The organism is Mycobacterium sp. pW045, from assembly GCF_041287085.1.
Taxonomy (GTDB): Bacteria; Actinomycetota; Actinomycetes; order Mycobacteriales; family Mycobacteriaceae; genus Mycobacterium; species Mycobacterium algericum_A.
In genome coordinates, this window is sequence record NZ_JBGGKU010000006.1 from 57,672 (window position 1) to 114,489 (window position 56,818).

The window sequence follows — 56,818 nt, forward strand, 5'->3', positions numbered from 1 at the left end:
CGGGCCGCCGCACCGGCACTGGTGCGCCAGGCGACCGCCGTGACCGACGCGGACCGGCGCTGCGGGATGAGCACGCCGTGACCGCCGAATGCGGCCACCGACCGCACGATGGCGCCGAGGTTGCGCGGGTCGGAGATATTGTCCAACGCAACCAGCAGCGCGGGCGCGACATCCTGCCGTGCCGCGGCCAGCAGGTCGTCAGGGTGCGCGTAGTTGTACGGCGGCACCTGCAGCGCGATGCCCTGGTGCAGGCCGTTGGTGGTCATCTTGTCCAGGTCCGACCGGGGGACCTCCAGGATCGGCAGCCCGGAATCGGCTGCCCTCGTTACTGATTCGGTCAAACGCTCGTCCGCCTCGGCGCCGAGTGCGACATACAGCGCGGTGGCCGGGATCCCGGCCCGTAGACATTCCAGCACCGGGTTGCGGCCCAGTACGGTTTCGCTCTCGTCGGTGCGCTTGGCGGTCCGATAGGCGCGCTGCTTGGCGGCGCGCTTGGCGGCTTTCGCGGCCGGGTGATACTCGCGCAGGTGCGCCGGCGGTGTGGCGCCGCGTCCTTCGAGCCCGCGACGCCGCTGCCCGCCGGAACCGACGGTCGGGCCCTTCTTGGTCCCGGGCTTGCGCACCGCACCCTTGCGTCTGGAGTTGCCGGCCATCTAGCCCGCCCCATCGAGCAGCAGCGACCACTGCGGGCCGTCCCCGGTGTCGGTGACGTCAATGCCGGCGTCTTTGAGCCTGCCGCGGATCTCGTCGGCCAACTGCCAATCCCGTTCGCTGCGAGCAGTTTCCCGGCGTTGCAGTTCGGCACGCACCAGCACGTCGACCGCCGCCAGTGCCGCCGAGGTCTCGTCGCGCGATTCCCACCGCTCGTCGAGCGGGTCGCAGCCCAGCACGTTCATCATCGCGCGGATGGCACCGGCGGATGCCAGCGCGCCGTCGTGATCACCCGCGTCGAGGGCCCGATTGCCCTCCGCGCGGGCCCGATGTACCTCGGCCAGCGCAATCGGCACCGAGAGGTCGTCGTCGAGGGCGGCGGCGAACCGGGGCGTCCAGGTGCCGACGGCCACCGCACCGGCCCGGCTGCGCACCCGGTGCAGGAAGTCCTCGATGCCGACGTAGGCGTTGACGGCGTCCTGCAGGGCGGTCTCGGAGAACTCCAGCATCGAGCGGTAGTGCGCACTGCCCAGGTAGTAGCGCAGTTCGGCGGGCCGAACCCGTTGCAGCACAGCCGACATCGACAACACGTTGCCCAGCGACTTGCTCATTTTCTCGCCGCCCAGGGTGACCCAGCCGTTGTGCAGCCAGTAGTTGGCGAACCCGTCACCGGCGGCACGACTCTGAGCGATCTCGTTCTCGTGGTGCGGGAAGACGAGATCCATTCCGCCGCAGTGAATGTCGAACTCAGCACCGAGGTAGGTCCGAGCCATCGCCGAGCACTCCAGGTGCCAGCCGGGGCGGCCCCGGCCCCAGGGCGTCGGCCAGCTGGGTTCGCCGGGCTTGGCGCCTTTCCACAGCGTGAAGTCACGCGGGTCGCGTTTACCGGTGGCCGCACCCTCGCCCTGGTGCACGTCGTCGATCTTGTGACCGGACAGCTGACCGTATTCGGGATAGCTGAGTACGTCGAAATACACGTCGCCGCCGCCGGTATAGGCGTGCCCCGACTCGATCAGCCGCTCGATCAACTCGACCATCTGGGTGATGTGGCCGGTGGCACGCGGTTCGACCGACGGCGGCAGCACGCCCAGCGCGTCGTAGGCGGCGGTGAACTCCCGCTCGTGGGTGGCGGCCCACTCCCACCAGGGCCGGCCGGCCGCGGCGGCCTTGGTGAGGATCTTGTCGTCGATGTCGGTCACGTTGCGAACGAAGGCGACGTCGTAGCCCCGGGCGGTCAGCCACCGGCGCAGCACATCGAACGCCACCCCGCTGCGGACGTGGCCGATGTGTGGCGGCGCCTGAACGGTCGCGCCGCACAGGTAGATCGACACCTGACCGGGCCGCAGCGGGACAAAGTCACGCACGGCGCCGGTTGCCGTGTCGTGTAGTCGCAGGCTGGGGCGATCGGTCACGACGGGCCAGCTTACCGGGCCGGTGGTGGGCGACCGGCGCGACCGCCTCTACCAGGTATTTCCCAGGAATCGATACTCATGACCGCATCGGTGGACAGGTGGTGACGGGTGGCATATATTGCGGCAGTGAGTAAACGTCTGGTGGCAGTCTCCGGTGCGCTCCTGGCTGCGGCCACAATCGCGGGTACAGGGTTGGCTTACGCCGATGAGCCGACCCCGCAGCCCGACCCCGCCCAGCTAGCCGCGGAAGCCCAGCAGGCGCAGCACGAGCAACTGCAGCAGCAGCAGGCCGATCAGGTCGAGCAGGCCGGTCAGACCGCCACCACCGCCGGCGCCACCACGACCAGCTCAATGGCCACCTCCATCGGCAGCTCGATGGCGATGATGGGCCCGATGATGGCGATGTACGCCCCCATGATGCTCGCGCCGATGCTGATGTCGGGTGTGACCGCTCTCGCCGGCGGAGCCCCGTCCACCGGTGCGGAGGCCGCTGCGGCCGCGGCTACCGATTTCGCCGGTTCGGCGGCGGCCACCGACGCCTGGGGCCTGGCGGCTCCGATCGCCAGTGACCTGGCCAATCTCGACCTGACCCTCGACCCTGACGTGCTGACGGGTGCTCTCACCGACGCCGGCAGCATGCTGACGGCCGACATCGCCGACACCACGGCCGACGCCGCTGGCCAGGCGGTCGCGGATCTGGCCGGCCAGGCCGCGGCCGACACCGCGGGCGACCTTGCCGCCAGCCTGGGCGGCGAGCTGCCGGGAATCGCCGCCGAAACCGGCGTGAACGTCGGTGGCGAGATCGCCTGCGGCATCATCGGCGGCATCTTCGGCGTCTGCTAGACCCCGCCGAGCCGAACTAGCCCGGCACCACCAGCGCGGTAGCGACCGCCGCCAAACCCTCACCGCGGCCGGTCAGCCCGAGCCCGTCGGTGGTGGTCGCCGACACCGATACCGGTGCCCCCAGCAGTTCCGACAGCAGTTGTTGCGCCTCGGCGCGGCGCGGCCCCACCTTCGGCCGGTTCCCGATGACCTGCACCGCGGCATTGCCGACCGTGAATCCGCTGTCGATCAGCAACCCGCGCACATGGTCGAGCATCACAGCCCCCGTTACCGCGGCCCAGCGTGGCTCGTCGACGCCGAACACCGTGCCCAGGTCCCCCAACCCTGCCGCTGACAGCAGCGCGTCACACAGCGCATGTACGGCCACATCGCCGTCGGAGTGCCCGGCGCAGCCGTCGGCGTCGGGAAAGAGCAAACCCAGCAGCCAGCAGGGCCGCCCCGGGTCGATGGGATGCACATCGGTGGCCACCCCGACCCGCGGCAGCCCGCTCACCGGTTCAGCACCGCCTCGGCGAGCACCGCGTCCAACGCGGTGGTGATCTTGAAGGCCAGTGGGTCGCCGTCGACGGTCTGGACCTGGCCGCCGATGTGCTCGACCATCGACGCGTCGTCGGTGAACTGGGTGCCCGCGCCGGCCTGCTGATAGGCGCGCAACAGCAGGTCCGCGGCGAAGCCCTGCGGTGTCTGCACCGCTCGCAGCCCCGCTCGCTCCGGGGTTCCCAGCACCACCCCGTTGGCGTCGACCGCCTTGATGGTGTCGGGCACCGGCAGCGCGGGAACCACCGCCCGGTGCCCGCCGTGCAGCGCCTCGACCACCCGGACCACCAGTGCCACCGGAGTCAACGGTCGTGCGGCATCGTGGACCAATACGAAGTCGGGTTCGCCGGCGCTGGCCAGCGCCAGGCGAACCGAATCGACGCGGTTCTCGCCGCCGGCCACGACCATGGCTTTACTGCCCAGGATCAGTTTGGCCTCGTCGGTGCGGTCCGGCGGTACCGCGACCACCACTTGATCGACGACGCCGGATTCCCGCAAGACCGCCACGGTGCGCTCGACCAGAGTCTGCCCGCCGAGCAGAAAGAACGCCTTGGGAATCCCGGCGCCGAGTCGAACCCCCGAGCCCGCGGCCGGAACCACGGCAACTGTGCTTGCCACCGATACTCCGGTGGTCAGGAGGCCGCGGCCAGCACCTCGTCGAGGATGGTCTCCGCCTTGGCATCGTCGGTGTTCTCGGCCAGGGCCAGTTCACCGACCAGGATCTGGCGCGCCTTGGCCAGCATCCGCTTCTCACCGGCGGACAGGCCGCGCTCCTGGTCGCGACGCCACAGGTCGCGAACCACTTCGGCCACCTTGTGCACGTCGCCGGAGGCGAGTTTTTCCAGGTTGGCCTTGTAACGACGCGACCAGTTGGTCGGCTCCTCGGTGTGCGGGGCGCGCAGGACCTGGAAGACCTTGTCGAGGCCCTCCTGCCCGACCACGTCGCGCACGCCGACATATTCTGCATTTTCAGCGGGAACTCGAACGGTGAGGTCGCCCTGCGCCACCTTCAGGACCAGATAGTCCTTCTGCTCGCCTTTGATGGTCCGGGTTTCAATCGCCTCGATTAACGCTGCACCGTGGTGTGGATATACGACGGTGTCTCCGACCTTAAAGATCATCTGATTTGAGCCCCTTTCGCTACCCCATCCTAACACGTCGCTCAGACACCGGACGAACAACGGTGCAGGTCAGGGGCATCGCAGCCCCGGGCGGGGGCTTGACAGCACGGTCAAACCATGCATGACGTGGACCACGATGGGCCGGTTCGGGGCGCTCGATCACGCCGCTGGGCACCCGCTCGCGCGAGCCCCAACCCTGAACTACCGCCGCTGTAAGCGTGCTACTACAGTGCATAGTCACAAACCGCCGCGCCGAGCAGGAGGCCTCAAGTGAACCGGTTCAACAGGGTCGTCACCGCGTTGGCCGTCGCCGCGGCACTCGCCGGTTGCGGTACCGGCCAGATCTCCCAGTCCGCCGACCAGGCGCCCGCGGTCAACGGCACTTCGGCGACCGTCGGGGATCTGGCACTGCGTGACGTGCGCATCCTGGCGGAGCAGGACGGTGACGCGCTGGAGGCCGGCCAGACGGTCGACCTGGTGTTCGTCGCCACCAACCAGTCGACGGACACCGGCGAGGAACTCACCGGGATCAGCAGCTCGGTCGGGAAGGTGTCGGTGGTCGGCGGCAGGTCGGTGCCCGCCGGCGGCGTCCTGGTGGTCAGCGCCCCGGCCGGCCCGGACCTGCCCACGGCGCCCGCCTCCAAGGCGCTGTCCGAGGTCAGCAACGCCAGCACCGCAGCGGCCACGGTAACGCTGGACAAGCCGATCTCCAACGGGCTGACCTACGACTTCACGTTCGACTTCAAAAACGCGGGCCCCGTCCGCATGGCCGTGCCGATCTCGGCCGGCGTACTTTCGCACCACTGACCGACCGCGTCGCCGGCGCTCGCTGTCGGACCCAGCGGATACCGTCAGCGGGTGGCCAGAACCTCCAAGGCGCGTTCGCTGTATCGCTGTTCAGAGTGCGGGAACACCTGCGCGAAATGGCTGGGCCGCTGCCCCGAGTGCGGTAGTTGGGGCGGCATCGACCCAGTGGCGGAGTCGACGGCACCGCCGAACGGTCTTCGGCCGGCCGCACCGGCCCGGCCCGCGGTCCCGATCAGCTCCATCGCGCCCGGTAGCGCGCGCCACCAGCAGACCGGTGTGGCCGAACTCGACCGGGTGCTCGGCGGCGGGGTGGTCTCCGGCTCGGTCACCTTGCTCGCCGGCGACCCAGGCGTGGGAAAGTCCACGCTGCTGCTCGAGGTCGCCCACCGTTGGGCGCTCGCGGGGCGGCGGGCACTGTACGTCTCCGGAGAAGAGTCCGGCGGGCAGATCCGGTTGCGTGCCGAACGCACCGGTTGCAGCCACGACGAGATCTACCTGGCCGCCGAGTCAGACCTGCAAACCGTGTTGGGCCACATCGAGGCGGTCCGGCCGACGCTGGTGGTGGTCGACTCGGTGCAGACCATCGCCGCCGCCGACACCGACGGGGTGGCCGGCGGGGTCACCCAGGTGCGTGCTGTCACGGCCGCGCTGACCGCGGCCGCCAAGGCCGGCGACGTGGCGCTGATCCTGGTCGGTCACGTCACCAAGGACGGTGCCATCGCCGGCCCGCGTTCGCTGGAACACCTCGTCGATGTGGTGCTGCATTTCGACGGCGACCGAAATTCGGTGCTGCGGATGGTGCGGGCCGTGAAGAACCGCTTCGGGGCCACCGACGAGGTGGGCTGTTTTCTGCTGCGCGACAGCGGCATCGAAGGGGTCGCCGACCCGTCCGGGCTGTTCCTGGAGCAGCGCAGCAAACCGGTGCCCGGCACCGCGATCACCGTCGCGCTGGACGGCAAACGGCCGTTGATCGGCGAGGTGCAGGCACTGCTGGCGAACCCGGCCGGCGGGTCGCCGCGCCGGGCGGTCAGCGGCATCGACCACGCGCGCGCCGCCATGATCACCGCGGTGCTCGACAAGCACGCCAAGCTGCCGGTCGGGGCCGCCGACATCTACCTGTCCACGGTGGGCGGTATGCGATTGACCGATCCGTCCACGGATCTGGCCGTCGCCATCGCGCTGGCATCGGCCTACGCGGGGCTGCCGCTGCCGGCGACCACGGTGGTGGTCGGTGAGGTGGGCTTGGCCGGCGACCTGCGCCCGATCAGCGGGATGGACCGCCGGCTGGCCGAGGCTGCCCGGCTGGGGTTCACCACCGCGCTGACGCCTCCCGGCGCCCCGGCCAGCGTGGGCGGGCTGCGCACGGTTGCGGCCGCCAATATCGTTGCGGCGCTTCACCACCTGGTCGACATCGCCGACCATGGCGCGGGGCGGCCCGCGCCGCCGCGGTTGCTTCGATCCTGACGCCCGACCGGGCGATCTAGTTGCCCGGCGGCGCTTCCGGCATCGGAAGGTGGTCGATCGGCGGCGGCGGGCCGTCCGGCGCGGGCTCGGTCAGCATGAACGGCACCGTCGCGGACCGCAGATTGCCCAGTTGAACCACCAGGTTGTAGGTGCCCGGACCGATCGGCTGTCGCGGCAGCGGACATTGCGGCGCTGAACCCATTCCGGTCCAGGTCACCGTGGTCGTCACCTGCTCGCCGGGATCGAAGGTCTTCACCAGGGTCTCGTTCGACGGCGCGCAGTCCAGGTTCGACCACAGCCGCTGGTTGTCCAGCGAGTAGACGTAGGCGGCCAACACCGCTGCCCCCACGTCCCGCTTGCAGGCGACCAGGCCGATGTTGGTGACCACCATGGTGAACTGCGGCTGCTCACCCACCGTGTACTGCGGCCCGGTGATGCCCTTGACCGCCAGTGTCGAGTCGGGGCAGTCGTCGCCCTCCTTGAGCACCGGCGGCGGGATCACCGCCGCGGTCGGCGTCGGGACCGGCGGAGGAGCCTCCTCGGCGGGCGGCACGACGGGCGTCTTGGCCTCTTCGGCCGGCGCGCCCGGCGGCTTGGCTTGCTGGGTGGCGGTCGTCTTCTTCCCGTCGGCGTTCTCAGCGCCCGCGCTGCTGTCCACGACAGCGAAGATGATGGCCGCCACCACCGCGATCACCGCGACCGCGATGCCCAGCGCCAGTCCCCGGCGTCGCCAGTAGATCTGCGAAGGCAGCGGACCCTGCGGTTCTAAATCGATCACGTTCTCACGGTAGGACGAGCTCACTGCGAGTTGTCCGACCCTTCACGGCGTGTCGTTGCCGCATTGTGACCTCGCCCGAGTATTCGGGCCCCGCCGGTTGCCCGGCCGACCAAGATGCCCCCGGGAGAGCTACGACTCTTCGCCGATGTCGCCGAGGTGATTGCGGGTCTGCACCCGGCCGTCCGCCAGGTGATAGGTGGCGCCGACGATCGCCAGCCGCCCCGTCTCGATCTGGTCGGCGATGATCCTGGAACGCCCGGCCAACTGCGTCACCGTCTCGTTGACGTGGCGGGCTTCGAATTCGTCGACGCAGCTGAGGCCTTCCCGCCGGCCCACCAGGATCGACGGTGTCACCCGCTCGACGATGTCACGCAGGTAGCCGCCCGGCACGACACCGTCGTCGAGGGCCGTCAAGGTGGCCTTGACCGCCCCGCAGCTGTCGTGCCCCAGCACCACGATCAGCGGCACGTCGAGCACCTCTACCCCGAACTCGATCGAGCCCAGAACCGCGGAGTCGATGACGTGACCGGCGGTGCGGACCACGAACATGTCGCCGAGGCCCTGGTCGAAGATGATCTCGGCAGCCACCCGGCTGTCGCCGCAGCCGAACACCACCGCGGTCGGCGTCTGGCCGCCGGCCAGCGCCGAGCGCCGCGCGACGTCCTGGCTGGGATGGAGGGGTTCGCCGGCGACGAAGCGCTCGTTACCCTCCTTGAGTGCCTTCCATGCGGATATCGGGTTGGAGTGGGGCATTCCGACATTGTGCACGGCGGACCGATGACCGTCGACGCCGGTGACCTACTGAGCTGGTTTGATTCCGCCGAACGGGATCTGCCGTGGCGGGCGGCCGGGGTGTCGCCGTGGCAGATCCTGGTCAGCGAGTTCATGCTGCAGCAGACCCCGGTCGCGCGGGTGCTGCCGGTCTGGACGGACTGGGTGGCGCGTTGGCCCACACCGTCGGCGACAGCCGCCGCCACCCCCGCGGACGTGTTGCGGGCGTGGGGAAAGCTGGGCTATCCGCGCCGCGCCAAGCGGCTGCACGAATGCGCGGTCACGATCGCCCGGGATTTTGCCGACGTGGTCCCCGACGACGTCGAGACCCTGGAGCAACTGCCCGGGATCGGCAGTTACACCGCGCGGGCGGTGGCCTGTTTCGCCTATCGCAAACCGGTCCCGGTGGTGGACACCAACGTACGCCGGGTGGTGGCCCGGGCCGTGCACGGACGTGCCGATGCGGCGGGCCCGTCGGCGAAGCGCGACCACGCCGATGTCGCCGCGCTGCTGCCCGATTCCGCTCGGGCAGCCCGGTTCTCGGCGGCCCTGATGGAACTCGGGGCGCTGGTGTGCACGGCCCGCAACCCGCGCTGCGACAGCTGTCCGCTACGCGAGCACTGCCGCTGGCGGCTGGCCGGCTCACCGTCAGCCGACGGCCCCAGGCGACCCGCCCAACGCTATGCCGGCACCGATCGGCAGGTGCGTGGGCGCTTGCTGGATGTGTTGAGGGACAACGAATTCTCGGTCACGCGCGCCGACCTCGACGTAGCGTGGCCGGCGGATGCGGTGCAGCGCGAGCGCGCACTGGCCTCACTGCTGGACGACGGCCTGGTGGAACAGCTTGCCGACGGCCGCTTTGCGCTGCCCGGTCACGACAGAAACGACTCGACGGCCTCGCGGTAGGCCTGCGGCGCCTCGTCGTGCACCAGGTGGCCGGCGTCCGGGACGTGCAGGTAGCTGCTCTGGCCGGCGAGGCGGTGCATTTCGCGCATCTGGCCGGCGGGTGTCACCGAGTTGCCGGCCTCGATCAACAATGTCGCGCAGCGCACCTGCTGCCACTGGTCCCAGTAGTCGCGGGTGCCCCACTCGGCGGCGATCTGCACCCACCGCTCGGGCCGGCCGTGCAGCCGCCAGCCGGTCGCGGTGCGGTCGAAGGCCTCCAGGAAGTACCGCCCGGCGATGTCGCCGAACTCCTCGATCACCTGCTCGGCACGGGTGTATTCGACCGGCAGGGCATGAACCCAGGGCTCCCACGGGCCGGTGGTACGGCCCCGGAAGTCCGGCGCCATGTCCTCCACCACCAGCGCGGAGATCAGCTCGGGCCGACTGGCCGCCAGGCACCAGGCGTGCAACGCGCCCATCGAGTGGCCGACCAGGCGGACCGGACACGGCAGCTGCTCGACGGCGGCGGCCAGGTCGGCAACGAACCGTTCGGTGGCGATCGGGTACGGGTCGGCGACGTCGCGACCACGATGCCACGGCGCGTCGTAGGTGTAGACCGCCCCCAGCCGGCTGAGCCAGGGCAGTTGCCGCGGCCAGGTGCTGCCGCGGCCCATCAGGCCGTGCACCAACACCAGCGGTGCGCCGTGTCCGCCGCGATAGGTCAGCAGCTCGCTCGAGGCGGTGTCCACCCGGGGCACGGTAACCTAGGCCCCATGTCCGTGGTCAAGATCAACGCAATCGAGGTGCCCGCCGACGCCGGCCCGGAGCTGGAGAACCGGTTCGCCCACCGTGCGCATGCGGTGGAGAACCAGCCCGGTTTTCTCGGCTTCCAGCTGCTGCGCCCGGTCAAGGGGGAAGACCGCTACTTCGTGGTGACGCACTGGGAGTCCGACGAGGCCTTCCAGGCGTGGGCTCAGGGCCCCGCCGTCGAAGCACACGCCGGGCAGCGGGCCAAGCCGGTGGCGACCGGTGCGTCGTTGCTGGAGTTCGAGGTCGTGCTGGACGTGGCCGGAACCGCCTCCCAGGCCTAGCTCGGTGCGGCGCCGACTGGCGGCATGCACGACCGCCGTGGCCCTGGCGAGCCTGCTCGCCGCGTCGGCCTCCGGCTGTGCCCCCTCGCCTGCCTCACCGGCCGACACCGGCGGGGCGGCGATCTCCACCAAGACCCCGCCGGGTCTGCGCGCCAAGCAGACCATGGACATGCTCAACTCCGACTGGCCGATCGGCCCGGTCGGGGTGGCCACCCTGGCCGCACCGGACAAGGTCGATCAGGTGGTCGCCACCATGGAGTCGCTGTGGTGGGACCGACCGTTTCAGCTAGACAGCGTCGACATCAGCGCCGGCGCGGCCACCTTGCACCTGACCACCTCCTACGGTGCCCACCAGGACATCAGGATCCGCACCGACGACAACGGGATGGTGGACCTGTTCAAACCGACCACCGAGGCACCGACGATCCGCTCCTGGCGTGACCTCGACGCGGTGTTGAGCCGGACCGGCGCGCGCTACTCCTATCAGGCGTCGCGCATCGAGGACGACACGTGCCGGCCGGTGGCCGGCACCAATGCCCGGCAGTCGCTGCCACTGGCGTCGATCTTCAAGCTGTATGTGCTGTTGGCGGTGGCCAACGAGGTAAGGGCCGGCCGGGTGTCCTGGGACGACCCGCTGACCATCACCGGTCGGGCCAAGGTGGTCGGCTCGTCGGGACTGGAGGAACTGCCCGAGGGCGCCCACGTGTCGGTGCGCAAGGCCGCCGAGAAGATGATCGCCACCAGCGACAACATGGCGACCGACCTGCTGATCGACCATGTGGGAACCCATGCCGTCGAGCAGGCACTGGTCACCGCCGGCCACCACGACCCGGCCAGCATGACACCGTTTCCCACCATGTACGAGTTGTTCTCGGTGGGCTGGGGAAAACCCGACCTGCGCGAGCAGTGGCAGCACGGCTCCCCCCAAGAGCGGGCAAAGCTACTGCAGCAGGCCAGCTCCCGCCCGTACGAGCCGGATCCGATCCGCGCACACGTTCCGGCGTCGGCCTACGGCGCGGAGTGGTACGGCAGCGCAGAGGACATCTGCCGGGTGCACGTAGCGCTGCAGGCCGGTGCGGTGGGCAAGGCCGCTCCGGTCCGCGAGATCCTGTCCGCGGTCCGCGGCATCGACCTGCCCCGCGCCGACTGGCCTTACATCGGCGCGAAAGCCGGCGGCCTGCCCGGCGACCTGACCTTCAGCTGGTACGCCGTCGACCGCGGCGGCCAACCCTGGGTTGTCAGCTTCCAGCTCAACTGGCCGCGCGATCACGGCAAGAGCGTCGGCAGCTGGATGCTGCAGGTGGCCAAGCAGGCGTTCGGACTGCTGCCGGTGTAGGCCAACGCTTCGAGCCTGTAGTTAGCGCGCTGCCTTCTCGGGCTTTCCCGCGCCAACTACAGGCTCGATGACCCGGCTATCAGTCGCCGGCCGGCGCACCTGCCTGAGCGAGGTCCGCCTCGGCCGGCTTCTGGCTGCCGACGAAGGTGAACACCGCGTCCTCCTGCGGGCCCTCGCCATCCCAGTTGTCGACGTCGACGGTCACCAGCTGGCCGGGGCCGAGCTCCTCGAACAGGATCTTCTCCGACAGCTGGTCCTCGATCTCGCGCTGGATGGTGCGCCGCAGCGGACGCGCCCCCAGCACCGGGTCGAAGCCACGCTTGGCCAGCAGCGACTTGGCCTTGTCGGACAGCGCGATGTCCATGTCCTTGGCCTTGAGCTGCTTGGCCACCCGGCCGATCATCAGATCCACCATCTGGATGATCTCTTCCTTGCTGAGCTGGTGGAAGACGATGATGTCGTCGATGCGGTTGAGGAACTCCGGGCGGAAGTGCTTCTTGAGCTCGTCGTTGACCTTGAGCTTCATCCGCTCGTAGTTGTTCTCCCCGCCGCCCTGGGTGAAGCCCAGTCCGACCGCCTTGGAGATGTCGGAGGTGCCCAGGTTGGAGGTGAAGATCAGCACGCAGTTCTTGAAGTCCACCGTGCGACCCTGCCCGTCGGTGAGCCGACCGTCCTCGAGGACCTGCAACAGCGAGTTGTAGATCTCCTGGTGTGCCTTCTCGATCTCGTCGAACAGCACCACCGAGAACGGCTTGCGCCGCACCTTCTCGGTCAGCTGGCCGCCCTCTTCGTAGCCGACGTAGCCCGGAGGGGCACCGAAGAGCCGCGACGCGGTGAAACGGTCGTGGAACTCGCCCATGTCGATCTGGATGAGCGCGTCGTCGTCGCCGAACAGGAACTCCGCCAGCGCCTTGGACAGCTCGGTTTTACCGACACCGGAGGGACCGGCGAAGATGAACGAGCCGGACGGCCGCTTGGGGTCTTTCAACCCGGCACGGGTACGACGGATCGCCTTCGAGACCGCGTTGACGGCATCCTTCTGCCCGATGATCCGCTTGTGCAGCTCGTCTTCCATCCGCAGCAAGCGGGTGGTCTCGGCCTCGGTCAGCTTGAACACCGGGATGCCGGTCCAGTTGCCCAGCACCTCGGCGATCTGCTCGTCATCGACCTCGGCCACGACGTCGAGATCACCGGCGCGCCACTGCTTCTCACGCTCTGCACGCTGGGCGACCAGTTGCTTTTCGCGGTCGCGGAGGCTGGCGGCCTTCTCGAAGTCCTGCGCGTCGATCGCGGACTCCTTCTCCCGGCGCGCGTCGGCGATCTTCTCGTCGAACTCGCGCAGGTCCGGCGGCGCGGTCATCCGGCGGATCCGCATCCGCGCACCGGCCTCGTCGATCAGGTCGATCGCCTTGTCCGGCAGGAACCGGTCGTTGATGTAGCGGTCGGCCAGGGTGGCCGCGGCCACGATCGCCGAGTCGCTGATCGAGACCCGGTGGTGGGCCTCGTAGCGATCCCGCAGGCCCTTGAGGATCTCGATGGTGTGCTCCACGGTGGGCTCACCGACCTGCACCGGCTGGAACCGGCGCTCCAGCGCGGCGTCCTTCTCGATGTACTTGCGGTACTCGTCGAGGGTGGTGGCGCCGATCGTCTGCAGCTCGCCGCGAGCCAGCTTGGGCTTGAGGATGGAGGCCGCGTCGATCGCGCCCTCGGCCGCGCCGGCGCCCACCAGGGTGTGCAGCTCGTCGATGAACAAGATGATGTCGCCGCGGGTGTTGATCTCCTTGAGGACCTTCTTCAGCCGTTCCTCGAAGTCACCGCGGTAGCGGCTGCCGGCCACCAGCGAACCCAGGTCCAGGGTGTAGAGCTGCTTGTCCTTCAGCGTCTCGGGAACCTCGCCGGCCACGATGGCCTGCGCCAGGCCCTCCACCACGGCCGTCTTGCCGACGCCGGGCTCACCGATGAGCACCGGGTTGTTCTTGGTGCGCCGGCTCAGCACCTGCATGACCCGCTCGATTTCCTTCTCCCGGCCGATCACCGGGTCGAGCTTGCCCTCCATGGCCGCGGCGGTCAGGTTGCGGCCGAACTGATCGAGCACCAGCGAGGTGGACGGCGAGCCGGACTCCCCGCCCCGGCCGCCGGTGCCGGCTTCGGCGGTCTCTTTGCCCTGGTAGCCACTCAGCAGCTGGATAACCTGCTGGCGCACTCGGGTCAGGTCGGCGCCCAACTTGACCAGCACCTGTGCCGCGACGCCCTCGCCCTCGCGGATCAGGCCGAGCAGGATGTGCTCGGTGCCGATGTAGTTGTGGCCGAGCTGCAACGCCTCACGCAGGCTCAGCTCGAGCACCTTCTTGGCGCGCGGGGTGAACGGGATGTGCCCGGACGGCGCCTGCTGACCCTGGCCGATGATCTCCTCGACCTGACTGCGCACCCCCTCCAGGGAGATGCCCAGCGACTCCAGCGACTTGGCGGCCACGCCCTCGCCCTCGTGGATCAGCCCCAGCAGGATGTGTTCGGTCCCGATGTAGTTGTGGTTGAGCATCCGCGCCTCTTCCTGCGCGAGCACGACAACCCTGCGGGCCCGGTCGGTAAATCTTTCGAACATCGGTGTTTACCTGCTCTCCCTCACCATCGGTACTTGGTCGGCCTCGGCTCGGCCGCGCGTACCTGCCGTCCACTGTAGTGGGCGGCCGAGCGCGCTGGGACCTGCCGTGCAATGCGTACCGATATCGACCACTTGCGGGTGGCAGACCCCGAAAGGCCTGGCACCTGATGCAAGGGAGTAACGCCGTGACCCCCGAATGCGTTCCGCCGGGTCACCGGGTTCGCCCGCAGCGAAACGCCGGTGCGTGCGGCTTAGGTGGCGGCGTGAAAGGCGTCGATGATGTCGGCCGGGATACGGCCGCGGGTCGACACGTTGTGGCCGTTGCGGCGAGCCCATTCGCGGATCGCGGCGCTTTGTTCACGGTCGATCGCGCCGCGGCGGGCGCCACCGGCCCGTCCCCGCCGCCGGCCGCCGACCCGACGGCCCGCGTCCGCCCACTTCTTCAAGTCGGCGCGCAGTTGCGTGGCATTCTTGGTTGAAAGGTCGATCTCATAGGTCACCCCGTCCAGCCCGAATTCGACTGTTTCGTCGGCGGCACCCTCACCATCGAAATCATCGATCAAGGTGACGGTCACTTTTTTCGCCATCGGTACCCCTAAGTTAGCTTTCCCGCGCGCAAACTGTGCGCAAAGCCGTATTCGACCTCGCGGACCAATGTGCCATAAAAATACGCCCGCTTCAACACAACAGCCGCCGTCAGGAGTTCAGTTGCCGTGGCGCCGAACAATCGGGAACAAAACGGTGTCCCTAATTGACAGGCCCGTCAACACCATCAGCAGGCGGTCGATGCCCATTCCGGTGCCGGTACAGGGCGGCATCGCGTGTTCCATCGCCATCAGGAAGTCCTCATCCAGTGCCATCGCCTCGTCGTCGCCGGCCGCGGCGGCGCGCGCCTGGTCCTCGAAACGCGCGCGCTGCACCACCGGGTCGATGAGTTCGGAGTAGCCGGTGGCCAGTTCGACCCCGCGCATGTACAGGTCCCATTTCTCGGTGACGCCGTCGATACTGCGGTGTTGCCGCGTCAGCGGAGTCGTCTCAACCGGGAAGTCCCGCACGAATGTGGGCGCACTCAGGGCATTACCCACGGCATGTTCCCACAATTCCTCGACCAGCTTGCCGTGCCCGTACCCGCGGTCGGTGGGAATCTCGACACCGAGCCGGTCGGCCACCGCCCACAGCCGATCCGCTGAGGTCGCCGGGGTGATCTCCTCGCCGATCGCCTGCGACAGCGACGGGTACATCTCCACGGTCGCCCATTCGCCGTCAATGTCGTAGATGCTGCCGTCGGGCAGTGGTAGTCGACGCGTCCCGATCACCTCGTCGGCGACCTCTTGAATAATCTCCCGCGTGGCCACGGCCGAGTCATCATAGGTGCCATAGGCCTGGTAGGTCTCCAGCATCGAGAATTCGGGTGAATGCGTAGAATCGGCGCCTTCGTTTCGGAACACCCGATTGAGTTCGAAGACCCGCTCGAAGCCACCTACAACACAGCGTTTCAGGAAAAGCTCAGGAGCGATTCGCAGGTAGAGGTCGACATCGAGTGCGTTCGAATGCGTGACGAACGGCCGGGCCGCCGCCCCGCCGGCCAATGTCTGCAACATCGGCGTTTCGACTTCGAGGAATCCGCGACGTTCCAGTGCGTTGCGCAACGCGCGAATGGCCGCGATTCGCTGGCGAGCCACGGTACGCGCCTCCGGCCGGACGATCAGGTCGACATAGCGCTGCCGTACCCGCGACTCCTCGCTCATCTCCTTGTGTGCGACCGGCAGCGGCCGCAGCGATTTCGACGCCATCTGCCACGAGTCGGCCAACACCGACAGCTCGCCGCGACGGGAGCTGATCACCTCGCCGTGCACGAAAACGATGTCGCCCAGGTCGACATCGGCCTTCCATGACTCCAACAGCTGTTCGCCGACGCTGGCCAGGCTGATCATCACCTGCAACTGGGTACCGTCGCCCTCCTGCAGGGTGGCGAAACACAGCTTTCCGGAGTTGCGTGCGAAGACCACCCGACCCGCCACGCCGACGATGTCGCCGGTTTCGGTGTCGGCGGCGAGGTCGGGGTAGCCGGCCCGGATCTGGGCGAGCGTGTGGGTGCGATCCACCGCCACCGGATAGGGGTCGCGGCCCTGGGCCAGCAACCGCGCCCGCTTGTCACGGCGAATCCGGAACTGCTCGGGAAGGTCGGGGTCCTCGGGGTGCGACAGCTCTGGGCTGTCGGGGGTATCGGCGGAGCTCACGACGTGCCAGCTTAGTCAACCGGCGGGCGCTCAGCGCGCCGGCCGCAGCCTGCCCCGCTGACTGTCCCGGTTGCGCTCGAACACCAAGCGCAAACCGTCCAGGGTGAGATTGGCGTCGTAGTGGTCGACCGTCTCCAAGTCCGCGAGCAACAGCGGGGCGGTGTGCCCGGTGGCCACCACGGTGGTGTCGGCCAAGCCCGGCGTATCGTCGCGGACCCGGCGAACCAGCCCGTCGACCAGCCCGGCGAAGCCGAACACGGCGCCGGCCTGCATACATTCGACGGTGTTCTTGCCGATCACCGAGCGCGGCCGGGTCAGCTCGACCCGACGCAACCCCGCGGAGCGGGCCGCAGCGGCATCCGAGGAGATCTGAACACCGGGGGCTATCGCGCCGCCCAGGAATTCGCCCTTGGCCGACACCACGTCGACGCAGATCGACGAACCGAAGTCGACGACGATCGCCGCCTTGTTGAACTTGTGAAAAGCAGCAAGACAGTTGACGATCCGGTCAGCGCCGACTTCCTTGGGGTTGTCGACCAGCAGCGGGATCCCGGTACGCACGCCCGGTTCGATCAGCACCGACGGCACCGAGGGCCAGTACTGATCGAGCATCACTCGCACTTCGTGCAGCACCGACGGCACGGTGGACAGCGCGGCAGCGCCGGTGAGCTGTTCACCGTCGTCGCCGATCAGTCCGTCCAGGGTCAGCGCCAGCTCGTCGGCGGTGATCTCCGCCTCGGTGCGGATTCGCCACTGCTGCACGACGTTTCCGTGCTCACCCGACCCGGCGATCAGGCCGATGACGGTGTGGGTGTTACGGACGTCGATAGCCAGCAGCACGGCTACCCCACGCTTCTGGGCGAAAGCAGGTCGGCTACGTCATCCGGCACGAATGCCGGGTCGGTGCCGAGGTCGACCTGCTTGTTGTCGGAGTCGACGAACACGATCCGGGGCTGGTAGCGGCGCGCCTCGGCGTCGTCCATCGTGCCGTAGGCGATCAGGATCACCAGGTCACCCGGATGCACCAGATGTGCTGCGGCACCGTTGATTCCGATGACACCGGTGCCGCGCTTGCCGGTGATGGCGTAGGTGACCAGCCGATTGCCGTTGTCGATGTCGACGATCGTCACCTGCTCACCCTCGAGCAGGTCGGCGGCGTCCATCAGATCGGCGTCGATAGTCACCGATCCGACATAGTGCAGGTCGGCGTGGGTGACCGTGGCACGGTGGATCTTCGACTTGAGCATCGTCCGAAACATCAATTCCTCCGGGTTGATATGGCATATCCATCCGAACCGACCGACGTGTCGTCGGTGGGAAATCCGAGCGTTATGGCGGCGTTGTCGATCAATCGGGTCGACCCGAGCCGGGCGGCGATCAACAGCCGCGCCTGCCCTTCGGCCGGCGCCGGACCGAGGTCGACGCCGCGCACCTGCAGGTAGTCGACCTCGACCGCCGGAACCGCGGAGAGCACCGCGCCGGCGGCGTCGAGCGCCGCGGCCGCCCCCGCCGATGCGGCGCGCTCACCGGCGGCCAGTGCCGCCGACAACGCCGCCGCGGCCTCGCGCTGCGCCGGGTCGAGGTAGCGGTTGCGCGACGACAGCGCCAGGCCGTCTGGCTCACGCACCGTCGGCACCCCCACGACGGTCACGTCGAGATTGAGGTCGGCGACCATCTGGCGCACCAGCACCAGCTGCTGATAGTCCTTTTCGCCGAAGAACGCCCGGTCGGGCCGCACGATCGACAGCAATTTGCCGACCACGGTGAGCATTCCGGCGAAATGCGTCGGGCGCGCGGCGCCTTCGAGCTCGGATCCGAGTGGGCCCGGGTGCACGGCGGTGCGCGGCCCGTCGGGATACATCGTGGCGGCGGTCGGGGTGAAGGCCAACTCGACGCCCGCGGCGCGCAACAGCGCCAGATCGTCGTCGAGGGTGCGCGGATAGGCGTCGAGGTCCTCGCCGGCACCGAACTGCAGCGGGTTGACGAAGATCGACACCACCACCACCGAGCCGGGCACCTTGCGTGCGGCACGCACCAGCGCCAGGTGGCCGTCGTGCAGCGCGCCCATGGTCGGCACCAGCATCACCCGGCGGCCGGTCGAGCGCAGCGCCCGGGTGACGCGGGCGATCTCGTCGGGCCGCGGGTACACGTTCAGCCCACCGGGGGTGAAGGTGGGCGCGTTCGGCCTCACCGGGCCAGCACCGTCAGCACGTCGTCGGCGGCGTCCGCGCAGTGCGCGGTGCGCAGCGCGTTGGTGCGGTAGGCCTCGGCCAGATCGGGATCCACCTCGGCCAGCGCTTGCAGGTGCCGGGCCAGGGTGGCCGAGTCGCCGCGGGCCACCGGCCCGGTCAGCGCGGCCCGGCCGTCGCGCAGGGTGTTGGCCAGTGCGGCCCGCACCAGCGGCCCGAGCACCCGTTCGGCGATGCCGTCGGGGTCGTTGACCCCTAGCCCACCGGGCAGTGCCGCCCGCAATGCTGCCAGCGCGTCGTCGATCACGGTGACGACGTGGTTGCCGCCGTGACAGAGCGCGGCGTGATAGAGCGTGCGGGCGGTTTCGTCGACCCGGAACGGCTCGGCGCCGATCTCCAGGGTCAGCGACTCGCCGATGGCGTAGCCGATCTCGTCGGCGGCGGTGATGCCGAAACAGCTGTCGGTCAGCCGGTCGATGTCCTCGTCGTCGCCGGTGAACGTCATCGCGGGGTGGATCGCCAACGGCAAGCAACCCTGCTCGGTCAGCGGCGCCAGCACGCCGATCCCGGTGGCACCGGAGGTGTGCACGACGATCGTGCCGGCGCGTACCGCACCGGTGGCGGCGAGGCCGGAGACGATGCCGGCCAGTTCGGTGTCGGGCACCGCCAGCAGCAGCAATTCGGCATCACCGGCGACATCGTGAGCCGGACGCACCAGGGTGTCAGGCAGCCGCCGGACAGCGCGCTGCCGCGACGCCTCGGAGATGGCGCTGCACGCCACCACGACGTGGTCGGCGCGCTCCAACGCGACACCCAACGCGGTGCCGACCCGGCCTGCCGAGATGAGTCCCACCTTGAGTCGAGCGGGCCGCAGTCCGTCGAACTGCACCATGCAGACGACCTCACAGGTTCTCTTGGTTCGTTCCAGTCCCGCGTTGCGGGTACCGGACGGTCGGGCAGAGTCTATCCCGATCGGCCCTGGCCCGGAGAGTGACGTTGGTCGCAGCCGCGGCCGCTATTCCGCGCGGCGGCGACGCCGGCGCCCCCCGGGCGGGGGGGTTGCCTGCAGCCGGGCCAGCAGTTCGGCGACCGACTGCCCACCGGTGTTCGCGGCGGCCCCGGTTCCCGGCTCGGCGCCGACGGAATGCCGTGCCGAGCGACCCGGAGCGCTCTCGGGCGCCCACTCCGGCTGGGCATGGCTGCCGACCGGCTCCGCCGAGTGCCGGGAGCGCGCCCGCCGGCGCCCCTCCCCGTCGCGGCGGGCCCGCTCCGCGCCGTTCACCGGGCCGTCTGCCGGTGTGCCCGGCCCCGCGTGACGGCCGTGCCGCGTCGGCGCTTCGGCGCTGCGTTCGGAGGCCGCCGCCGTGTCATCGCGGGCATGCCGGGGTTCGGCGGCACCGTGCCGACCGGATTCCGCGGCAGTGGGAGGAGCCTCAGCCGACCAGTTGCTGCCCGGCGAGCCCGGCGGCAGCCATTCGCCCTCGGCGCCAACCGGTTTCCAACCCGGTTCCGACGCCGGTTCCGACGCCGGCGTCCAAGCCGGTTCCGAAGCCGGGGTCCAAGCCGGCTCCGAAGCCGACGGTCCCGCCACCCAGGGTGGCGGCGGTGGCGCGGCCGGAGGTGGCGTCGGCGGTGCTTCGGGCTCGCGACGGGATTCGGATTCCCGGCGGGGCTCGGGCGGGACGAACGGTTGCGGGGGTTGCGCCCAGCGGCCCGCGGGCTGCTGGATCTCCTCCGCGACTCGGCGGGCGCCGCCATCCTCCGCGGCTCGCCGCGGGGTCTCCTCGGCGGCCCGGCGATGCGAACCGCGGTAGGTCGGCTCGGCAGGCGGCGGCTGCGAGGTCTGTGACGGCTGGGGCGGCTGATATGTCTGATGCGCCGCCGGCGTGGGGATTCCCCCGGTCGGAATCCCCACCTCCGGAACGTCGATGATCGGGCTCTCGGTGGTTTGGGTGACGGGATCCTCGGGGTAGTACGCCGCAGCGGCCTGGTCGGCGCGCGCGCCGACGGACTCCCCACCCGAGCGGGCCCAGTCGCTGTAGGCCCGAATAGTCGTGCGCGCAGTGGAATCAGTCTCCAGCGCCGGCCGGTGACTCAGGTCGGAGTCGAACAGGATCTCCAGGTTGGTCCGCAGCGCGGCCAACTCCGCGCGCAGCGCGGCGACCTCGTCGGCGGCCTGCGCCCGTAGCTCCGACGCCAGCTCACGGCGCAGCTGCGACTCCACCGTCAGCTCGTATTCGCGCCGCGCCGAGATCTCGCGGTCCAGCTGCAGGTCGTAGACCAGCTTCAGGTCCCGGGCCCGGGCCTGGTCGACGTCGCTTTGCCGCCGGTAGATCACCGACACGAACGCCGCCGCGACTGCGGCCCACAGCGCCACGATCACCGCGAGCTTCAGCAGTTCGACCCGACTGGTGAACACCAATGCCGAACTCGACGCGATAGCGAGGATCAGCAAGGCCGTCATCAGCGTCCAGCCCGGCCTGCGACCCCCGCGCCGACCCGGGGCGCGGGACAGGACCGAATTCATCTGCGCCGCTCCACCTCGTCGCCTCGTCCCCCTCGCCGCTGTGCGGACGGGGGCGCCTCAGCGCGTCCGCATCGTTGCCGACACGCATTGCCCGACTGTACCTGTACGAGGTCACTCCGCGTGTCGCCCTGCTCCGGCGATTCTCAGCCGGGCTGATCTCCGGTCAGCTGCCCGGACTGTCCGGGGTCGTGCGGCGACTTGCAGCAGTTCTGCAACCACAGCGCGGCGATGAGCAGTGCCAGTGCACTGACCGCGGCGACCACCGCGCCTCCGGTGTCCTCGGCGGCGACGTGCAGCGCGGCGCGGCGCGGCACCAGGTAGCCCAGCACGCCGAGCCAGAAGCCGAGCACCAGCGCACCCATCCAGGCCGAGGCCTTGGCGACCACCACGGTGCGCGCCACCGCCAGCGGGTGCAGCCACCCGGGCCCGACGCCGATCTGACCGTTATCGATCTTCTCCCGGACATACCGGCCCCAGAGCGCCTCGGCGATCGCGACCGCCAGCAGCGATATCCCGGTCCACGCGGTGATCGGCGGGAACCAGCGGTACAGCAGCGTCACCGCCAGGTAGCTGAGCACCGCGGCGGCGACCACCCCCGCGGTGACGTCTCGATTACGGGTCGGGCCCATCAGCGCTGCAGCACCAGGTCGGTCAGCCGCAGCGAGGTGCGGTCGGCGGGTTCCAGTTCGTCCAGCAGGCCCGCCACCGCGCACTGCCGGCCGGCCACCGTCAGCTGCGCCTCCGGCTCGACCGCAAGCCACGGAACCATGACGAATGCGCGCAGATGCGCCAGCGGGTGCGGCAGGGTCAGCCCGTCGTCGCGGGAGAACAGCTCCGCGCCCCCGGGTTGTTCGCGGCAGCTGATCACGTCGACGTCGAGGGTCCGCGGCCCCCAGCGTTCGCCACGGACCCGGTCCGCCGCCTGTTCCAGTTCCTGGGCGCGGCGCAGCCAACCGTGTTTGTCGACGGCCGGATCCTCGACGATCAGCACCGCGTTGAGGAAGCGACCCTGATCGACCCCGCCCCACGCTTCGCTCTCGTAGACCCCGGACACCTCGCGCACCGCCGTGCCGAAGCCGTCGACGGCCGACTGCAACCTGGCCAACCGATCACCCAGGTTGGATCCGATGGAAAGCACCGCTTCAGTCATCGGCGCCGCTCCTCCTCATCGCTGTCATGCCGGGACCACCGTCCCGCGCCGGTCGCGCCGGTCGCGCCGTGATCGCCGCGCCACCACCGCGACGTCGGCAAAGGTCAGTGGGATCGGGGCGTGCGGCTTGTGCAGCGTCACTTCCACCGCCTGCACCCTCGCATCGGCCATGACCTCGTCGGCTATCTCGGCGGCGACGGTCTCGATGAGGTCGCGGGCCGGCCCGGCGATGATCTCGGCGGCACGCTGGGCCAGTACCCCGTAGTCGTAGGTGTCGGCCAGCGCGTCGCTGGCGGCCGCGACCGACAGGTCCATCCACACGGTGATGTCAACGATGAAGTCCTGGCCGTCGGCCCGCTCGTGGGCGAACACGCCGTGGTTGCCGCGAACCTTCAGCCCGCGCAATTCGATCCGGTCAGTCATCGCTCGTGCCTCCTTGCGACCCGGCTGCGGTCCAGGCGTCGACGACCCTGAGCGCGTCGACCGAGGCCCGCACGTCGTGCACTCGCACGCCCCAGGCGCCGTGCAGGCCGGCAAGCGCGGAGACGACCGCGGTGGCGGTCTCCCGCTCGTCGGGCGGCCGCGGCGCACCGTCGGCTCCAGCCAGCAGCGTACCGAGAAACCGCTTGCGCGACGCTCCCACGAGCACCGGTATGCCGATGCCCACCAGCTCTGGCAGCGCCTTCAACAGCGCCCAATTGTGTTGCGCCGTTTTGGCGAATCCCAGCCCGGGGTCGATGATCAACTTCGCGGGGTCCACACCGGCGGCGACCGCGGCATCGGCCGAGGCGAGCAGGTCGGCACGCACCTCGGCGACGACGTCGCGGTAGCCCGGAACGCGATGCGGATGCCCGGGATCGACCGGGCGCCAGTGCATCAGCACCCAGCCGGCACCCGAGGCGGCCAGCAGCGGCGCCATGGCCGGATCGGCCCGCCCTCCGGAGACGTCGTTGACGATCTCGGCGCCGCTGTCCAGTGCGGCCCGGGCGACGGCTGCGTTCATCGTGTCGATGCTGACGGTAATACCCTGGGCCGCAAGTTCTCTCACGACGGGAATGACCCGTCGCGCTTCCGCCCGCGGATCGGTGCGCACCGCGCCGGGCCGGGTCGATTCACCCCCGACGTCGATGATCGCTGCCCCCTCGGCCACCAGTTCCAGACCGTGCGCCACGGCACGGTCGGCGTTCAGGTAGCGCCCGCCATCGGAGAACGAGTCGGCGGTGACGTTGACCACCCCGACGACCTGGACGCATGTCGGGTTCACTTGCGCCGGATGAGTTCCAGGGCTTCGGCGCGCGACGCGCTGTCGGACTTGAACTGGCCGCGCACCGCCGACGTCGTGGTGATCGCACCAGGCTTGCGCACCCCCCGCATCGCCATGCACAGGTGCTCGGCCTCGACCACCACGATGACCCCGCGTGGGTTCAGTTTGCGCATCAGGGCGTCGGCGACCTGCCCGGTCAACCGCTCCTGCACCTGCGGTCGCTTGGCGTAGAGGTCCACCACCCGCGCCAGCTTGGACAAGCCGGTGATCCGGCCGTCGTCACCGGGGATATAGCCGACATGAGCGACCCCGTGAAAGGAGACCAGGTGGTGCTCGCAGGTCGAGTACAGCGGGATCTCCTTGACCAGCACCATTTCATCGTGCTGTTCGTCAAAGGTGGTCTCCAGCACCGTGTCCGGGTCGGTGTAGAGCCCGGCGAACATCTCCTGGTAAGCCCGGGCCACCCGCGCCGGGGTGTCGATCAGACCCGCGCGGTCGGGATCTTCGCCGACCGCGTACAGCAGTTCGCGCACCGCTGCTTCGGCGCGCGCTTGATCGAAACCTGTTGAGGTCATCGCCGATCCCACTCTCTCAGTCGCCGGACGGCGGTTCGGACCTGTTCTTCTCAGTGCCGCGCTGGTGGCCGTCGCCCTCGCCGGGCGGCGCCGCCGGTGCCGGCGGGGGTGCGGGGTAGGGCTGATACGGCGGGTAGGGCTGCGCCGGCGGGTAACCCTGCTGCGGCCATTGCTGCGGCGGGTACCAATAGCCGGAGTGCGGCTGCGGCTGCGGTTGCTGCTGCGGCTGGGGAGGCGGCGGCCAGCCGGGAGCATGCCAGCCCGCGGGTGCGCCGTAGTCCGGCTGGGTTCCCGCTCCGGCGTCACCGGCGGGCACGCCGTTGCTGCCGTTGGTGCCGGATTCGCCCGCCCGGGCCGCCGCCTCGCGCGTCGCCTGGGCGATGGCGGCCTTGAACGCCGGCTCGGGCCTGGGCTGCGGCCACGGTTCGCCGCGCTCGATGGCCAGCTCACCGGGAGTCTTGATCGGCGGCTTATCGGACGGGACCCGGCCGCCGAAGTCGTCGAAGATGGTCAGCCGCGGTCGCTTGGCCACGTCACCGAAGATCTTCTCCAGATCGGCGCGGTGCAGCGTCTCCTTCTCCAGCAGTTCGCCGGCCAGCGTGTCGAGCACGTCGCGGTATTCGGTGAGGATCTCCCAGGCCTCGGTGTGGGCCGCCTCGATGAGCTTGCGCACTTCATCGTCGATGTCGCGGGCCACCTCGTGGGAATAGTCCGGTTGAGTGCCCATGGTGCGCCCCACGAACGGATCACCGTGTTCGCTGCCGTAGCGCACCGCTCCGAGCTTGGCGCTCATGCCGTACTCGGTGACCATCGCCCGGGCAACCTGGGTTGCCTTTTCGATGTCGGAGACCGCGCCGGTGGTCGGCTCGCGGAACACCAGTTCCTCGGCGGCACGCCCACCCATGGCGAACACCAACTGGGCGATCATCTCCGAGCGGGTGCGCAGTCCCTTGTCCTCTTCGGGCACCGCCACCGCATGCCCGCCGGTGCGGCCGCGGGCCAGGATGGTGACCTTGTAGACGGGGTCGATGTCCGGCATCGCCCACGCCGCCAAGGTGTGCCCGCCCTCGTGGTAGGCGGTGATCTTCTTCTCGTGTTCGCTGATGATCCGGCTCTTGCGCCGCGGGCCGCCGATCACCCGGTCGACGGCTTCCTCCAGCGCCGCGCCGGTGATGACGGTGCCGTTCTCCCGTGCGGTCAGCAACGCCGCCTCGTTGATCACGTTGGCCAGATCGGCGCCGGACATGCCGACGGTGCGCTTGGCCAGCCCGTCCAGGTCCGCGTCCGGCCCGATCGGCTTGCCCGCCGAATGCACCCGCAGCACCGCGCGCCGGCCGGCGATATCGGGGTTGGTCACCGGGATCTGGCGGTCGAACCGACCGGGCCGCAGCAACGCAGGGTCGAGGATGTCGGGCCGGTTGGTCGCGGCGATCAAGATGACGCCGGCCCGCTCACCGAACCCGTCCATCTCCACCAGCAACTGGTTGAGGGTCTGTTCGCGCTCGTCGTGCCCGCCGCCCATCCCGGCGCCCCGCTGCCGGCCGACCGCGTCGATCTCGTCGACGAACACGATGCAGGGGCTGTTCTGTTTGGCCTGCTCGAACAGGTCGCGCACCCGGGAGGCACCCACACCGACGAACATCTCCACGAAATCCGAGCCGGAGATGGTGAAGAACGGCACACCGGCCTCGCCGGCCACCGCCCGGGCCAGCAACGTCTTGCCGGTGCCGGGCGGGCCGTAGAGCAGCACACCCTTGGGGATCTTGGCGCCCAGCGCCTGATACCGGCCCGGGTTCTGCAGGAAGTCCTTGATCTCGTAAAGCTCCTCGACCGCCTCGTCGACGCCGGCGACGTCGGCGAAGGTGGTCTTGGGCATGTCCTTACCCAGCTGCTTGGCCCGTGACTTGCCGAAGCCGAAGCCCATCCGGGCACCACCCTGCATGCGGGAGAACATCACGAACAGGCCGATCAGCAACAACATCGGCAGCATGTAGATCAGCAGCGTGCCCAGCATGCTGCCCTGGTTGACGACGGTGTTGATCTCCGCCTTCTGCTTGGTCAGCGCGGTGTAGAGCGGAACCGCGTAGCCGGTCGGGTACTTCGCGATCAGCTTGTCGACCTGCTCGGACTTGCCCGACCTGGCGGCCTTGTCATCCTTGTCGGAGAGTTCGACGCTGGTGAGCGGGTTCTTCAGCACCAGCCGCAACTGTTGTTCGCGGTCGTCGAGCTGAGCGCTCTTGACGTTTCCGCTGTGGATCTGGGCCACCGCGACCGAGGTGTCGACCGGTTTGTATCCGCGGGTGTCGTCACTGAAATAGAAGAACGACCAGCCGAGCAACAGCACCACGGCGATCGCGGTGACGGTGCGGATCACGTTTTTGCGATTCATCAGACATCGGCCGAACTCGGCCCAAATCCTTCCAGTACATGCAGCTGGGCATGTTCAGGCTACCGCCCCGGTCGTCCGGGTATGGGTTGGAGCTGGCCGGACCCGGCAATCCCTTCTCCGCCCGGGTCCGGTTGTGCTTTGGTGGGACGGTGGCCAACCAAACCGAACGGCTCGTCGACACCAACGGCGTGACCCTGCGGGTCACCGAAGCGGGCGCCCACAATGGGCCCAATGCCCCGGTGGTGTTGTTGGCGCACGGTTTCCCGGAACTGGCCTACTCATGGCGACATCAGATTCCCGCGCTGGCCGACGCGGGCTTTCATGTGCTGGCCCCCGATCAGCGCGGCTACGGCGGTTCGACGCGACCGGAGGAGATCGCGGCCTACGACATCGCGGCGCTCACCGGCGACCTGGTCGGTCTGCTCGACGATGTCGGGGCCACGCGCGCGGTCTGGATCGGCCACGACTGGGGTGCGCCGGTGGTCTGGAGTGCCGCCCAGCTGCACCCCGAGCGGGTGGCCGCGGTGGCGGGGCTCAGTGTGCCGCCGGTGCCCCGCCCGCAGGCCCCGCCCACCGAGGCGTTCCGCAAGATCTTCGGCGAGAACTTCTTCTACATGCTCTATTTCCAGCAACCCGGTGTCGCCGACGCGGAACTGGGCTCGGACCCGGCTCGCACCATGCGCCGGATGATGGGCAGCCTGAGCCCGGACGATCACGACTCGGCGATCCGGATGACCGCTCCCGGCCCGGCGGGGTTCATCGAACGGCTGGCCGAACCGGCCGCACGGCCGGACTGGATCAGCGCCGACGAACTGGACCACTACATCGCCGAGTTCACCCGCACCGGTTTCACCGGCGGGCTGAACTGGTATCGCAATCTCGACCGCAACTGGGAGATCATGGCCAATCCACCTGCCGCCACCATCGACGTTCCAGCACTGTTCATCGCCGGGTCCGCTGATCCGGTGCTCAGCTTCACCCGCCGGGATCGGGCCAGCGAACTGGTCACCGGGCCCTACCGCGAGGTGATGATCGACGGCGCCGGTCACTGGCTGCAGCAGGAGCGGCCCGACGAGGTCAACGCCGCGCTGCTCGAGTTCCTGGCGGGCCTGCCGGCCGGTGCGGTGTCGTGATGGCCGCGCCGCTGCGCTTCGGGGTCTTCATCACGCCGTTCCACGCGCTGGGCCAGTCGCCGACGGTCGCGCTGGAATACGACCTTGAACGGGTGGTCGCGCTGGACCGGCTGGGATTCGACGAGGCCTGGTTCGGTGAGCACCACTCGGGGGGCTACGAGCTGATCGCCTGCCCGGAGGTGTTCATCGCCGCGGCCGCCGAACGCACCAAGCACATCCGGCTGGGCACCGGGGTGGTCTCGCTGCCCTATCACCACCCGCTGATGGTCGCCGACCGCTGGGTGCTGCTGGACCACCTGACCCGGGGCCGGGTGATGTTCGGCACCGGACCGGGCGCACTGCCCACCGACGCACACATGATGGGCATCGATCCCGTCGAGCAGCGCCGGATGATGCAGGAGTCACTGGAGGCGATCCTCGCGCTGTTCCGCGCCGAGCCCGGCGAGTTGGTCACCCGCCATTCGGACTGGTTCACGCTGCGTGACGCCGCGTTGCACATCCGGCCCTACACCTGGCCGTACCCGGAGATCTCGACAGCGGCGATGATCTCGCCGTCCGGACCGCGACTGGCCGGCGCACTGGGCACCTCACTGCTGTCGCTGTCGATGTCGGTGCCGGGCGGCTTCGCCGCGGTGGAGAGCGCCTGGCAGGTGGTTTGCGACCAGGCCGCCAAGGCCGGCCGCGACGAGCCGGACCGGGCCGGCTGGCGGGTGTTGAGCATCATGCATATCGCCGACACCCGTGAACAGGCGGTGGCCGACTGCACATACGGCCTGCAGGATTTCGCGAACTACTTCGGCGCGGCCGGGTTCGTCCCGCTGGCCAGCGAAGTCGAGGGCTCGCCACAGACCCCGACCGAGTTCGTCGAGGCCTATGCGGCGGCGGGCAGCTGCTGCATCGGCACCCCCGACGATGCGATCGAGCACATCACCGACCTGCTGGAGCGCTCCGGCGGGTTCGGCACGCTGCTGTTCTTGGGGCACGACTGGGCCTCACCGGAGGCGACCTACCACAGCTACGAGCTGTTGGCCCGCAAGGTGATTCCCCACTTCAAGGGCCAACTCGCCGCGCCGCGGGCGTCACACGAGTGGGCCAAGGGCATGCGTGACACGTTGTTCGGCCGGGCCGGCGAGGCGATCAAGAACGCCGTCGTCGAGCACGCCGCCGAGTCCGGACCGCGGTGATGCGCGCCGCGGTGCTGCGCGACGGGCGGATGGTCTACCGCGACGATGTGCCGGAGCCGACGCCTGGCCAGGGTCAGGTGCTGGTCGAGGTGTTGGCCTGCGGCATCTGCGGATCCGACCTGCACTTCGCCGCGCACGGCGAGCAGGTCCTGGCCGCGACGAGGTCCATGGCCGGCACCCCGGCCGCCGAGACCGCCGTCGACCTGGGCGACGACATCTTCATGGGCCACGAATTCAGCGCTCGGGTACTGCAGGCCGGTCCCGGCACCGACACCTTTCCCGCCGGCACGCCCGTCACATCGATCCCGGTTCTGCTGGCCGCCAAAGGCATTGAACCGATCGTCTACTCCAACACAACGGTGGGCGGCTACGCCGAGAAGATGTTGTTGTCGGCCCCGCTGCTGGTGCCCATCCCGAACGGTCTGGACCCCCGGCACGCCGCGCTGACCGAGCCGATGGCGGTGGGACTGCATGCGGTCAACAAGTCCGGCATCACGCCCGGCGATACGGCACTGGTGCTGGGCTGCGGCCCAATCGGGATCGCGATCATCGCCGCACTGCGAACCTACGGTGTGGAACACATTGTGGCAGCGGACTATTCACACGCCCGGCGCGACCTCGCGACGGCGATGGGCGCGCATCGGTCACTCGACCCGGCCAATGGCTCTCCGTTCGACACGGTAACGCCGAAGGTGGTCTTCGAAGCGATCGGCGTGCCGGGAATCATCGACGACGTGCTGCGCCGCGCGCCGGTCGGGGCCCGGCTGGTGGTCGCGGGCGTGTGCATGCAACCCGACACCGTGCATCCGTTCTTCGGTGTCGCCAAGGAGATCAACGTGCAGTTCGTGTTGGCCTACGAGCCAGCGGAGTTCACCGCGTCGCTACAGGCGATCGCCGAGGGCCGGATCGACGTGGCACCGCTGATCACCGGCGAGGTCGGACTCGACGACGTGGGGACGGCATTCGACGAGCTGGCCGACCCGGACCGGCACTGCAAGATCCTGGTCACACCCTGAGGCAGGCTCAGCCGGGGAAGGCGCCGGCCTCACGCAGCCGCTTCGACCAGCCGCCCACCAGCTCGACCAACTCGGGCAGCTCGTCGCCGAGCCGGGCCACGATCGGTTCACACGCCGCATCGGTCGCCGTCTCCACCGACTCGCGGGCCGCGCGCCCGGCGTCGCTGAGCACGCCGTCGCGGGCCAGGCCCCGCTCGGCGAGCCGCGCCTCGCCGGCACTCAGCTCATCCTCGCTGAAGGCCCTGCTGCGCACATGGCTGCGCGGCGGTAACCCCCGGTACAACTCGGTGATCAGGCCGATCTCGACGGCGTCGAAACCCGCTGCGACCCAGGCGTTCACGTGCGCGTCGCCACGGAACTCGCGCAACTGGTCGGCCAACAGCCAGGCGTCGGTGAGCGGGTCTCCCACCAACCCGGCGGCGACCAGCCCGGCGAACAGCGGTTTGCCCGCCAACGGCAGCGCGTCGGCGGCTCGGCCCAGCAGCGCCGTCACCCGATCGAGGCCCTCGGGCGCATCGCCGAGGACGCGGCGCAGCTGGGCCGCCGAGCCATCGGTGCGGGCCGCGCGGATGGCCGGCGCGTCGGTGAGCGTCCAGCCGTAGTCGACCGCCGGAACCACCACCGCCGGGTTGAACACCCCGAAGGCCGCGGCGATCACCTGCCCGGAGGCCTGTCCGAGCGCCGAGCCGCGGCTGCAGAAGTAGGCCGGGCCGTCGGGCAGTTCGACGCCACCGGACGTCCCCGGACTGGACCCGAAACCCAGCGCCGCGTAGCCGCGGTGACACTCCGGTGCGAAATACACCTGCCCGGCGAAGGCTTCGAGGGCGTTGGACAGCGCTCTGGCGGGGGCAACGGTCATCGTCCCAGTGTGCCGCATCGGGCTTTTGGCAAGACCCGGTCCCCCGACTCCGATAAGGTGCCAGTCATGCCGACACGCCGCGCCCGGATGAGCCTCCGCTGGTCGACGACGCTGGCCCTGGCGGGCCTGACCACCGCTGCGTTGGCCGGCTGCGACGCCGTGCCCGGCGGCGACGGCCCGGAACCATCCCGGCAGGTGACTGTCGTCGGATCCGGTGAGGTGCAAGGCATCCCGGATACCTTGACCACCGAGGCGGGCATCGAGTTCGTCGCCGCCGATGTCACCACCGCAATGAATCAGACCAGCGAGCGCCAGCAGGCGGTGATCGACGCGCTGATCGACGCCGGGGTGGACCGCAAGGACATCAGCACCACCCAGGTCAGCCTGCAGCCGCAGTACGGCAACGCCGAGCCCGGCGGGTCGGCCAACATCACCGGGTACCGGGCCGGCAACACGATCCGGGTCAAGGTCGAACGCGAATCCGCCTCCCAGGTGCTCGCCGTGATCGTGCGCGCCGGCGGGGACGCCACCCGGATCCACGGGGTCAGCTACTCCATCGAGGATGATTCGCAGCTGGTGCGCGACGCCCGCGAACGCGCCTTCAACGACGCCAGGGACCGCGCCGAGCAGTACGCCCAGCTGTCGGGCCTGCAGCTGGGCCGGGTGCTCTCGATCTCGGAGGCGGCCGGTGGCACGCCGTCGCCGACATCGGTCGAGGCGCCGATGCCGCGCGCGATGGCCGCGCCGCCCCCGGTGGAGCCCGGCCAGCAGACGGTGGGCTTCTCGGTGACCGCGGTGTGGGAACTGTCCTGACGCCGCCGCTTCGCGCCGTGTGGGCGTGAGCGGCCCGCCGCCCCGTGTGGCGGGCGATCAGCTCTGATAGATGCGCGGATCCAAGGTGCCGATGTAGGGCAGGTCGCGGTAGCGCTCGATGTAGTCCAGCCCGTAGCCGACCACGAATTCATTCGGGATGTCGAAACCCACGTAGGCGATGTCGACTCCGGCGCGAGCCGCATCGGGTTTGCGCAACAGCGTGCAGACTCGCAGCGACCGGGGCCGGCGGGCGGCCAGGTTGCGCAGTAGCCACGACAGGGTCAGGCCGGAATCGACGACGTCCTCGACGATCAGCACGTCACGATCGCTGATGTCGCGGTCCAGGTCCTTGAGGATGCGCACCACGCCTGACGAGGACGTGGAGGAACCGTAGGAGCTGACCGCCATGAACTCGAACTGGGTGGGCAGCGGGATGGCGCGGGCCAGATCGGTGACGAACAGCACGGCGCCCTTGAGCACGGTGATCAGCAGTAGATCTCCGCTTTCACCCTGCCTGACCGGCCTCGAGCCGTCGGAGTAGTCGGCGGCGATCTGCGCGCCCAGTTCGGCGGTGCGGGCGCGAATCTGCTGCTCGGTCAGCAGCACCGATTTGATGTCGCCCGCGTACGACTCGGGTGTCTCCCCCGGCGAGAACGCAGCCACCAGCACAGCGTGCCATGCAAGGCGTGCGACGACCAACTCCCGGCGGTTAGCGAGGCTCGACGAAGGAGAGCCGAAGCTGAACCGCCGCACAAACCCCACGGTTAGCGAGGCTCGACGCAGGAGAGCCGAAGCTGGACCGCCGCAAAAACCCCGCGGTTAGCGAGGCTCGACGCAGGAGAGCCGAAGCTGAACCGCCGCACAAACCCCACGGTTAGCGAGGCTCGACGCAGGAGAGCCGAAGCTGAACCGCCGCACAAACCCCACGGTTAGCGAGGCTCGACGAAGGAGAGCCGAAGCTGAACCGCCGCGTCACGCCCAGCGCACAACATCACTCCCGATGCTCAGACCGGCTCCCGGCGCAGCCGCAGCACGCCGTCGTCGCGGACGGCGAACAGCCGCTCACCGCGCAGGTCCGATCCGACCGCCACCCCACCCTGGCCGCGCCACTGCGTGACCAGCCGATCCACCGCGCGAATCTGCAGGTCGGTCAGCCCGCGGCCGCCACCGGCCAGCAACCAGCGACGGATCACCGCCCGGCGCACCGGACCGGCCAGCCTGCCAAGACCAGCGGTGTCCAGCCCGGCGCCGGCCGTGACCTCCGGCGCGGCCTGCTCGGCCAGGGCGTCGATCAACTCGGTGTTCTCCCGTAACGCGGTCGCGCTGCGCGCCAGCGCCTCGGCCACCCCGCCGCCCAGCACGTCCTCCAGCAGTGGCAGCACCTGCAAGCGCAGCCGCACCCTGGTGAAGCGCTTATCACTGTTGTGCGGGTCGAGCCAGGGCGTCAATGCCAGCTCGGCGCAGGCCGCCCGGGTCGTCGCACGCCGCACTCCCAGCAGCGGCCGACACCACGGCGGGTCATGGGGCCGCATCCCGGCCAGCGACCGGGGGCCCGACCCGCGTCCCAGCCCGAGCAGCACCGTCTCCGCCTGGTCGTCCAGGGTGTGACCCAGCAACACCGGGCGCTGGTCACGGGCGCGCTCCAACGCGCCGTAACGAGCGGTGCGTGCCGCGGCTTCCGGCCCGCCTCGAACACCTTGGCCTCCAACGGTCACCGGGATAACTTGCGCGTCAACGCATCCCAGATCGATAGCCTGGCTGCGCGCACGACCGGCCACCTGTGCGGAGTCGGTTTGCAAGCCGTGGTCGACGATCAGCGCCGTAGTAGGCCGCAGCTGCGCCGCGACGGCGGTCAGGGCCAGCGAGTCCGGACCGCCCGACAGCGCCACGCACCAGGGCTCCACCTCGGGCAGGTGGCGTTCGGCGAACGCCAGCAGCGCGGCGCGCAGCGCGGCTACAGCACCCGATCGATCCACTGCTGCGGCTCTTCGATCTCGGCGGGCAACGGCAGGTGCTGCGGGCTCGACCACACCGCGTTGAACCGGTCCATGCCGACCCGGCCGACCACGGCGTCGACGAAGGCCTTGCCGCGGGTGTACTGGCTGAGCTTGGCGTCGAGGCCCAGCAGCGCGCGCAACAACCGTTGCAGCGGCGGCTGGCTGCGCTGCCGACGTTCCTCGAAGCGATTGCGGATCGTCGCCACCGAGGGCACCGCCGCCGGTCCGACCGCGTCCATCACGTGGTCGGCATGGCCCTCGAGCAGCGTTCCCAGCGTCAGCAGCTGGTCCAGCGCGGTGCGCTGGTCCTCGGACTGCACCGCCCGCACCAGGCCCAGGATTCCCGAGGGTCCGGCATCGTCGCGGCGGCCCCGCACGTAGTCGGCCAATCTGCTCACCACCTGGGTGATATCCGGGCTGCTGTCGCCGGTGAGCACCCCCAACGCCGTCGACATGTAGTCGGTCAGCCACGGGTTCACGGAGAACTGCACCCGGTGAGTCACCTCGTGCAGGCACACCCACAGCCGGAAGTCGGCCGGTGAGACCCGCAGCTGCCGCTCGACGGCGACCACGTTGGGGTAGACCAGCAGCAGCAGCCCCGTCCCGTGCCCGTCGTCGGCACAGAACGGGTCGTACTGGCCCAGGATGCCCGAGGAGACGAAGGCCAGCAGCGCGCCGGTCTGCGCCCCGGCCAGCCGGCCGCTGAAGAACCCGACCGGCTTCTCGGTGCCGCCCGTCATCACCCGCATCGAGTCGGCGGCGGCGGCGATCCACTGCGGCCGGTCGATGACGCGCGCTTCGGGCACCGGGCCGTCGGCGCCCAACCCGGTGACCTCCCGCACCAGTGGTTCGGCGGCCCGGGCGCTGCGGTGCAGGTCGCCGATCACCTGGCGGCGGGTGTAGTCGGTCATCGGCGGCGCCGGGCGCACCAGCCAGCCGCCCACCGTGGCGGCGAACCCCCAGTCCACCGCACGGCCCACATCCAGCTCGGTCATCTGCATCCGCACGTTCGCAACACCGCGGCCAGCGCATCGATCGAGGTCCGACCGGTCGGCCCCGCGTCGTTGGAGATGAACGCGAACGTCAGCACCCGGCGGTCGCGGTCGGTGACGATGCCGGCCAGCGCGTTGGTGCGGGTCAACGAGCCGGTCTTGGCACGCAGCCAGCCGGCCGCACCGCGACCGGTTTTGGGGTCGAGGAAACGATCGGACAGCGTGCCGCTGCCACCGGCAACCGGCAGCATGTCCAACAGCGGCCGCAACTCCGGCTGGTCCGGGCCGGCCGCCGCCTGCACCACCGCGTCGAGGTTGCGGGCGGACAACCGGTTGTCGACGGACAGCCCGCTGGAGTCATAGAGACTGGCGCCGCTGACCGCGATGTGGGCGGTGGCCAGCCGGTTGGTCACCGCGTCGACCGCGCCGGCGAAGGATCGCGGCCGGCCCATCGCCGCGGCCACCTCCCGGCCGATACATTCGGCCATCACGTTGTCCGAGGCGTTCATCATCTCGCCCAGTCGCACCACCAGCGGCGCCGAGGACACCGCGCCCAGTTCGCGTCCGGTCACCGACGCGGTCGCGATGCTGACCTTGTCGGCGTCGAGCCCGAGTTCGGCGGCCAGCGCCTCGCCGGCGTCCAGCGCGGGGGTCCGCGACCGCCGGGACTCGACCGTGGTCGGCTGGATCCGGCCGCCGTCGACCATCACCGCCTCGATCGGGGCGATGTCGCCGCCTTCGATGTCGTCCGGGTCCCAGCCCGGCGCCATGCTCGGGCCGCTGAACGCCGACACATCCACCCGGACCTCGGTGGGCGTCACACCGCTGCGGCGGACCTGATCGGCCAGGTCGCTGATCCGGGCGGCGTCGCGGTACCAGGTGTCCTGGCCGACCTCGGCCGTCGACAGCGTCGGGTCGCCGGCGCCGACCAGCACCACCACGCCGGGCTGGTCACCCGCGGTCACCCGGGTGGTGACGCGGGCGCTCAGATCCAGCGCCAGCAGCGCGGCTGCCGCGGTGAGCACCTTATTGGTGGACGCCGGCTGCATCGGCAGGTCTTCCTGCTGTGTCCACAGCGCCTTGCCGGTCAGCGCGTCGGTGATCCGGCCGGTGAGGCGACCCAGGTTGGGGTCGGCCAGCACGGCCGACATGGCTGCTCCCAGGGCGCTGCCGGTCGGCACCGGGGCGTCGTCGACGACCGGGACCACCCCGGGTTCGGCGGTCGCCGTCGGCGCCGGCGCGACGACGTGGGCGCCCGCGCCGGAGTCGTCCGGGAGCACAACGGCTGCCACCACCACCGCGGCGGCGGCCAACGCCAGGACCGCGCCCGCGATGCCCAGATGGGTGCTGCTGTGCCGCCACCGAGTCGAGTCCATGGCCCTCCCTGCCTGTCGGGGCCAATTGTGCCGGAAGGGCGGGGTGGGGGCATGACTCCGGCCGCCTTAGACTGTGCGGCGTGCAATTCGACGTGACCATCGAAATCCCCAAGGGCCAGCGCAACAAGTACGAGATCGATCACGCCACCGGGCGGGTCAAGCTCGACCGCTACTTGTACACGCCGATGGGCTACCCCGCCGACTACGGCTTCATCGAGGACACCCTCGGCGAGGACGGCGACCCGCTGGATGCGATGGTGCTGCTGCCGCAGTCGGTGTTCCCCGGCGTGATTGTCGAGGCGCGTCCGGTGGGGATGTTCCGGATGACCGACGAGGCCGGCGGCGACGACAAGGTGCTGTGCGTGCCGGCCGGCGACCACCGCTGGGACCACATCGCCGACATCGGCGACGTGCCGGAATACGAGCTGGACGCGATCAAGCACTTCTTCGTGCACTACAAGGATCTGGAGCCGGGCAAGTTCGTCAAGGCCGCCGACTGGGTGGGCCGCGCCGAGGCCGAGGCCGAGATCACCCGGTCGATCGAGCGGTTCACGACCTCCGGTCACTGATCACCGCTGGGTCAGCATCCCCAGCAGCAGGCTGAGCTGGGCGTCGAACACCGCCCGCGGTTGGGTCAGGGTGTCGGCGCCGTAGCCGCCGAACACGTCCAGGCTGATGGCGCCGACCAGGGCGGCCCACAGCAGGAAGCATTTGGCGATGACGCCGTCGTCGCCGTTGAAGCCGAATTCTGCGCGGATCCGGTCGGAGTCGGCCGACAACGGCTGCGCCGCAAGTTGACTCGTGGGGGGTATGTCCCCGGCGGCGATGCCGGCCGCGACGGTCTCGAGCAGGGCCGCGATCACCCGGGTACCGGGGACGACGGTCCGTTCGGCCGGCGCGTGATAACCCGGAACCGGGCTGCCGTACAGCAATGCCCACCGCGCCGGATGCGCCAGCGCCCAGTCCCGCACCGCGTGGCCGATGACCCGTATCTCGTCGCGCCACCGGGCCCCCGGGCTGCGGGCCCGGTCCACCGTGTCGGCCAGGTCGGAATAGGCGTCGACCACCAGCAGGGTGAGCAACTCGTCGCGGCCGGCCACATAGCGGTAAACCGCCGAGGAGACCATGCCGAGGTCTCGGGCGACGGCACGCAGTGACAGCCCCGCGGCCCCGTGCGCCAGCAGTTGTCGCCGGCCGACCTCGATGATCTTCGCCTCGATGCGTTCCCGCGCCTCCTGCCGTTTGCCCATGGGTTGAGTCTGACAGATTCGAGAGCACCGCTCTTGTATTCGCCGGCTCGACGTGCCAGGATCACTTCCAGCGAGAGCAGTGCTCTCATTACGGAAGGGGGCGGGCTATGACCACCCGATACGACCGGCCGAGCGCGATAGCCCGATTCGGCAATGCGCTGATACGCCGGCTCGCCGAGGTCGGCATCAGCGTCGCCGGAACCCGCGCGCTCGCGGTGCGGGGCCGCAACAGCGGCGAACTCCGCGGTGTGGTGATCAATCTGCTGTCGGTCGACGGGGCGGACTACCTGGTGGCGCCCCGCGGCGAAACCGAGTGGGTACGCAATGCGCGAGCCGCCGGCGAGGTGCTGCTTGGGCCGCGGTGGCGGCGGACCCCGACCCGGGTCACCGAAGTCGCCGACGACGACAAGCCGGTGGTGCTGCGCCAGTACCTTCGGCGGTGGTACTGGCAGGTCAAGGGGTTCATGGCGGGGGTGACACCGGACTCCGACGACGACGAACTGCGGTCCGCGGCGCCCTCGATCCCGGTCTTCTCACTCGGGTGACCCGCCGGTCTTGGCCCCGCCGCGAGTCCGGTACAGGCTGGCCACCGTCGTCAGCACCAGCACCCCGGCGACGACCGCCAGACTCGCCGGCGTGGGGATCTCCGGGACGTTGAAGTTACGTCCGGAGTTGATGAACCACACCTCATTGGTGCGCAACGCGTGCAACACCATCCGCACCCCGATGAAACCCAGGATCAGGGCCAGACCGCGGGACAGATACACGAACCGGTTCAGCAGTTTGCCCAGGATGAAGTAGAGCTGACGCAAACCCATCAGGGCGAACACGGTGGCGGCGAACACCAGGTAGGGCTGGCGGGTCAGGCCGTAGATGGCCGGTATGGAATCCATGGCGAACACCAGGTCGGTGGTGCCCAGCGCCAGCGCCACCAGGAACATCGGGGTGACCGCCCACGCGCCGGCGTCGTCCCGGATGAAGAACCGCACCCCGGCCCAGCGGTCGGTGACGTTGAAGTGGGTGCGGGCGAACCGCACCACGAAGTTGTTGCCCTGGGCGCCGTCGCCGACGTGGTCGCCGTGGCGCAGCAGTTTGATCGCGGTGTAGGCCATGAACGCGCCGAACAGGTAGAACGTCCACGAGAGCCGTTGCGCGGCAACCCCACCCAACGCGATGAACACCGACCGGAACGACAACGCCAGCACGATCCCGACGAACAGTGCCTCCTGCCGGTACTTCTTGGGCACGTTGAAGCTGTTCATGATGATCACGAAGACGAACAGGTTGTCCACCGACAGGCTGTACTCGGTGAGCCAGCCCGCGAAGAACTGCATGCCGTACTTCGAACCGTGATGCGCCCACACCCAGATGCCGAACGCCACCGCCAGACCGATGTAGAACGTCAGCCGCGTCGCGACCTCGCGGATCGTCGGCTCATGCAGCCGGCGGGCGACCAGGAACAGATCGAAGCCCAGTACCGCAGACAGTCCCGCGACCGTCACCAGCCATTCCAACAGCGACGGGTCCAAGGGTGGGCCTCCGGTCGGCGAGTCTGCGGTGTTGAGTGGGCCGCCCGAACCTACCCTGCGACCCGCTTAGTATTTTCGCCGTGGTGACCGAAATCGGTGGTACCGGACCCCGCCGATCCGCCGGCGGGTTGCCCGCCGGTCCCGTCACCCGGGCCAGTGTGGCCCGGGTCGGCACCGCAACCCTGCTCAGCGCACTGTGCGGCTATGCGGTGCTCTACCTGGCGGCACGTGACCTGGATCCGGCCGGTTTCTCGGTTTTCAGCGTGTTCTGGGGGGCGTTCGGCCTGGTCGCCGGGGCCACCAACGGCTTGCTGCAGGAAACCACCCGGGAGGTCCGATTCGCCAGGGAGGTCGGGGCGAGCCGCCCGTCGACGCGACACACCCGCCCGCTGTGGGTGGCCGGGCTGGCCGGGGTGGTGGCGGCCGGGCTGGTGGCAGGGACCTCGCCGCTGTGGAGCGGCCATGTGTTCGTCGAGGCCCGCTGGTTGTCGGTCGGACTGCTGTGCTTCGGGCTGGCCAACTTCGCGGTGCACGCCACGCTGCTGGGCATGCTGGCCGGCACCAACAGGTGGACCCAGTACGGGGCGTTGATGGTGACCGACGCCGGCATCCGGGTGGCGGTGGCCACCGCGACGTTCGCCGTCGGCTGGGGGCTGGTCGGGTTCCTGTGGGCCACGGTCGCCGGCGCGATCGCCTGGCTACTGCTGCTGGCCGCCTCCCCCGCGGCCCGATCGGCGGCCCGGCTGTTGACCCCGGTGGGCACCATCGACTTCCTGCGCGGCGCCGCGCATTCGATCACCGCGGCCGGTGCCAGCGCCATCCTGGTGATGGGTTTCCCGGTGCTGCTGCAGGCCACCTACGGCGAGCTGGGCGCCCAGGGCGGCGTGGTGATCCTCGCGGTCACCGTCACCCGCGCGCCGCTGCTGGTGCCGCTGACTGCCCTGCAGGGCAACCTGATCGCGCACTTCGTCGACCAGCGCGGCCGGCGACTGCGGGCGCTGAGCGTCCCGGCCGCGTCCGTCGCCGCGGTGGGCGCGGCCGGAGCGGTGGCCGCCGGCCTGGTCGGCCCGTGGCTGCTGCGCACCGTGTTCGGCCCGGACTACCACGCCAGCGGGCCGCTACTGGCCGGACTGACGGCGGGGGCGACCGCGATCGCACTGCTGACACTCACCGGCGCGGCGACAGTGGCCGCGGCACTGCATCGCGCCTACGCGCTGGGCTGGGTGGGGGCGACCGTGGCCTCCACGTTGCTGCTGATGCTGCCGCTGGAACTGCCGACCCGAACCGTCGTGGCACTGCTGTGCGGCCCGCTGGTGGGAATCGCGGCTCACCTGACCGCGCTGCGCGCGGCGTCCTGACCCGCCGACCGGCCCGGCTGCGCCGGCGGCGGCGCGCCCAGGTGTATTTTTTAGGCATCGACACCAGGTCAAAGACTCGTTACCCCGACGTCTGGATCATCGTCCCGGCCTTCGGCGAGGCGGCCGTCATCGGCGACGTGATCGCCGGAATCCGTTCCGTTTTCGATGCGGTGGTCTGTGTGGACGACGGCAGCGACGACGACACCGCTGCGATCGCCCGGCGCGCCGGCGCCCATGTCGTGCGGCATCCGGTCAACCTCGGCCAGGGCGCGGCGATCCAGACCGGAGTCGAGTTCGCCCGTCGCCGACCCGGAGCCCGGCTGTTCGCCACCTTCGACGCCGACGGTCAGCACCGGGTGGCCGACGTGGTGCGCATGATCGAGCGTCTCGATGACGACCACCTCGACATCGTCATCGGCACGCGGTTCGCCGCAGCCGAGGCGGCAGCCGCCGTTCCGCCACTCAAACGGCTGGTGCTACGGGCCGCGGTGTGGCTGAACCCGCGGATCCGCCGGCTGGGGCTCTCTGATGCCCACAACGGCCTGCGGGTGTTCAACCGGCGGGTTGCCGAGGGTCTGGACCTCACCATGACCGGGATGAGCCACGCCGGGGAGATCATCGCTCTGATCGCCGAAAACCGTTGGCGGGCAGGCGAAGAGCCGGTCGAGGTGCTCTACACCGACTACTCGAAGTCGAAGGGTCAGCCGCTGCTCAACGGCGTCAACATCCTGTTCGACGGGTTGCTGCGCAAAAGGATGTCGCGATGACAAGGATCGCCTCGTGAACTGGATCAAAGTGCTGCTGATCGCGGCCGTGCTGGCACTGTTGATCTATCTACTGCTGTCGCGTGGGTCCGCCCAGTCCCGCGCCTGGGTCAAGATCGGTTACCTGGGGTTCGTGGTGGCCGGCATCTATGCGGTGCTGCGCCCCGATGACACCACGGTGGTGGCCAACTGGCTCGGGGTGCGCCGCGGCACCGACCTGATGCTGTATGTGCTGATCATGGTGTTCGCGTTCACCACGCTGAGCACCTACATGCGGTTCCGCGACCTGGAGTTGCGTTATGCACGACTGGCGCGGGTGGTCGCGCTCGCCCAGGCCCAACCGCCCGAACCCGACCGTCCAGCGAGGCTCGACGGAGAAGAGCCGAAGCCGTAACCGCCGCAAAAAACACAGTAGTTCGGCGACAGTTGGCCGACTCGTAACAGTCGGTTTCCCATTCGTCTGGCTGCGGCGGACACCCTGAGGCCTATGAAGGCGACCGAAGTCCTCGCGGAGCCACTGGCCGAAGTCACGGCCACCGCCCTGACGGTGCCGATCATCGAGCTGTACGCGCTGCTCTGGCGGGCCGGCGTGCTTGAGGTCGAGCAACGCCGCTCGACGCGCCCGGCAGCCGCCGTGCCGGTCCTCAGGTCGGCGTGATGAAGCTCCGGCTCAGCGCACCACTTCGAGTTTCCGGGCCGGCTTCTTCGCGGCGGCCTTCTTCGCCGAGGCGTTCTTGGCCGCGGCTTTCTTGGCCGCCGGAGCCTTCTTGGCCGGAGGTTTCTTGGCCGCCGGACCTTTCTTCGCGGAAACCTTCTTGGCCGCCACCGCTTTGTCCGCCGGAGCCGCCGCCACCGTCGCCGCCTCGGGCACGGCCGTAGCGATCTCCTTGACGACGTCCGAGCGTCGGCTCGCCACGGCCACCGCGGCGGTGGCCACCGCGGCGGTGCCGACCCCCTGCGCCCAACCGATCGGGCCGACCGGAGTGCAGCCCAGCAACTGACTGACACCGGGCGTGGAGACCATCGCGGCGAACAACACGAAGGATCCGGCCGCGGTCGCCAGCACCAGTGGCGCCCGCGAGTCGACCAGGGTCTGACCGAGTTCGGTGGTCACCAGCGAGATCAGCGCCACCGTCGAGGCTCGCTGCGGCGTGCCGCTTACCCTCCCCATGGCCCAGGCGGCCGTGCCCGCCGCCGCGGTGACCCCGCCGCGGAACGCCACCGCGCGCCACAGTTTCTTCTCGTCGAGGCCGGGCACGGCGTCGCCGATCGGGCCAGCCGGGGTGCTCACGGCCACCGCGGTGGCCGGCAGTGCGTCGGTCAGAGTGTTCATCAGCAGCAACTGCCGGGTGTTCAGCGGCGAATCACCGGTGACCGCGGTCCCGATGACGGAGAACATCACCTCGCCGGCATTGCCGCCCAGCAGCCCGGAGATGGCCAGTTGAACACCCCGCCACAGCCGCCTGCCCTCGTCGATCGCGTCGACCAGTGCCCTGATCTTCCCGTCGGTCAGCACCACGTCGGCGGTGGCATGCGCCGAGTCGCTGCCGTGCGCCACCACCCCCAGCCCCACCGTGGCGGCCCGGATGGCGGCGGCGTCGTTGGCGCCGTCACCGACCATCGCCGACACCCGGCCGGCGCGCTCCAGGGTCTGCACGATCTGCACCTTGTTCTCCGGCGACATTCGCGCGAAGATCACCCGCTCGCAGACCACCCGCTCTTGTTCCTTGCGGTCCAACGCATTCCACTCCGAGCCGGTGATGACCTGCTCAGCAGCGACGGTGACGCCCATCTCGGCCGCGATCGCGGTGGCCGTGATGGGGTGGTCGCCGGTGATCATCCGGATGTCGATGCCACGGGCCGCCAGAGCGGACAGCAACTGCGGGGCGTCGGCACGGGGCGTGTCCGCCAGGCCGAGGAACCCGATCAGCGTCAATCCGGAACAGGCCACCTCGGTGATCCGCTCGGTGCCTTCCGGGTCGTCGCGAACCGCTCGCAGCTGCGCTGCGGTCAGCTTGCGCCGGGCCACGGCGATGACCCGCAGCCCGCGGGCGGCCATCTCGGCAACCTGCCGTTCCTCCTCGGCACCGGCGTTCTGGCATGCCTCGAGCACCACTTCCGGTGCGCCCTTGACCACCAGCTCCGATCCCAGCGCCGAGGCCGAGAACGCGCGCCCGGAGCGGAACGGCAGGTGCGCGTCCGGTTCGGTCCACGGCCGGGTGCCGGCTGCGGCGGCCGCGCCCTCGACGATCGCCTGGTCGGTGGCGTGCGCGTACACCGCACCGCCGGGAGCCGGCGCCGCCTGCGCCGCAGTGCCGAGCACGTCGTCGTCGGAGTATCCCGCGACCGGGTGCACCGTGGTGACCCGCAACCGGTTCTCGGACAGCGTTCCGGTCTTGTCGAAGCAGACCACGTCGACCCGGCCCAGTGCCTCCACCGATCGTGGGATCCGTACCAGCGCACCGGATTTGCTCAACCGCTGCGACGACGCGTGCTGGGCCAGGGTCGCCATCAGCGGCATTCCCTCCGGGACCGCCGCGATCGCGACCGCGATCGCGTTGCCCAGTGCCACCCGCAGGCCGCCCTGCCGCAGCAGGCCGAGCGCACCGACGGCCACACCGCCGGCGGCGCTGTAGGGGAATGTCCGGTGCATCAGCTGCGACAAGTGGTGTTGCAGGCCGACTTCGGGCAGCTCCCCGGAGGCCAGTTCGGAGGCCCGGCGGGACTGGGTGTCGGCTCCCACCGCGGTCACGATGGCCAGCGCCGTCCCGGCGATCACCGTGGTGCCCGCGTAGAGCATGGAACTGCGCTCTGCCAGTTCGGCGCCGGGCGTCGGGTCCAACTGCTTGCCGACCGACAACGATTCACCGGTCAACGACGACTCGTCGACCTCGACGTCGCACTGCTCGATCAGCCGGGCATCGGCCGGCACCACCTCGTTGCTGCGCACCTCGATCACGTCGCCGGGCAGCAATTGTTCGGCCACGATCTCGTGGTAAGTCCGCGAACCGTCCGCCCCGGTCAAGGCGACCCGGGCCGGCGGGGCCTGCTGCGCCAGCAGGGTGTTCAGCCGGCTCTCGGCACGCAGCCGCTGGTAGGCGGCCAACATGGCGTTGCCGGTGAGCACGGTGCCCACCATCACGGCATCGATCGGCGAACCCAGCATGGCGGTCGCCGCCGAGCACAGCGCCAGGATCGGGGTCATCGGGTCGGACAATTCGGCGCGCACGGCATGGAAGTACGGCCAGAACACGCCCTGCGGACCCGCGTCGACCGGGGCGCGCTCGGCCAGCGGCGTCACCGCATCCGGCCCCAACAGCTCACGCACCTGCTCGACCGACATGGCGTGCCACTCGTAGGCCGGCGCCGGCTGGGGCGCGCGGGCACGCAGCACCCGGCGGGCGAGCAGATACCCCGACAGCATCCCGGCGCCCGCACCGACGGTCACCGGGCCGGGGCCGCGGCCCGGTGACGCCCCGAGACCGGGAATGGTCGCCCGGACACCGCGCACCAGCAGCAGCCCGGCGATGGTCGACGCGCCGATCGAGATCGCCACACCGCGCTCGGTGGCGTCGCGGGCGGCCGGCAGCGCGCGCAGCACTTGCCATGCCGCACCCAGATCGGCCAGTAGCAGGTCGGCGTGAAAGGGCGGCACGGCGGTTCCCGAATCCGGCATGACCCCGAGCGCCAGGTCGGCCGCCGCCAGCGCCTGCGCCGCAGAGCTCGACAGCACGGCGACAGTGCGGCCCGCCTGCTGCAGCTCGGTCACGGCGGCAGCCAGTGCGGCGTCCATCCCGCCGGCGTCGCCGGCGCCGGGCGCCGGGCGGATGTCGTCGAAACCGGGGCGCAGCTCACCGAGTATGTCGGTGTCCACGGTGACCAGTTGCGCGCCGGAGGCCCGGCCCTCGAGCACCACCGCCGAGGCCAGTGCGTGGTGGGTGGGCAGGATCAACGCCTCCACCGCTTCGGCGCGGTCGCGTGCGGTCATGCGGACCCGGTGCCAGCCGGGACGCAGCCCGGGCTTGTCGAGCAGCCGCTGCGCGTTGTTCCAGGCCCGTGGCAGCTCGTGCTCGGTGGCGCCGTGGATCTGCACCACGCGACGCTGTTCGCCGGTGAGCACCCGCGGGTCGATGACCACGGTGTCGATCTTGTCGAGCCGGCGCAGGCTGTCCGGGCGCAGCGGCAGTACCTCGTGGGAGTCCGCCAGTCCCTGACCCAGGGTCGCGGCGAACGACTCGCAGCTGGTGCGTACCGCTTTCGGCGAGGTCGCCAGGATCGCGCTCGAGGTCATGTCCAGGTTGCGGGTGAGGGCGCCCACCACCCCGGTGGCGAGCACCTGGGCGACCGCCGTTCGTCTCAGATACCGTTCGGCCGGCCCGTGCGGCCGTGGCACCGGACGCGGCGCGCGGTGCACCTCCGGGTGCTCGGCCCAGCGGGCCAGCTCCGGCTCGTAGCGATTCCAGGCCAGCGCCCCGGCGCGGGCCTCGGATGCCTTCAGTCCCTCCACCATCAGGTCCACCGCCAGGATCGCCGGCGACATGGTGATGATGTGCGAGCCGAGCGAGGCCAGCGACAGCACCGCGTCGGTGCGGGCGGGCCCGATCCGGCTTTCCAGCGCGTTTCGCACCAGCGGCTGGTAGCGCGCCACCGACGCCGCGGCGTCGACGATCTTGGGCGCCGCCGGCCAGCGCAGCACGCTGCCCGCGGTCGCGATCGCCAGCCCCACCGCGTTGGCGCCCACCATCGCACCCTTGGCGGCCAGCAACAGCCCGTCGCCGGGCAATGCGGCGGTCTCGGTGACACTGAGCGCTGCGGACTTCTCGACCGCGTCCACCGTGGCGCACAGTTCGGCCAGCGACACGTCGTCGTCGATCTCGACGATCACCCGGGCCAGCGGGCGGTTCAGCCGCACCGAGGTCACGTCCGGCCGGGCCCGCAGCGCGTCGAGCACCTCGGCGCCGATATCGGCCCCACCGTCCTCGTCGAGCCCGCGGATCTCGATCCAGGCCCGTCCGGCGCCGCGCCAGCTGCGCCGACTGGTTAGATCGGAGCGCTCACCGGCAAGGATTTTGGCGCTTTCGCGCAGTGGGATGGCGGCCAAGTCCAGGCTGGCCCCCAAAACCGACGTTGCCGCCGCGCCGACTGTCTCCAGACCGAGGCGGCCGATCGAGAACACGTCCATGGATTGCCTCCAGCGTCTTTGATGCGCTGGAGGTCTCTTCCGCCGGTAACCGGCCCACAGCACCGGTCGTCCGATGACGGGCGACGAGATGACGACACTGCGACGAAGGAATACTCCCCTCCGACGGGCCAGTATGCCACATCGTTCAGGCCGATTTCACCCGCCGGAAATACGACACGGTGCGGGCCACGCCGTCGTCCAGCGCGACTTGTGGCTGCCAGCCCAGCACCTCCCGTGCCCGGGAGACGTCCAGACAGGACCGCTTCAGATCGCCCAGCCGAGCGGGATGGAATTCCGGGTCGTCGGGCGCCCCGACCGCGGCGGCCACTGCCGAATGCAGTTGCCGGTCCGAGGTTTCCACACCGGTGCCGACATTGAACCGCTGGCCGTCGCCCGCCGGGCCCGACGCCCGCACGAAGGCGTCGACCACATCGTCGACGTACACGTAGTCGCGCGTGTTGGATCCGTCGCCGAACACCTTGGTCGGGGCGCCCTGTAACAGCGCCTGGGCGAAGATCGCCACCACGCCGGCCTCGCCGTGCGGATCCTGCCGCGGGCCGTAGACGTTGGCCGGCGCGACGTGGGAGCACTGCAGTCCGTAGAGGTGCCGGAAAGTGTTGAGGTAGATCTCACCGGCCACCTTGCCGGCGGCATAGGGTGACGCCGGATCGGTGGGATCGTCCTCGGTGGTCGGATAGCGCGGCGGGGTGCCGTAGATCGACCCGCCCGACGAGGTGTGCACGATCTTGCGGACGCCGGCGGCACGCGCCGCCTCAGCGAGCCGGATCGTTCCGACGACGTTGACCGAGGCGTCGAAAGCCGGGTCGGCGACCGAGTGCCGCACGTCGATCTGGGCGGCCAGGTGGAAGATGACCTCCGGGCGGTATTGCGCCAGTACGTCGGCCAGGTCGGTGGTGACGATGTCGGCCTCGACGAAGCTGAAGTCGGCGTCACCAGCCAGATGCTCGATGTTGGTGGCCCGTCCGGTCGCGAAATTGTCCAGCCCGACCACCGGGTGCCCGTCCGCCCGCAGGCGGTCGACCAGCGTCGATCCGATGAATCCGGCTGCTCCGGTGACCAGTGCTCGCACCGGGCCACCATACCGACCGGTAAGAAAGACGCATGCGCACCCGACTGGCGAGCCTGCCCTGGGTCTGTTGGGCGGCGCTGGCCCTGATCGCCGCGCAGCTGGCGGTCCGGGCGGTGGTGGCGTTCGAGGGCTATTTCTACTGGGATGACCTGATCCTGATCGGCCGGGCCGGCACCCACGAGCTGCTCTCGCCGTCGTATCTGTTCGACGACCACGACGGCCACGTGATGCCCGGCGCGTTCCTGCTCGCCGGCGTGCTGAGCCGGCTGTGGCCATTGCAGTGGGCCGCCCCGGCGGCCAGCCTGGTGGTGCTGCAGCTGCTGGCGTCGTTGGCGCTGCTGCGGGCGCTGCGGGTGATCCTGGGCTGGCGGCCGGTGCTGCTGGTGCCGCTGGTTTTCGCGCTGTTCAGTCCGCTGGGCCTGCCGGCGTTCGCGTGGTGGGCGGCGGCGCTGAACTCGCTGCCGATGTGCGCGGCGCTGGCCTGGGTGTGCGCCGACGCGATCCTGTTGGCGCGCACCGGGAATCAGCGCTACGCGCTCACCGGCACGGTGGCATACGCGGGCGGTCTGTTGTTCTTCGAGAAGGCCGCGGTGATCCCGTTCGTCGCGTTTACCGGCTGCGCGCTGCTGCATCATGTGGCCGGGGGCCGCGGCGCGGTGGCCGCTACCTGGCGGGCCGGGGCCCGGCTGTGGACAACGACGCTGGCGGTGACCGGCGGGTGGGTCGCGGTCTATCTGGCGGTGGTCAATCAGCGGCGCTGGAGCCTGGACCTGGACATGACCCGCGACCTGTTGTGGCGCTCGGTCACTCACGGCATCGTCCCGAGCCTGGCCGGCGGCCCCTGGACGTGGGCCCGGTGGGCTCCGGCCTCGCCGTGGGCGCTGCCGGGCCCCGCGGTGATGGCGCTGGGCTGGTTGGTGCTGGCGGGTCTGCTGGCGGTGTCGGTGGCGCGCAAACACCGACTGGTGCCGGTGTGGCTGGCCGCGGCCGGGTATGCCGCGGCCTGCCAGGTGCCGATCTACCTCATGCGCTCGTCGGTGTTCACCGCGCTGGAACTCGCCCAGACCCTGCGCTACCTGGCCGACCTGGTCGTGGTGCTGGCGATCCTGGGCGCCGTCGGGTTGTGCGCCCCCAACCGCAACGCGTCGCGGTGGCTGGACGCCTCGCCGTGGCGGACCGCGGTGGTGAGCTGCCTGGCGGTGGCCTTCACCGCCAGCAGCCTGTATTCGACTGCGACATTCCTGGCCCGCTGGCGCGACGACCCGGCCCGGCCGTATCTACACAACGCCCTGCCCGCACTGGCTGCCGTCCGCGCGGAGTCCGACGCGCCACTGCTCGACCAGGAGGTGGACCCGCTGGTGTTGCAGCGGGTGGTCTATCCGGAGAACCTGGCCAGTCACCTGTTCGCCCTGGTTCGCGATCGGCCCGAGTTCGCTTCGGCGACATCGCGTTTGCGGATGCTCACCAGCGCGGGGACATTGACCGACGCCCAGGTGACCTGGGTGCGGTCCATCGTGGCCGGGCCGGTGCCGCACTGTGGCTATCTGGTGCAACCCGACCTGCCGGCCACGCTCGGCCTGGACGGCCCGCTGCTGCCGGCCGACTGGACCGCCGAGATCAACTACCTGGCCAACGTCGACGGCGCCATGACGCTGTCACTGTCGGACGGGCCCGACGTCCGGATCCAGGTGCGCCCGGGGCTCAATCGCGTCTATGTGCGGCTTCCCGGCGGCGGTCACAACGTCACCGCCCGCGCCGACACCGCGGCGCTGTCGGTGTGCATCGCGTCGGGGCCGCTCGGCTACGTCGCGCCGAAGTGACCGCGCGGCGCGCGGCACGCCGACCGCGCACCCTGATCGACATCCTGCCGAAGACCGCGGCCCGCCACCCCGAAGCCGCCGCGATCGACGCGTTGTGGCAGGCCCGGCTGGACTCGGCCGAGCTGTCGGCGCGCTAGCTGCGGTCTGCCGGCGCACATATGCGTTTCGTATGAGTCCCGGCCGCCGGGTTGCCCGGCCGGCGCGCCCGAAAATACCGTCGGATATCGGCCGATTCGAGGAGTGCCGATGAATTTTGCAGCGTTGCCACCGGAGGTCAACTCTGCGCTGATGTACTCCGGGGCCGGATCAGGCCCGATTCGGGCCGCCGCAACGGCCTGGAAAGCCATGGCCGCCGAACTGGAAACCGCAGCAACCTCCTTCCGCAGCATCATCACCGGCCTGACCGACCAAACCTGGCAAGGCCCCGCCGCCACCGCCATGGCCACCGCCGCAGCCCCCTACGCCGCCTGGATGGCCGCCACCGCAACACAAGCCGGACACGCCGGCACCCAAGCCAACGCCGCCGCAGCCGCCTACGAGACCGCCTTCGCCATGACCGTGCCCCCACCGGTCATCGCCGCCAACCGCACCCAACTGGCCACCCTGATCGCCACCAACATCCTCGGCCAGAACACCGCCGCCATCGCCGCCAACGAAGCCCACTACGCCCAGATGTGGGCCCAAGACGCCACCGCCATGTACGGCTACGCCGGCAACGCCGCCGCCGCCACCCAACTGCCCACCTTCACCGCACCCCACACCACCCCCACCCCCGCCACCGCCAGCCACGCCCTCAACACCGCCACCCAACTGGCAGGCACCGCCGCCGGAACGTCGGGATCCTACGAGGGCGCCGGCGCCCCCGGGCTGTTGCTGGACGTGCTGGTCGCGGTTCTCGAGGTGGACAGCATCGCGCCGTTCGAGGGCGGCGGCGCCGGCCTGGAGTTCGGTGGCCTGGCCATCGAGGCGGCCAGCCTGGCACCGTTCGCCGGCCTGGGCATCCCGGGTGACTTCGGCGCAGCGACCGGTCTGGGCCTGATCGGCCAGATCGCTCCCGCCGGCGGTCTGCCGGGCCTGGCCCCTCCCGTCGGCGCTTCGTTACCCGGGGCCGCGCTGACCAGCACCGGCCGGGTCGGCGCGACGTGGGCGAGCATGGGCAAGGCGGTGCCGCTGGGTTCGCTGTCGGTGCCGCAGGCCTGGGCCGCCGCCGCGCCGTCCGCACTGCGCGAAGTCGCGCTGGTTGCAGCACAATCCGGCACCGCGTCCGCGTCGGCCGCCGCCGCAGCGCAGACCCCGTTCGCCGAGATGGCGCTGGCCGGCATGGCCGGACGCGCCATGGCCGGCACCGCCGGCTCGGGACACCGGGCACCGCTGCCGGCCCGGGCCGGTCCCACGACACGTCGCGAATCACCGGATGGGCCCGAAGAACCCGAGGCCGAGGTGACCGGCGTCGAAATCCTCGCCGAACTACGGGGTCTGGCCGAATTGCGGGACTGCGGGGTGCTGACCGACGAGGAGTTTCACAACCAACGAGAACGCGTCATCGAATGTTTTGTCGAGAAATGAATTTCACACGGGAGGTTGAGCGATGACTTTTGTGGTGACACAGCCGGAGCTGTTGTCGGCGGCGGCCGGGGATCTACACGGAATCGGTTCGGCGGTGCAGGCCCAAACAGCAGCGGTCGCCGCTCCCACCACTGCGATGGCGGCACCCGCGGCCGATACGGTCTCGACGTCGATGGCGGCGCTGTTCAACGCCCACGGCGCATTGTTTCAAGACATCGCTGCGCAGGCCGCGGCCATCAACCAGATGTTCGTGGCGGCGCTCAGCGGCGGCGGGGTCTCCTATGCGACCACCGAGGCCGCGAACGCGGTGGCCGCGAGTTGAGCCGGATTCAGGAGTGCCGATGAATTTTGCAGCGTTGCCACCGGAGGTCAACTCTGCGCTGATGTACTCCGGGGCCGGATCAGGCCCGATTCGGGCCGCCGCAACGGCCTGGAAAGCCATGGCCGCCGAACTGGAAACCGCAGCAACCTCCTTCCGCAGCATCATCACCGGCCTGACCGACCAAACCTGGCAAGGCCCCGCCGCCACCGCCATGGCCACCGCCGCAGCCCCCTACGCCGCCTGGATGGCCGCCACCGCAACACAAGCCGGACACGCCGGCACCCAAGCCAACGCCGCCGCAGCCGCCTACGAGACCGCCTTCGCCATGACCGTGCCCCCACCGGTCATCGCCGCCAACCGCACCCAACTGGCCACCCTGATCGCCACCAACATCCTCGGCCAGAACACCGCCGCCATCGCCGCCAACGAAGCCCACTACGCCCAGATGTGGGCCCAAGACGCCACCGCCATGTACGGCTACGCCGGCAACGCCGCCGCCGCCACCCAACTGCCCACCTTCACCGCACCCCACACCACCGCCACCCCCGCCCTCAACACCGCCACCCAACTGGCCGGCACCGCCGCCGGAACCTCAGAGGGCGCCATCTCGCCCGGTCTGGCCTTCGATCTGGCCGGCGCGGTCCTGGAAGTGGGCAGCGTCGGCCCGTTCGGCGGGATCGGCCTCGGCGGCGCGTTCGGTGGCCTGGCGATCACGTTGGGCGAACTCGTCTTTCCCGAAGGAGCCGAAGGACTCGGCGCCCTGGGCGGGCTGGGGCTGGTCGGCCAAACCGCACCGGCCGCCGGTGCGCTGGGATCCGCGGCTGGGCCGGTCGGCGCGACGTGGGCGAGCATGGGCAAGGCGGTGCCGCTGGGTTCGCTGTCGGTGCCGCAGACCTGGGCCGCCGCCGCACCGTCCGCACTGCGCGAGGTCGCGCTGATGTCGACACGATCCGGTGCGGCCTCGGCCGTGGCGGCGGCCGCCGCCGGCACCGAAGCTCCGCTCGCCGAGATGGCACTGGCCGGCATGGCCGGGCGCGCCGTGGCCGGCACCATCGGAGCCGGCCGCCACGCGGTGCCGGTCACCCCGCCGGGCCGCACCGCGCCACCTGGCCCGGCCGCCGAACCCGAGGAACCCGACCAGCCCGCCAAGGCGAAACCGATCGGTGTCGTTGCCGAACTGCGCGCCCTGGTCGAACTGCGTGACTCGGGCATTCTGACCCCGGAGAAATTCGCTCAGCGAAAGCAACGACTGCTCGGCGAATGACCCGGATCCGGGTGGAAGATGATGATCGATGGCGGATAACACGGATCACCGGAGCCCGCGCAAAGCGATCCTCGGGCAACTGCCGCGGATCAACCGGCCCGACGGATCACCGATCCGCGTGCTGCTGGTCGACGACGAACCCGCGCTGACCAACCTGGTGACGATGGCGCTGCACTACGAAGGGTGGGTCGTCGACGTCGCCCACAACGGCCGCGACGCGGTCGCCATGTTTCACAGCGGCGAGCCCGATCTGCTGGTTCTCGACATCATGTTGCCCGACGTGGACGGGCTGCAGATCCTGCAGCGGGTCCGCGAATCCGACGCCTATATCCCGACGCTGTTTCTCACCGCCCGCGATTCGGTGACCGACCGGGTCACCGGCCTGACCTCCGGCGCCGACGACTACATGACCAAGCCGTTCAGCCTGGAGGAGTTGGTCGCCCGGCTGCGCGGTCTGCTGCGCCGTTCCGCCCAGCTGACGCCACCGATGAACGAGGTGCTCACCGTGGGTGATCTGACGCTCGACGGCGCGAGCCGGCAAGTGACGTTCGGCCGCACCCCGGTGTCGCTGTCGGCCACCGAGTTCGAACTGCTGCGGTTCTTGATGCGCAACCCGGGACGGGCGCTGGCCCGCGCCGAGATCCTGGACCGGGTCTGGAACTACGACTTCGCCGGCCGCACCAGCATCGTGGATCTCTATATCTCCTACCTGCGCAAGAAGATCGACGCTGACCCGCCGATGATCCACACCGTTCGCGGTGTGGGCTACATGTTGAAGCCGCAGCCGTGATCGACGCCCCGAGCACGCCCCGAAAGGCGCCCTGGTGGCGCCCGCGGTCGCTGGCCCGCCAACTGGTGCTCGGGGTGTCGGCCGTGGTGACTGTGGTGTTCGTGGCGGTCGGCGTGGTGTCGGTGCTGAGCCTGCGCAACTACGTCACCGCGACGAGCGATGCCGATCTGTCCGAGTCGATGAACGCCTTCAGTCATTCCTTCGTCAAGTATCGCCGCGCCCAACATGTCTCCGGCGCCGACGAGGCGTCGACCATCGGGTCGGCCATGCTGGGTTTCAGCGATCAGACGCCCGGCAATGTGCTGGCGGTGCTGCGCAACGGCAAGGTGATCGGGTCGGCGGTGTTCACCGTGGACGACCCCTATCCCGCACCTGCCGACGTGGTCGCCGCGATCAACGCCCACCACTGGCATGACGGCCCCCCGCAGACGATGGACCTGGGCAGCCTGGGCACCTATCGGGTGGAGACCCGTGTCGTCGACCAGGACGACCTGCTGTTCATCGGCGGGTCACTGAACCTGGCGAACCGCACCGTCGCCCGCCGAATGGCCGCTGCCGCAACGCTGTACACGTTGGCATTGCTGATAACCGCGGGCCTGACCATCACCGTGGTCAACTACGCGTTGCGCCCGCTGCGGCGCGTCGCGGCCACCGCCGGGGCGGTGGCCGCCATGGCGCTCACCGACGGCGACGAACGCATCACCGTGCGGGTGTCCGAGGATGACGTCGATCCGGACAACGAGGTGGGCATCGTCGCCGGCGCCCTTAATCGCCTGCTGGACAACGTCGACAGCGCATTGGCTTACCGCAGCGAGGCCGACCGACGGATGCGGCAGTTCATCACCGACGCCAGCCACGAGCTGCGCACCCCGCTCGCGGCGATCCAGGGCTACGCCGAACTGACCCGGCAGGACTCCGCCACGCTGCCGCCGACCACCGAATACGCCCTGGCCCGTATCGAATCCGAGGCACAGCGGATGGCGTCGCTGGTCGAGGAGCTGCTGTTGCTGTCCCGGCTCGGCGAAGGCCAGGATCTCGACGTCGAAGACGTCGACCTGGCCGATCTGGTGGCCGATGCGGTCAACGATGCCGCGGCTGCCGCGCCGAGCCACCACTGGGTCAAGGATCTGCCCGAGTCCCCGGTGTGGGTTCGCGGCGACCGGGCCCGGCTGCACCAGGTTGTCACCAACCTGTTGAAGAACGCCTGGGTGCACACCCCGGCGGGGGTGACCGTCACCACCGCCATCACCGAGGAGCACGCCGGGGTGGGCGGGCCGGTCGCGCAGTTGACGGTGGCCAACGACGGCCCGGCGATCGACGCCGACATGGTGCCGCACCTGTTCGAGCGGTTCGTCCGCGCCGACAAGGCCCGCTCCAGCGAGCTGGGCAGCACCGGGCTGGGACTGGCGATCGTGGCCTCGATCGTCGGCGCGCACAGCGGGTCGGTGGGGGTGGAATCCGCCGACGGGGCCACGGTGTTCCGGGTTCGGCTGCCGGTGGTGGATCCGGCCGGAGAGCCCTCACCGGTGACGGCGCCCGGCGAGCGTGCGCAGAATGCCGGCTAGAGCCGCGTGTCGCGGTGCAGACACGCACGCTCGCGAGAGTTGGGGAGGGGGTGTGGAGCCGCCTAGGAGAATCGAACTCCTGACCTATTCATTACGAGTGAATCGCTCTACCGACTGAGCTAAGGCGGCGCGCCCCGACCGAGACCGGGACCAGCCGAGTTTACAGGTCGGCCCGCAGCGCCTGACCAATGGTGGCGACCATCGCGCCGACGGCGAACCGGGGTTTGACGTTGGCCGCCAGCGCGTCGCGGCATTCCAGCACCGCTTCGATGCAGCGCAACAGCGCATCGGCGGGAGCGTGCGCGGCCATCGCCGCGGCGGCATCGACCATGTCGGGATGGTTGGGCCGCGCGGCGCCGGCCGACGCGGTGGCGACCAGCAGGGCGTCGCGGAAATAGCTGGCCAGGTCGATCAGCGCCCGGTCCAGCGCGTCGCGCGAGGCCCGCTTGTGACGGGAATTCTGCCGGCGCTCCAGGTCTTTGATCACCCCGGCGGTGCCCCGCAGTGTCCCGGCGGTGCCCTTGCCTGTGCCCCCGGCCCCCAGCGCGGTGCGCAGTTCCTCGGTCTCGGCCTCGGCCCGATCGGCGGTCAGGTCGCGGGCCTCGGACTCGGCCGCAGCCACCAGTTCATCGACCGCGCTGAACGCCCGGGACGGGGTGGCCGAGTCGCGGGCCAGCGCCAGCGCCCGCTGCCGGCGTTGCCGGGCCTCCGGGTCGGTGGCCAGCCGCCGGGCCCGGCCGACGTGGCCGCCGCTGACCGCCGCCGCCCAGCCGGCCGTCTCATGGTCGAGCCCGTCGGTGTCGACCAACACCTGGGCGACCGCCGCGGGCGGCGGCGTCACCAGCGCCACATGTCGGCACCGGGACCGCAGCGTGATCGCGATGTCCTCCGGATCGACCGACGGGGCGCACAGCAGGAACACCGTCGACGGCGGCGGCTCCTCAACGACTTTGAGCAGCGCGTTCGCCGCGCCCTCGGTGAGCCGGTCGGCGTCCTCGATCACCACGATCTGCCACCGGCCGGTCCCGGGACGCCGGGAGGCGACCTGCACGATGGACCGCATCTCATCGACACCGATGGACAACCCCTCGGGCACCACCCGCCGGACGTCGGCATGCGTTCCGGCCATCGTGGTGGTGCAGGCCCGGCAGGTTCCGCACCCGGGCCCGCCGTCGGCCTCGTCGGCGCTGCACTGCAGCGCCGCAGCGAAGCACACCGCCGCGATCGAGCGGCCCGATCCTGGCGGCCCGGTGATCAGCCAGGCGTGTGACATACCTCCGGCGACACGCGCGCTGTGAGCAGCGTCATAGCGCGACGCGCGGGCTGCCGCCAGCAACTCGGCTTCCACCGGCTGTTGGCCGACCAAACGAGCGAAAACCCCGGACATCATCGGTCACAGTAGCGGTCGGGCACGACGTTCGGACTCTGGCTTTGCCCATCTCGCCGGATACGGTGTTCTGGTGAGTACCACGAGCTTGGGCGGGCGGATCAGCCGATTCGTCCGCTGGGTGGTGCGTACGCCGTGGCCGGTGTTCACGCTGAGCATGCTGCAGGCCGACATCATCGGCTCACTGTTCGTGTTCGGCTTCCTTCGGTTCGGTCTGCCGATCGAGGACCGGATCAACCTGCAGGATCTGCCACACATCAACCTGGTGATCTTCGCCGTCACCTTGTTGTGCCTGTTCGTCCTCGGCTTCACCATCAGCACCTCGTTGCTGATGCCGGTGTTCCGCTGGCAACGCCGCGAGGCGATGCTGGCCGAGCCGGACACCGAGGCCGACCCCGCCGACACCGAACTGGCCAGGTCCCGGGCGCTGCGGATGCCGTTCTACCGCTCCCTGATCAGCATCAGCTACTGGACGGTGGGCGGGGTGGTGTTCGTCGCCGCCAGCTGGCCGGTGACCTACGACGTGTTGCCGGTGGTGGTCACCGCCACCGCGCTGGGTGCTGCCGCCACCGCGATCATCGGCTACCTGCAGTCCGAGCGGGTGCTGCGGCCGGTCGCGGTCGCGGCGCTGCGCGGCGGGGTGCCGGAGAACCTGCGTTCCCCCGGGGTGCTGCTGCGTCAGCTGCTGACCTGGTTGCTGTCGACCGGCGTGCCGTTGCTGGCGATCGTGCTGTCGGTGGTGGCCGCCAAGACGTCGTTGCTCGACGCCTCGGCCGACAAACTGTTCACGCCGATCCTGTTCATGGCGCTGGCCGCCCTGGTCATCGGGCTGGCCGGCACCGCGCTGGTATCGATGTCTATCGCCGATCCGCTGCGGCAGCTGCGCTGGGCGCTCGGGGAGGTGCAGCGCGGTAACTACAACGCCCACA

General features: G+C 70.0%; 56 protein-coding genes and 1 tRNA gene (2 of these 57 only partly in view). 24 read left to right on the plus strand and 33 right to left on the minus strand.

Annotated features, from left to right (window positions below; genetic code table 11):
• Both rlmB and cysS read right to left on the minus strand, forming a co-directional pair.
• A protein-coding gene (gene rlmB / locus ACAG20_RS11195) for a 23S rRNA (guanosine(2251)-2'-O)-methyltransferase RlmB (RefSeq protein ID WP_370492564.1) crosses the window boundary here: on the minus strand, positions 1-653 show its 5' portion. The gene continues 289 nt to the left of window position 1, outside the view; 653 of the gene's 942 nt are visible here — the first part of the coding sequence; the start codon lies at positions 651-653; the stop codon falls past the left edge of the window.
• Positions 654-2,063: a cysteine--tRNA ligase gene (cysS, locus tag ACAG20_RS11200; protein ID WP_112684853.1), complete on the minus strand. Its 1,410-nt coding sequence runs from the start codon at positions 2,061-2,063 to the stop codon at positions 654-656. It lies immediately after the preceding gene.
• Between the two features lie 126 nt (positions 2,064-2,189).
• On the opposite strand from cysS, the gene ACAG20_RS11205 reads away from it, so the two are divergent.
• Positions 2,190-2,906 carry a hypothetical protein gene (locus tag ACAG20_RS11205; RefSeq protein ID WP_370492565.1) on the plus strand — a complete coding sequence of 239 codons (717 nt, stop codon included), beginning with the start codon at positions 2,190-2,192 and terminating at the stop codon, positions 2,904-2,906.
• A 16-nt stretch (positions 2,907-2,922) separates the two neighbouring features.
• Here ACAG20_RS11205 and ispF read toward each other — a convergent pair whose 3' ends face one another.
• Genes ispF through carD form a run of 3 tightly spaced genes read right to left on the minus strand, consistent with a single transcriptional unit; the run spans position 2,923 to position 4,564 of the window.
• Complete coding sequence (gene ispF / locus ACAG20_RS11210; protein WP_370492566.1) at positions 2,923-3,399, minus strand: 2-C-methyl-D-erythritol 2,4-cyclodiphosphate synthase; 477 nt, start codon at positions 3,397-3,399, stop codon at positions 2,923-2,925.
• Positions 3,396-4,061, minus strand: a complete 666-nt coding sequence (ispD, locus tag ACAG20_RS11215) for a 2-C-methyl-D-erythritol 4-phosphate cytidylyltransferase (protein ID WP_370492567.1) — start codon at positions 4,059-4,061, stop codon at positions 3,396-3,398. The genes ispF and ispD overlap by 4 nt, the downstream gene beginning before the upstream one ends.
• Before the next feature lie 14 nt (positions 4,062-4,075).
• Positions 4,076-4,564, minus strand: coding sequence for an RNA polymerase-binding transcription factor CarD (carD, locus tag ACAG20_RS11220; protein WP_013830798.1), 489 nt, complete (start codon positions 4,562-4,564; stop codon positions 4,076-4,078).
• A gap of 270 nt (positions 4,565-4,834) precedes the next feature.
• Between carD and ACAG20_RS11225 the strand changes: the two genes are divergently transcribed.
• Together ACAG20_RS11225 and radA are read left to right on the plus strand one after the other, a co-directional pair.
• A complete protein-coding gene (locus ACAG20_RS11225; protein ID WP_370492568.1) occupies positions 4,835-5,371 on the plus strand; it encodes a hypothetical protein in 537 nt (178 codons plus the stop codon).
• A 51-nt stretch (positions 5,372-5,422) separates the two neighbouring features.
• Positions 5,423-6,835 (plus strand): DNA repair protein RadA, encoded by a 1,413-nt coding sequence (gene radA, locus ACAG20_RS11230; protein WP_370492569.1) that lies wholly within the window; start codon positions 5,423-5,425, stop codon positions 6,833-6,835.
• Between the two features lie 16 nt (positions 6,836-6,851).
• Here radA and ACAG20_RS11235 read toward each other — a convergent pair whose 3' ends face one another.
• Both ACAG20_RS11235 and ACAG20_RS11240 read right to left on the minus strand, forming a co-directional pair.
• A complete protein-coding gene (locus ACAG20_RS11235) occupies positions 6,852-7,613 on the minus strand; it encodes a hypothetical protein (RefSeq protein ID WP_370492570.1) in 762 nt (253 codons plus the stop codon).
• Between the two features lie 129 nt (positions 7,614-7,742).
• Positions 7,743-8,366 carry a carbonic anhydrase gene (locus ACAG20_RS11240; RefSeq protein ID WP_112688096.1) on the minus strand — a complete coding sequence of 208 codons (624 nt, stop codon included), beginning with the start codon at positions 8,364-8,366 and terminating at the stop codon, positions 7,743-7,745.
• 24 nt (positions 8,367-8,390) lie between these two features.
• Between ACAG20_RS11240 and ACAG20_RS11245 the strand changes: the two genes are divergently transcribed.
• Positions 8,391-9,290, plus strand: a complete 900-nt coding sequence (locus ACAG20_RS11245) for an A/G-specific adenine glycosylase (RefSeq protein WP_370492571.1) — start codon at positions 8,391-8,393, stop codon at positions 9,288-9,290.
• On the opposite strand, the gene ACAG20_RS11250 is transcribed toward ACAG20_RS11245, so the two are convergent.
• A complete protein-coding gene (locus ACAG20_RS11250; protein WP_370492572.1) occupies positions 9,257-10,018 on the minus strand; it encodes an alpha/beta fold hydrolase in 762 nt (253 codons plus the stop codon). The two genes, ACAG20_RS11245 and ACAG20_RS11250, sit on opposite strands and share 34 nt — an antisense overlap.
• Positions 10,019-10,042: 24 nt before the next feature.
• Here ACAG20_RS11250 and mhuD point away from each other — a divergent pair, with 24 nt between their 5' ends.
• Complete coding sequence (mhuD, locus tag ACAG20_RS11255; protein ID WP_083038977.1) at positions 10,043-10,360, plus strand: mycobilin-forming heme oxygenase MhuD; 318 nt, start codon at positions 10,043-10,045, stop codon at positions 10,358-10,360.
• Positions 10,361-10,364: 4 nt separating this feature from the next.
• On the plus strand, positions 10,365-11,696 hold the full coding sequence (locus ACAG20_RS11260) for a serine hydrolase (protein ID WP_370492573.1): 1,332 nt from the start codon (positions 10,365-10,367) through the stop codon (positions 11,694-11,696).
• 79 nt (positions 11,697-11,775) lie between these two features.
• On the opposite strand, the gene clpC1 is transcribed toward ACAG20_RS11260, so the two are convergent.
• From clpC1 to ftsH, 14 genes are all read right to left on the minus strand, one after another.
• Complete coding sequence (gene clpC1 / locus ACAG20_RS11265; protein WP_370492574.1) at positions 11,776-14,298, minus strand: ATP-dependent protease ATP-binding subunit ClpC; 2,523 nt, start codon at positions 14,296-14,298, stop codon at positions 11,776-11,778.
• Positions 14,299-14,549: 251 nt separating this feature from the next.
• Positions 14,550-14,885: a histone-like nucleoid-structuring protein Lsr2 gene (gene lsr2, locus ACAG20_RS11270; protein ID WP_370492575.1), complete on the minus strand. Its 336-nt coding sequence runs from the start codon at positions 14,883-14,885 to the stop codon at positions 14,550-14,552.
• Positions 14,886-15,002: 117 nt separating this feature from the next.
• Complete coding sequence (lysS, locus tag ACAG20_RS11275; protein WP_205868922.1) at positions 15,003-16,538, minus strand: lysine--tRNA ligase; 1,536 nt, start codon at positions 16,536-16,538, stop codon at positions 15,003-15,005.
• 30 nt (positions 16,539-16,568) lie between these two features.
• On the minus strand, positions 16,569-17,378 hold the full coding sequence (locus ACAG20_RS11280) for a type III pantothenate kinase (RefSeq protein ID WP_112688090.1): 810 nt from the start codon (positions 17,376-17,378) through the stop codon (positions 16,569-16,571).
• Between the two features lie 2 nt (positions 17,379-17,380).
• The gene (panD, locus tag ACAG20_RS11285; RefSeq protein WP_112688092.1) at positions 17,381-17,797 is read right to left on the minus strand and encodes an aspartate 1-decarboxylase; all 417 of its coding nucleotides are present in this window, start codon (positions 17,795-17,797) and stop codon (positions 17,381-17,383) included.
• On the minus strand, positions 17,797-18,729 hold the full coding sequence (gene panC / locus ACAG20_RS11290) for a pantoate--beta-alanine ligase (RefSeq protein WP_370492576.1): 933 nt from the start codon (positions 18,727-18,729) through the stop codon (positions 17,797-17,799). The genes panD and panC overlap by 1 nt, the downstream gene beginning before the upstream one ends.
• Positions 18,726-19,619 carry a Rossmann-like and DUF2520 domain-containing protein gene (locus ACAG20_RS11295; protein ID WP_370492577.1) on the minus strand — a complete coding sequence of 298 codons (894 nt, stop codon included), beginning with the start codon at positions 19,617-19,619 and terminating at the stop codon, positions 18,726-18,728. The genes panC and ACAG20_RS11295 overlap by 4 nt, the downstream gene beginning before the upstream one ends.
• A 123-nt stretch (positions 19,620-19,742) precedes the next feature.
• Entirely contained in the window at positions 19,743-21,254 is a 1,512-nt protein-coding gene (locus ACAG20_RS11300) for a DUF6779 domain-containing protein (protein WP_370492578.1), read from the minus strand.
• Between the two features lie 143 nt (positions 21,255-21,397).
• Positions 21,398-21,883, minus strand: a complete 486-nt coding sequence (locus tag ACAG20_RS11305) for a DUF3180 domain-containing protein (RefSeq protein WP_370492580.1) — start codon at positions 21,881-21,883, stop codon at positions 21,398-21,400.
• Complete coding sequence (folK, locus tag ACAG20_RS11310) at positions 21,883-22,404, minus strand: 2-amino-4-hydroxy-6-hydroxymethyldihydropteridine diphosphokinase (RefSeq protein WP_370492581.1); 522 nt, start codon at positions 22,402-22,404, stop codon at positions 21,883-21,885. The genes ACAG20_RS11305 and folK overlap by 1 nt, the downstream gene beginning before the upstream one ends.
• A 24-nt stretch (positions 22,405-22,428) precedes the next feature.
• The gene (gene folB, locus ACAG20_RS11315) at positions 22,429-22,827 is read right to left on the minus strand and encodes a dihydroneopterin aldolase (protein WP_370492583.1); all 399 of its coding nucleotides are present in this window, start codon (positions 22,825-22,827) and stop codon (positions 22,429-22,431) included.
• Complete coding sequence (gene folP / locus ACAG20_RS11320; protein WP_370492584.1) at positions 22,820-23,668, minus strand: dihydropteroate synthase; 849 nt, start codon at positions 23,666-23,668, stop codon at positions 22,820-22,822. Before folP ends, folB begins: the two co-directional genes overlap by 8 nt.
• Positions 23,665-24,243 carry a GTP cyclohydrolase I FolE gene (gene folE, locus ACAG20_RS11325; RefSeq protein WP_370492585.1) on the minus strand — a complete coding sequence of 193 codons (579 nt, stop codon included), beginning with the start codon at positions 24,241-24,243 and terminating at the stop codon, positions 23,665-23,667. The genes folP and folE overlap by 4 nt, the downstream gene beginning before the upstream one ends.
• 16 nt (positions 24,244-24,259) lie before the next feature.
• Positions 24,260-26,632: an ATP-dependent zinc metalloprotease FtsH gene (gene ftsH / locus ACAG20_RS11330; protein ID WP_370492586.1), complete on the minus strand. Its 2,373-nt coding sequence runs from the start codon at positions 26,630-26,632 to the stop codon at positions 24,260-24,262.
• A 149-nt stretch (positions 26,633-26,781) separates the two neighbouring features.
• Here ftsH and ACAG20_RS11335 point away from each other — a divergent pair, with 149 nt between their 5' ends.
• The 3 genes from ACAG20_RS11335 to ACAG20_RS11345 are packed head-to-tail and all read left to right on the plus strand — an operon-like array spanning position 26,782 to position 29,965.
• Positions 26,782-27,765, plus strand: coding sequence for an alpha/beta fold hydrolase (locus tag ACAG20_RS11335; protein WP_370492587.1), 984 nt, complete (start codon positions 26,782-26,784; stop codon positions 27,763-27,765).
• Entirely contained in the window at positions 27,765-28,949 is a 1,185-nt protein-coding gene (locus tag ACAG20_RS11340) for an LLM class flavin-dependent oxidoreductase (protein ID WP_112689130.1), read from the plus strand. The genes ACAG20_RS11335 and ACAG20_RS11340 overlap by 1 nt, the downstream gene beginning before the upstream one ends.
• Positions 28,949-29,965, plus strand: a complete 1,017-nt coding sequence (locus ACAG20_RS11345) for a zinc-binding dehydrogenase (protein ID WP_370492588.1) — start codon at positions 28,949-28,951, stop codon at positions 29,963-29,965. The genes ACAG20_RS11340 and ACAG20_RS11345 overlap by 1 nt, the downstream gene beginning before the upstream one ends.
• A 7-nt stretch (positions 29,966-29,972) precedes the next feature.
• Here ACAG20_RS11345 and ACAG20_RS11350 read toward each other — a convergent pair whose 3' ends face one another.
• The gene (locus ACAG20_RS11350; RefSeq protein WP_370492589.1) at positions 29,973-30,824 is read right to left on the minus strand and encodes a hypothetical protein; all 852 of its coding nucleotides are present in this window, start codon (positions 30,822-30,824) and stop codon (positions 29,973-29,975) included.
• A gap of 66 nt (positions 30,825-30,890) precedes the next feature.
• Here ACAG20_RS11350 and ACAG20_RS11355 point away from each other — a divergent pair, with 66 nt between their 5' ends.
• On the plus strand, positions 30,891-31,637 hold the full coding sequence (locus ACAG20_RS11355; RefSeq protein ID WP_370492590.1) for an SIMPL domain-containing protein: 747 nt from the start codon (positions 30,891-30,893) through the stop codon (positions 31,635-31,637).
• A 57-nt stretch (positions 31,638-31,694) separates the two neighbouring features.
• On the opposite strand, the gene hpt is transcribed toward ACAG20_RS11355, so the two are convergent.
• The 4 genes from hpt to dacB all read right to left on the minus strand — a co-directional run bounded on the left by hpt (position 31,695) and on the right by dacB (position 36,002).
• Positions 31,695-32,336 carry a hypoxanthine phosphoribosyltransferase gene (hpt, locus tag ACAG20_RS11360; RefSeq protein ID WP_112689564.1) on the minus strand — a complete coding sequence of 214 codons (642 nt, stop codon included), beginning with the start codon at positions 32,334-32,336 and terminating at the stop codon, positions 31,695-31,697.
• A 305-nt stretch (positions 32,337-32,641) separates the two neighbouring features.
• The gene (gene tilS / locus ACAG20_RS11365; protein WP_370492591.1) at positions 32,642-33,613 is read right to left on the minus strand and encodes a tRNA lysidine(34) synthetase TilS; all 972 of its coding nucleotides are present in this window, start codon (positions 33,611-33,613) and stop codon (positions 32,642-32,644) included.
• Positions 33,592-34,629, minus strand: coding sequence for a zinc-dependent metalloprotease (locus ACAG20_RS11370; protein WP_370492592.1), 1,038 nt, complete (start codon positions 34,627-34,629; stop codon positions 33,592-33,594). The genes tilS and ACAG20_RS11370 overlap by 22 nt, the downstream gene beginning before the upstream one ends.
• On the minus strand, positions 34,626-36,002 hold the full coding sequence (gene dacB / locus ACAG20_RS11375; protein WP_370492593.1) for a D-alanyl-D-alanine carboxypeptidase/D-alanyl-D-alanine-endopeptidase: 1,377 nt from the start codon (positions 36,000-36,002) through the stop codon (positions 34,626-34,628). Before dacB ends, ACAG20_RS11370 begins: the two co-directional genes overlap by 4 nt.
• 80 nt (positions 36,003-36,082) lie before the next feature.
• Between dacB and ACAG20_RS11380 the strand changes: the two genes are divergently transcribed.
• Complete coding sequence (locus tag ACAG20_RS11380; RefSeq protein WP_370492594.1) at positions 36,083-36,571, plus strand: inorganic diphosphatase; 489 nt, start codon at positions 36,083-36,085, stop codon at positions 36,569-36,571.
• Here the strand turns inward: ACAG20_RS11380 and ACAG20_RS11385 are convergent, their stop codons facing one another.
• Positions 36,572-37,252, minus strand: a complete 681-nt coding sequence (locus tag ACAG20_RS11385; RefSeq protein ID WP_370492595.1) for a TetR/AcrR family transcriptional regulator — start codon at positions 37,250-37,252, stop codon at positions 36,572-36,574. It abuts the gene before it with no gap.
• 107 nt (positions 37,253-37,359) lie between these two features.
• On the opposite strand from ACAG20_RS11385, the gene ACAG20_RS11390 reads away from it, so the two are divergent.
• Entirely contained in the window at positions 37,360-37,797 is a 438-nt protein-coding gene (locus ACAG20_RS11390) for a nitroreductase family deazaflavin-dependent oxidoreductase (RefSeq protein ID WP_370492596.1), read from the plus strand.
• Here ACAG20_RS11390 and ACAG20_RS11395 read toward each other — a convergent pair.
• Positions 37,786-38,781, minus strand: a complete 996-nt coding sequence (locus tag ACAG20_RS11395; protein WP_112688885.1) for a TerC/Alx family metal homeostasis membrane protein — start codon at positions 38,779-38,781, stop codon at positions 37,786-37,788. The two genes, ACAG20_RS11390 and ACAG20_RS11395, sit on opposite strands and share 12 nt — an antisense overlap.
• 80 nt (positions 38,782-38,861) lie before the next feature.
• On the opposite strand from ACAG20_RS11395, the gene ACAG20_RS11400 reads away from it, so the two are divergent.
• From ACAG20_RS11400 to ACAG20_RS11415, 4 genes are all read left to right on the plus strand, one after another.
• Entirely contained in the window at positions 38,862-40,139 is a 1,278-nt protein-coding gene (locus ACAG20_RS11400; protein WP_370492597.1) for a hypothetical protein, read from the plus strand.
• A gap of 41 nt (positions 40,140-40,180) precedes the next feature.
• The gene (locus ACAG20_RS11405) at positions 40,181-40,906 is read left to right on the plus strand and encodes a glycosyltransferase family 2 protein (RefSeq protein ID WP_370492598.1); all 726 of its coding nucleotides are present in this window, start codon (positions 40,181-40,183) and stop codon (positions 40,904-40,906) included.
• A 13-nt stretch (positions 40,907-40,919) separates the two neighbouring features.
• A complete protein-coding gene (locus ACAG20_RS11410; RefSeq protein WP_370492599.1) occupies positions 40,920-41,297 on the plus strand; it encodes a DUF2304 domain-containing protein in 378 nt (125 codons plus the stop codon).
• Between the two features lie 93 nt (positions 41,298-41,390).
• Complete coding sequence (locus ACAG20_RS11415; protein WP_370492600.1) at positions 41,391-41,561, plus strand: Rv1535 domain-containing protein; 171 nt, start codon at positions 41,391-41,393, stop codon at positions 41,559-41,561.
• Between the two features lie 12 nt (positions 41,562-41,573).
• Here ACAG20_RS11415 and ACAG20_RS11420 read toward each other — a convergent pair whose 3' ends face one another.
• Together ACAG20_RS11420 and ACAG20_RS11425 are read right to left on the minus strand one after the other, a co-directional pair.
• Positions 41,574-46,085 (minus strand): cation-translocating P-type ATPase, encoded by a 4,512-nt coding sequence (locus ACAG20_RS11420; RefSeq protein WP_370492601.1) that lies wholly within the window; start codon positions 46,083-46,085, stop codon positions 41,574-41,576.
• A 145-nt stretch (positions 46,086-46,230) separates the two neighbouring features.
• Complete coding sequence (locus ACAG20_RS11425) at positions 46,231-47,175, minus strand: NAD-dependent epimerase/dehydratase family protein (RefSeq protein WP_370492602.1); 945 nt, start codon at positions 47,173-47,175, stop codon at positions 46,231-46,233.
• A gap of 32 nt (positions 47,176-47,207) precedes the next feature.
• Here ACAG20_RS11425 and ACAG20_RS11430 point away from each other — a divergent pair, with 32 nt between their 5' ends.
• The 7 genes from ACAG20_RS11430 to ACAG20_RS11460 all read left to right on the plus strand — a co-directional run bounded on the left by ACAG20_RS11430 (position 47,208) and on the right by ACAG20_RS11460 (position 54,502).
• A complete protein-coding gene (locus tag ACAG20_RS11430) occupies positions 47,208-48,995 on the plus strand; it encodes a hypothetical protein (RefSeq protein ID WP_370492603.1) in 1,788 nt (595 codons plus the stop codon).
• The gene (locus tag ACAG20_RS11435) at positions 48,992-49,132 is read left to right on the plus strand and encodes a hypothetical protein (RefSeq protein WP_165825105.1); all 141 of its coding nucleotides are present in this window, start codon (positions 48,992-48,994) and stop codon (positions 49,130-49,132) included. Before ACAG20_RS11430 ends, ACAG20_RS11435 begins: the two co-directional genes overlap by 4 nt.
• A 109-nt stretch (positions 49,133-49,241) precedes the next feature.
• On the plus strand, positions 49,242-50,561 hold the full coding sequence (locus ACAG20_RS11440) for a PPE domain-containing protein (RefSeq protein WP_370492604.1): 1,320 nt from the start codon (positions 49,242-49,244) through the stop codon (positions 50,559-50,561).
• Positions 50,562-50,583: 22 nt separating this feature from the next.
• The gene (locus ACAG20_RS11445) at positions 50,584-50,883 is read left to right on the plus strand and encodes a PE family protein (RefSeq protein WP_370492605.1); all 300 of its coding nucleotides are present in this window, start codon (positions 50,584-50,586) and stop codon (positions 50,881-50,883) included.
• Positions 50,884-50,902: 19 nt separating this feature from the next.
• The gene (locus ACAG20_RS11450) at positions 50,903-52,147 is read left to right on the plus strand and encodes a PPE domain-containing protein (protein ID WP_370492606.1); all 1,245 of its coding nucleotides are present in this window, start codon (positions 50,903-50,905) and stop codon (positions 52,145-52,147) included.
• A gap of 28 nt (positions 52,148-52,175) precedes the next feature.
• Positions 52,176-52,937, plus strand: a complete 762-nt coding sequence (locus ACAG20_RS11455; protein WP_112689522.1) for a response regulator transcription factor — start codon at positions 52,176-52,178, stop codon at positions 52,935-52,937.
• Positions 52,934-54,502, plus strand: coding sequence for a sensor histidine kinase (locus ACAG20_RS11460; protein ID WP_370492607.1), 1,569 nt, complete (start codon positions 52,934-52,936; stop codon positions 54,500-54,502). Before ACAG20_RS11455 ends, ACAG20_RS11460 begins: the two co-directional genes overlap by 4 nt.
• A gap of 53 nt (positions 54,503-54,555) precedes the next feature.
• Here ACAG20_RS11460 and ACAG20_RS11465 read toward each other — a convergent pair.
• Both ACAG20_RS11465 and ACAG20_RS11470 read right to left on the minus strand, forming a co-directional pair.
• Positions 54,556-54,631 (minus strand) — tRNA-Thr (locus ACAG20_RS11465).
• 31 nt (positions 54,632-54,662) lie between these two features.
• Positions 54,663-55,889 (minus strand): DNA polymerase III subunit delta', encoded by a 1,227-nt coding sequence (locus ACAG20_RS11470; RefSeq protein ID WP_370492608.1) that lies wholly within the window; start codon positions 55,887-55,889, stop codon positions 54,663-54,665.
• Between the two features lies 1 nt (position 55,890).
• Here ACAG20_RS11470 and ACAG20_RS11475 point away from each other — a divergent pair, with 1 nt between their 5' ends.
• Positions 55,891-56,818: the 5' portion of an adenylate/guanylate cyclase domain-containing protein gene (locus ACAG20_RS11475; RefSeq protein ID WP_370492755.1), read on the plus strand. The gene runs 761 nt beyond the window's last position; the window shows 928 of its 1,689 coding nt (coding positions 1-928); it begins with the start codon at positions 55,891-55,893; the stop codon falls past the right edge of the window.

Bases quoted from the DNA above. Each gene is read 5' to 3' on its own strand.
- carD (WP_013830798.1), bottom strand. From the start codon at position 4,564: ATGATCTTTAAGGTCGGAGACACCGTCGTATATCCACACCACGGTGCA.
- ACAG20_RS11240 (WP_112688096.1), bottom strand. From the start codon at position 8,366: ATGCCCCACTCCAACCCGATATCCGCATGGAAGGCACTCAAGGAGGGT.
- ACAG20_RS11245 (WP_370492571.1), top strand. From the start codon at position 8,391: ATGACCGTCGACGCCGGTGACCTACTGAGCTGGTTTGATTCCGCCGAA.
- mhuD (WP_083038977.1), top strand. From the start codon at position 10,043: ATGTCCGTGGTCAAGATCAACGCAATCGAGGTGCCCGCCGACGCCGGC.
- clpC1 (WP_370492574.1), bottom strand. From the start codon at position 14,298: ATGTTCGAAAGATTTACCGACCGGGCCCGCAGGGTTGTCGTGCTCGCG.
- lsr2 (WP_370492575.1), bottom strand. From the start codon at position 14,885: ATGGCGAAAAAAGTGACCGTCACCTTGATCGATGATTTCGATGGTGAG.
- panD (WP_112688092.1), bottom strand. From the start codon at position 17,797: ATGTTTCGGACGATGCTCAAGTCGAAGATCCACCGTGCCACGGTCACC.
- ACAG20_RS11295 (WP_370492577.1), bottom strand. From the start codon at position 19,619: ATGGTGCAGTTCGACGGACTGCGGCCCGCTCGACTCAAGGTGGGACTC.
- ACAG20_RS11300 (WP_370492578.1), bottom strand. From the start codon at position 21,254: ATGAATTCGGTCCTGTCCCGCGCCCCGGGTCGGCGCGGGGGTCGCAGG.
- ACAG20_RS11305 (WP_370492580.1), bottom strand. From the start codon at position 21,883: ATGGGCCCGACCCGTAATCGAGACGTCACCGCGGGGGTGGTCGCCGCC.
- folK (WP_370492581.1), bottom strand. From the start codon at position 22,404: ATGACTGAAGCGGTGCTTTCCATCGGATCCAACCTGGGTGATCGGTTG.
- folB (WP_370492583.1), bottom strand. From the start codon at position 22,827: ATGACTGACCGGATCGAATTGCGCGGGCTGAAGGTTCGCGGCAACCAC.
- folE (WP_370492585.1), bottom strand. From the start codon at position 24,243: ATGACCTCAACAGGTTTCGATCAAGCGCGCGCCGAAGCAGCGGTGCGC.
- ftsH (WP_370492586.1), bottom strand. From the start codon at position 26,632: ATGAATCGCAAAAACGTGATCCGCACCGTCACCGCGATCGCCGTGGTG.
- ACAG20_RS11340 (WP_112689130.1), top strand. From the start codon at position 27,765: ATGGCCGCGCCGCTGCGCTTCGGGGTCTTCATCACGCCGTTCCACGCG.
- ACAG20_RS11345 (WP_370492588.1), top strand. From the start codon at position 28,949: ATGCGCGCCGCGGTGCTGCGCGACGGGCGGATGGTCTACCGCGACGAT.
- ACAG20_RS11350 (WP_370492589.1), bottom strand. From the start codon at position 30,824: ATGACCGTTGCCCCCGCCAGAGCGCTGTCCAACGCCCTCGAAGCCTTC.
- ACAG20_RS11355 (WP_370492590.1), top strand. From the start codon at position 30,891: ATGCCGACACGCCGCGCCCGGATGAGCCTCCGCTGGTCGACGACGCTG.
- ACAG20_RS11370 (WP_370492592.1), bottom strand. From the start codon at position 34,629: ATGACCGAGCTGGATGTGGGCCGTGCGGTGGACTGGGGGTTCGCCGCC.
- dacB (WP_370492593.1), bottom strand. From the start codon at position 36,002: ATGGACTCGACTCGGTGGCGGCACAGCAGCACCCATCTGGGCATCGCG.
- ACAG20_RS11385 (WP_370492595.1), bottom strand. From the start codon at position 37,252: ATGGGCAAACGGCAGGAGGCGCGGGAACGCATCGAGGCGAAGATCATC.
- ACAG20_RS11390 (WP_370492596.1), top strand. From the start codon at position 37,360: ATGACCACCCGATACGACCGGCCGAGCGCGATAGCCCGATTCGGCAAT.
- ACAG20_RS11415 (WP_370492600.1), top strand. From the start codon at position 41,391: ATGAAGGCGACCGAAGTCCTCGCGGAGCCACTGGCCGAAGTCACGGCC.
- ACAG20_RS11420 (WP_370492601.1), bottom strand. From the start codon at position 46,085: ATGGACGTGTTCTCGATCGGCCGCCTCGGTCTGGAGACAGTCGGCGCG.
- ACAG20_RS11430 (WP_370492603.1), top strand. From the start codon at position 47,208: ATGCGCACCCGACTGGCGAGCCTGCCCTGGGTCTGTTGGGCGGCGCTG.
- ACAG20_RS11440 (WP_370492604.1), top strand. From the start codon at position 49,242: ATGAATTTTGCAGCGTTGCCACCGGAGGTCAACTCTGCGCTGATGTAC.
- ACAG20_RS11445 (WP_370492605.1), top strand. From the start codon at position 50,584: ATGACTTTTGTGGTGACACAGCCGGAGCTGTTGTCGGCGGCGGCCGGG.
- ACAG20_RS11450 (WP_370492606.1), top strand. From the start codon at position 50,903: ATGAATTTTGCAGCGTTGCCACCGGAGGTCAACTCTGCGCTGATGTAC.
- ACAG20_RS11455 (WP_112689522.1), top strand. From the start codon at position 52,176: ATGGCGGATAACACGGATCACCGGAGCCCGCGCAAAGCGATCCTCGGG.
- ACAG20_RS11470 (WP_370492608.1), bottom strand. From the start codon at position 55,889: ATGTCCGGGGTTTTCGCTCGTTTGGTCGGCCAACAGCCGGTGGAAGCC.